The sequence below is a fragment of the Streptomyces sp. NPDC031479 genome, from assembly GCF_055581065.1.
The window spans coordinates 1-55,280 of sequence record NZ_JBVIKC010000027.1 but is presented as its reverse complement, the minus strand read 5'-3'; the positions used below and the strand labels follow the sequence as shown (position 1 = coordinate 55,280).

At 73.6% G+C, this 55,280-nt stretch carries 56 protein-coding genes and 1 pseudogene (1 of these 57 running past the window's edge); 25 read left to right on the top strand and 32 right to left on the bottom strand.

Annotated features, from left to right (window positions below; genetic code table 11):
* The 7 genes from rfbB to ACZ5D2_RS26310 form a co-directional block, all read right to left on the bottom strand.
* Positions 1-77, bottom strand: the start of a protein-coding gene (gene rfbB, locus ACZ5D2_RS26340; protein WP_371679617.1) for a dTDP-glucose 4,6-dehydratase. It extends 880 nt beyond the left edge of the window; 77 of the gene's 957 nt are visible here — the first part of the coding sequence; its start codon is at positions 75-77; its stop codon lies off the left edge, out of view.
* Complete coding sequence (locus tag ACZ5D2_RS26335; RefSeq protein WP_371679618.1) at positions 74-1,141, bottom strand: glucose-1-phosphate thymidylyltransferase; 1,068 nt, start codon at positions 1,139-1,141, stop codon at positions 74-76. Before ACZ5D2_RS26335 ends, rfbB begins: the two co-directional genes overlap by 4 nt.
* Before the next feature lie 16 nt (positions 1,142-1,157).
* Positions 1,158-2,072, bottom strand: a complete 915-nt coding sequence (locus ACZ5D2_RS26330; RefSeq protein ID WP_371679620.1) for an ABC transporter permease — start codon at positions 2,070-2,072, stop codon at positions 1,158-1,160.
* Entirely contained in the window at positions 2,069-3,082 is a 1,014-nt protein-coding gene (locus tag ACZ5D2_RS26325) for an ATP-binding cassette domain-containing protein (protein WP_371679621.1), read from the bottom strand. Before ACZ5D2_RS26325 ends, ACZ5D2_RS26330 begins: the two co-directional genes overlap by 4 nt.
* A 68-nt stretch (positions 3,083-3,150) precedes the next feature.
* A complete protein-coding gene (locus ACZ5D2_RS26320) occupies positions 3,151-4,482 on the bottom strand; it encodes a cytochrome P450 family protein (RefSeq protein WP_468932571.1) in 1,332 nt (443 codons plus the stop codon).
* Positions 4,479-5,765 (bottom strand): macrolide family glycosyltransferase, encoded by a 1,287-nt coding sequence (locus tag ACZ5D2_RS26315; RefSeq protein WP_468932568.1) that lies wholly within the window; start codon positions 5,763-5,765, stop codon positions 4,479-4,481. The genes ACZ5D2_RS26320 and ACZ5D2_RS26315 overlap by 4 nt, the downstream gene beginning before the upstream one ends.
* Complete coding sequence (locus ACZ5D2_RS26310) at positions 5,765-7,024, bottom strand: macrolide family glycosyltransferase (protein ID WP_371679625.1); 1,260 nt, start codon at positions 7,022-7,024, stop codon at positions 5,765-5,767. The genes ACZ5D2_RS26315 and ACZ5D2_RS26310 overlap by 1 nt, the downstream gene beginning before the upstream one ends.
* A gap of 306 nt (positions 7,025-7,330) precedes the next feature.
* On the opposite strand from ACZ5D2_RS26310, the gene ACZ5D2_RS26305 reads away from it, so the two are divergent.
* From ACZ5D2_RS26305 to ACZ5D2_RS26255, 11 genes are all read left to right on the top strand, one after another.
* A complete protein-coding gene (locus ACZ5D2_RS26305) occupies positions 7,331-7,468 on the top strand; it encodes a hypothetical protein (protein WP_371679626.1) in 138 nt (45 codons plus the stop codon).
* A gap of 76 nt (positions 7,469-7,544) precedes the next feature.
* Positions 7,545-8,216: a flavoprotein gene (locus ACZ5D2_RS26300; RefSeq protein WP_468932564.1), complete on the top strand. Its 672-nt coding sequence runs from the start codon at positions 7,545-7,547 to the stop codon at positions 8,214-8,216.
* The gene (locus ACZ5D2_RS26295) at positions 8,200-9,411 is read left to right on the top strand and encodes a macrolide family glycosyltransferase (RefSeq protein ID WP_468932561.1); all 1,212 of its coding nucleotides are present in this window, start codon (positions 8,200-8,202) and stop codon (positions 9,409-9,411) included. Before ACZ5D2_RS26300 ends, ACZ5D2_RS26295 begins: the two co-directional genes overlap by 17 nt.
* Positions 9,408-10,220, top strand: coding sequence for an NAD-dependent epimerase/dehydratase family protein (locus ACZ5D2_RS26290; RefSeq protein ID WP_371679629.1), 813 nt, complete (start codon positions 9,408-9,410; stop codon positions 10,218-10,220). The genes ACZ5D2_RS26295 and ACZ5D2_RS26290 overlap by 4 nt, the downstream gene beginning before the upstream one ends.
* Positions 10,205-11,059 (top strand): HipA family kinase, encoded by an 855-nt coding sequence (locus ACZ5D2_RS26285; RefSeq protein ID WP_371679780.1) that lies wholly within the window; start codon positions 10,205-10,207, stop codon positions 11,057-11,059. The genes ACZ5D2_RS26290 and ACZ5D2_RS26285 overlap by 16 nt, the downstream gene beginning before the upstream one ends.
* Positions 11,056-11,439: a DUF3037 domain-containing protein gene (locus tag ACZ5D2_RS26280; protein ID WP_030236635.1), complete on the top strand. Its 384-nt coding sequence runs from the start codon at positions 11,056-11,058 to the stop codon at positions 11,437-11,439. Before ACZ5D2_RS26285 ends, ACZ5D2_RS26280 begins: the two co-directional genes overlap by 4 nt.
* Positions 11,440-11,574: 135 nt before the next feature.
* Entirely contained in the window at positions 11,575-12,336 is a 762-nt protein-coding gene (gene fabG / locus ACZ5D2_RS26275) for a 3-oxoacyl-ACP reductase FabG (RefSeq protein WP_371679782.1), read from the top strand.
* A gap of 28 nt (positions 12,337-12,364) precedes the next feature.
* Positions 12,365-13,126, top strand: coding sequence for an SDR family oxidoreductase (locus ACZ5D2_RS26270; RefSeq protein ID WP_371679783.1), 762 nt, complete (start codon positions 12,365-12,367; stop codon positions 13,124-13,126).
* 152 nt (positions 13,127-13,278) lie between these two features.
* Positions 13,279-14,862: an ABC transporter substrate-binding protein gene (locus tag ACZ5D2_RS26265; protein WP_371679784.1), complete on the top strand. Its 1,584-nt coding sequence runs from the start codon at positions 13,279-13,281 to the stop codon at positions 14,860-14,862.
* Between the two features lie 99 nt (positions 14,863-14,961).
* Positions 14,962-15,630: a uracil-DNA glycosylase gene (locus ACZ5D2_RS26260; protein WP_371681351.1), complete on the top strand. Its 669-nt coding sequence runs from the start codon at positions 14,962-14,964 to the stop codon at positions 15,628-15,630.
* Between the two features lie 95 nt (positions 15,631-15,725).
* Positions 15,726-16,220 carry a hypothetical protein gene (locus tag ACZ5D2_RS26255; RefSeq protein ID WP_371681352.1) on the top strand — a complete coding sequence of 165 codons (495 nt, stop codon included), beginning with the start codon at positions 15,726-15,728 and terminating at the stop codon, positions 16,218-16,220.
* A 79-nt stretch (positions 16,221-16,299) separates the two neighbouring features.
* Here ACZ5D2_RS26255 and ACZ5D2_RS26250 read toward each other — a convergent pair whose 3' ends face one another.
* Together ACZ5D2_RS26250 and ACZ5D2_RS26245 are read right to left on the bottom strand one after the other, a co-directional pair.
* A complete protein-coding gene (locus ACZ5D2_RS26250; protein ID WP_371679785.1) occupies positions 16,300-16,848 on the bottom strand; it encodes a hypothetical protein in 549 nt (182 codons plus the stop codon).
* A 97-nt stretch (positions 16,849-16,945) separates the two neighbouring features.
* Positions 16,946-17,467: a DinB family protein gene (locus ACZ5D2_RS26245; RefSeq protein ID WP_371679786.1), complete on the bottom strand. Its 522-nt coding sequence runs from the start codon at positions 17,465-17,467 to the stop codon at positions 16,946-16,948.
* Between the two features lie 84 nt (positions 17,468-17,551).
* Here ACZ5D2_RS26245 and ACZ5D2_RS26240 point away from each other — a divergent pair, with 84 nt between their 5' ends.
* On the top strand, positions 17,552-18,463 hold the full coding sequence (locus ACZ5D2_RS26240) for a Gfo/Idh/MocA family protein (RefSeq protein ID WP_371679787.1): 912 nt from the start codon (positions 17,552-17,554) through the stop codon (positions 18,461-18,463).
* On the opposite strand, the gene lnt is transcribed toward ACZ5D2_RS26240, so the two are convergent.
* From lnt to ACZ5D2_RS26215, 5 genes are all read right to left on the bottom strand, one after another.
* The gene (lnt, locus tag ACZ5D2_RS26235; protein WP_371679788.1) at positions 18,381-19,997 is read right to left on the bottom strand and encodes an apolipoprotein N-acyltransferase; all 1,617 of its coding nucleotides are present in this window, start codon (positions 19,995-19,997) and stop codon (positions 18,381-18,383) included. The two genes, ACZ5D2_RS26240 and lnt, sit on opposite strands and share 83 nt — an antisense overlap.
* 42 nt (positions 19,998-20,039) lie before the next feature.
* Positions 20,040-20,507, bottom strand: coding sequence for a nuclear transport factor 2 family protein (locus ACZ5D2_RS26230; protein ID WP_371679789.1), 468 nt, complete (start codon positions 20,505-20,507; stop codon positions 20,040-20,042).
* 160 nt (positions 20,508-20,667) lie between these two features.
* Entirely contained in the window at positions 20,668-20,844 is a 177-nt protein-coding gene (locus ACZ5D2_RS26225) for a hypothetical protein (RefSeq protein WP_266837595.1), read from the bottom strand.
* A gap of 109 nt (positions 20,845-20,953) precedes the next feature.
* Positions 20,954-21,832 (bottom strand): undecaprenyl-diphosphate phosphatase, encoded by an 879-nt coding sequence (locus ACZ5D2_RS26220; RefSeq protein ID WP_371679790.1) that lies wholly within the window; start codon positions 21,830-21,832, stop codon positions 20,954-20,956.
* A gap of 48 nt (positions 21,833-21,880) precedes the next feature.
* A complete protein-coding gene (locus ACZ5D2_RS26215; protein ID WP_371679791.1) occupies positions 21,881-22,609 on the bottom strand; it encodes a TVP38/TMEM64 family protein in 729 nt (242 codons plus the stop codon).
* A 49-nt stretch (positions 22,610-22,658) separates the two neighbouring features.
* On the opposite strand from ACZ5D2_RS26215, the gene ACZ5D2_RS26210 reads away from it, so the two are divergent.
* The 4 genes from ACZ5D2_RS26210 to ACZ5D2_RS26195 all read left to right on the top strand — a co-directional run bounded on the left by ACZ5D2_RS26210 (position 22,659) and on the right by ACZ5D2_RS26195 (position 26,712).
* Positions 22,659-23,375, top strand: a complete 717-nt coding sequence (locus ACZ5D2_RS26210; protein WP_371679792.1) for a DNA alkylation repair protein — start codon at positions 22,659-22,661, stop codon at positions 23,373-23,375.
* A gap of 319 nt (positions 23,376-23,694) precedes the next feature.
* Complete coding sequence (gene tuf / locus ACZ5D2_RS26205; protein ID WP_468932550.1) at positions 23,695-24,873, top strand: elongation factor Tu; 1,179 nt, start codon at positions 23,695-23,697, stop codon at positions 24,871-24,873.
* A 122-nt stretch (positions 24,874-24,995) separates the two neighbouring features.
* A complete protein-coding gene (locus ACZ5D2_RS26200; RefSeq protein WP_371679794.1) occupies positions 24,996-25,853 on the top strand; it encodes a patatin-like phospholipase family protein in 858 nt (285 codons plus the stop codon).
* A 67-nt stretch (positions 25,854-25,920) separates the two neighbouring features.
* Complete coding sequence (locus ACZ5D2_RS26195) at positions 25,921-26,712, top strand: spermidine synthase (protein WP_371681353.1); 792 nt, start codon at positions 25,921-25,923, stop codon at positions 26,710-26,712.
* A gap of 49 nt (positions 26,713-26,761) precedes the next feature.
* Here the strand turns inward: ACZ5D2_RS26195 and ACZ5D2_RS26190 are convergent, their stop codons facing one another.
* A complete protein-coding gene (locus ACZ5D2_RS26190; RefSeq protein ID WP_468932547.1) occupies positions 26,762-28,093 on the bottom strand; it encodes an MFS transporter in 1,332 nt (443 codons plus the stop codon).
* Positions 28,094-28,173: 80 nt separating this feature from the next.
* Entirely contained in the window at positions 28,174-29,217 is a 1,044-nt protein-coding gene (locus ACZ5D2_RS26185; protein WP_371679796.1) for a DUF8017 domain-containing protein, read from the bottom strand.
* Between the two features lie 96 nt (positions 29,218-29,313).
* Between ACZ5D2_RS26185 and ACZ5D2_RS26180 the strand changes: the two genes are divergently transcribed.
* A complete protein-coding gene (locus ACZ5D2_RS26180) occupies positions 29,314-29,766 on the top strand; it encodes a DUF4442 domain-containing protein (RefSeq protein WP_078950544.1) in 453 nt (150 codons plus the stop codon).
* Here the strand turns inward: ACZ5D2_RS26180 and ACZ5D2_RS26175 are convergent.
* On the bottom strand, positions 29,720-29,950 hold the full coding sequence (locus tag ACZ5D2_RS26175; RefSeq protein ID WP_468932544.1) for a twin-arginine translocation signal domain-containing protein: 231 nt from the start codon (positions 29,948-29,950) through the stop codon (positions 29,720-29,722). The genes ACZ5D2_RS26180 and ACZ5D2_RS26175 overlap by 47 nt on opposite strands.
* Positions 29,951-30,120: 170 nt before the next feature.
* Here ACZ5D2_RS26175 and ACZ5D2_RS26170 point away from each other — a divergent pair, with 170 nt between their 5' ends.
* On the top strand, positions 30,121-30,786 hold the full coding sequence (locus ACZ5D2_RS26170) for a DedA family protein (RefSeq protein WP_468932541.1): 666 nt from the start codon (positions 30,121-30,123) through the stop codon (positions 30,784-30,786).
* Between the two features lie 39 nt (positions 30,787-30,825).
* On the opposite strand, the gene ACZ5D2_RS26165 is transcribed toward ACZ5D2_RS26170, so the two are convergent.
* The gene (locus ACZ5D2_RS26165; RefSeq protein ID WP_371679799.1) at positions 30,826-31,380 is read right to left on the bottom strand and encodes a gamma carbonic anhydrase family protein; all 555 of its coding nucleotides are present in this window, start codon (positions 31,378-31,380) and stop codon (positions 30,826-30,828) included.
* 132 nt (positions 31,381-31,512) lie between these two features.
* Between ACZ5D2_RS26165 and ACZ5D2_RS26160 the strand changes: the two genes are divergently transcribed.
* Positions 31,513-32,259: an acyltransferase gene (locus ACZ5D2_RS26160; protein ID WP_371679800.1), complete on the top strand. Its 747-nt coding sequence runs from the start codon at positions 31,513-31,515 to the stop codon at positions 32,257-32,259.
* Positions 32,260-32,280: 21 nt separating this feature from the next.
* Here the strand turns inward: ACZ5D2_RS26160 and ACZ5D2_RS26155 are convergent, their stop codons facing one another.
* Positions 32,281-33,147: an EamA family transporter gene (locus ACZ5D2_RS26155; protein WP_442271133.1), complete on the bottom strand. Its 867-nt coding sequence runs from the start codon at positions 33,145-33,147 to the stop codon at positions 32,281-32,283.
* A 107-nt stretch (positions 33,148-33,254) separates the two neighbouring features.
* Here ACZ5D2_RS26155 and ACZ5D2_RS26150 point away from each other — a divergent pair, with 107 nt between their 5' ends.
* Complete coding sequence (locus ACZ5D2_RS26150) at positions 33,255-33,845, top strand: helix-turn-helix domain-containing protein (protein WP_371681354.1); 591 nt, start codon at positions 33,255-33,257, stop codon at positions 33,843-33,845.
* A gap of 40 nt (positions 33,846-33,885) precedes the next feature.
* Here ACZ5D2_RS26150 and ACZ5D2_RS26145 read toward each other — a convergent pair whose 3' ends face one another.
* Positions 33,886-34,290, bottom strand: a complete 405-nt coding sequence (locus tag ACZ5D2_RS26145) for a CoA-binding protein (RefSeq protein ID WP_468932535.1) — start codon at positions 34,288-34,290, stop codon at positions 33,886-33,888.
* A gap of 118 nt (positions 34,291-34,408) precedes the next feature.
* Here ACZ5D2_RS26145 and ACZ5D2_RS26140 point away from each other — a divergent pair, with 118 nt between their 5' ends.
* A complete protein-coding gene (locus ACZ5D2_RS26140; protein ID WP_371679803.1) occupies positions 34,409-35,038 on the top strand; it encodes a YigZ family protein in 630 nt (209 codons plus the stop codon).
* A 101-nt stretch (positions 35,039-35,139) separates the two neighbouring features.
* Here ACZ5D2_RS26140 and ACZ5D2_RS26135 read toward each other — a convergent pair whose 3' ends face one another.
* Complete coding sequence (locus ACZ5D2_RS26135; protein WP_468932532.1) at positions 35,140-36,408, bottom strand: vanadium-dependent haloperoxidase; 1,269 nt, start codon at positions 36,406-36,408, stop codon at positions 35,140-35,142.
* Positions 36,409-36,657: 249 nt separating this feature from the next.
* Between ACZ5D2_RS26135 and ACZ5D2_RS26130 the strand changes: the two genes are divergently transcribed.
* Both ACZ5D2_RS26130 and ACZ5D2_RS26125 read left to right on the top strand, forming a co-directional pair.
* Positions 36,658-37,845, top strand: coding sequence for an exonuclease SbcCD subunit D (locus tag ACZ5D2_RS26130; protein ID WP_468932529.1), 1,188 nt, complete (start codon positions 36,658-36,660; stop codon positions 37,843-37,845).
* Complete coding sequence (locus ACZ5D2_RS26125) at positions 37,842-40,853, top strand: AAA family ATPase (RefSeq protein ID WP_468932527.1); 3,012 nt, start codon at positions 37,842-37,844, stop codon at positions 40,851-40,853. Before ACZ5D2_RS26130 ends, ACZ5D2_RS26125 begins: the two co-directional genes overlap by 4 nt.
* On the opposite strand, the gene ACZ5D2_RS26120 is transcribed toward ACZ5D2_RS26125, so the two are convergent.
* Positions 40,843-41,289 (bottom strand): Lrp/AsnC family transcriptional regulator, encoded by a 447-nt coding sequence (locus tag ACZ5D2_RS26120; protein WP_371679808.1) that lies wholly within the window; start codon positions 41,287-41,289, stop codon positions 40,843-40,845. The genes ACZ5D2_RS26125 and ACZ5D2_RS26120 overlap by 11 nt on opposite strands.
* 95 nt (positions 41,290-41,384) lie before the next feature.
* On the opposite strand from ACZ5D2_RS26120, the gene ACZ5D2_RS26115 reads away from it, so the two are divergent.
* Positions 41,385-41,921 (top strand): rhodanese-like domain-containing protein, encoded by a 537-nt coding sequence (locus ACZ5D2_RS26115; RefSeq protein WP_468932524.1) that lies wholly within the window; start codon positions 41,385-41,387, stop codon positions 41,919-41,921.
* Positions 41,922-42,012: 91 nt separating this feature from the next.
* Here ACZ5D2_RS26115 and ACZ5D2_RS26110 read toward each other — a convergent pair whose 3' ends face one another.
* From ACZ5D2_RS26110 to ACZ5D2_RS26095, 4 genes are all read right to left on the bottom strand, one after another.
* On the bottom strand, positions 42,013-43,722 hold the full coding sequence (locus tag ACZ5D2_RS26110; RefSeq protein WP_468932521.1) for a DUF885 domain-containing protein: 1,710 nt from the start codon (positions 43,720-43,722) through the stop codon (positions 42,013-42,015).
* A gap of 289 nt (positions 43,723-44,011) precedes the next feature.
* On the bottom strand, positions 44,012-45,445 hold the full coding sequence (locus ACZ5D2_RS26105; protein WP_371679811.1) for a GNAT family N-acetyltransferase: 1,434 nt from the start codon (positions 45,443-45,445) through the stop codon (positions 44,012-44,014).
* A gap of 126 nt (positions 45,446-45,571) precedes the next feature.
* Positions 45,572-47,161 (bottom strand): alkaline phosphatase D family protein, encoded by a 1,590-nt coding sequence (locus ACZ5D2_RS26100; RefSeq protein ID WP_468932518.1) that lies wholly within the window; start codon positions 47,159-47,161, stop codon positions 45,572-45,574.
* Positions 47,162-47,278: 117 nt separating this feature from the next.
* Positions 47,279-48,136, bottom strand: coding sequence for an alpha/beta fold hydrolase (locus tag ACZ5D2_RS26095; protein WP_468932516.1), 858 nt, complete (start codon positions 48,134-48,136; stop codon positions 47,279-47,281).
* 354 nt (positions 48,137-48,490) lie between these two features.
* Here ACZ5D2_RS26095 and ACZ5D2_RS26090 point away from each other — a divergent pair, with 354 nt between their 5' ends.
* A complete protein-coding gene (locus ACZ5D2_RS26090; RefSeq protein WP_371679814.1) occupies positions 48,491-49,243 on the top strand; it encodes a GntR family transcriptional regulator in 753 nt (250 codons plus the stop codon).
* Between the two features lie 27 nt (positions 49,244-49,270).
* On the opposite strand, the gene ACZ5D2_RS26085 is transcribed toward ACZ5D2_RS26090, so the two are convergent.
* From ACZ5D2_RS26085 to ACZ5D2_RS26060, 6 genes and pseudogenes are all read right to left on the bottom strand, one after another.
* Complete coding sequence (locus ACZ5D2_RS26085) at positions 49,271-50,560, bottom strand: MFS transporter (RefSeq protein WP_371679816.1); 1,290 nt, start codon at positions 50,558-50,560, stop codon at positions 49,271-49,273.
* 49 nt (positions 50,561-50,609) lie between these two features.
* Positions 50,610-51,330 (bottom strand): annotated as a pseudogene (locus tag ACZ5D2_RS26080) (NUDIX domain-containing protein).
* Entirely contained in the window at positions 51,327-51,638 is a 312-nt protein-coding gene (locus ACZ5D2_RS26075) for a DUF4406 domain-containing protein (RefSeq protein WP_468932512.1), read from the bottom strand. Before ACZ5D2_RS26075 ends, ACZ5D2_RS26080 begins: the two are co-directional and overlap by 4 nt.
* 436 nt (positions 51,639-52,074) lie before the next feature.
* Positions 52,075-53,229 (bottom strand): ROK family transcriptional regulator, encoded by a 1,155-nt coding sequence (locus ACZ5D2_RS26070; protein WP_371679818.1) that lies wholly within the window; start codon positions 53,227-53,229, stop codon positions 52,075-52,077.
* A 100-nt stretch (positions 53,230-53,329) separates the two neighbouring features.
* Positions 53,330-53,980, bottom strand: coding sequence for a response regulator transcription factor (locus ACZ5D2_RS26065; protein ID WP_285540297.1), 651 nt, complete (start codon positions 53,978-53,980; stop codon positions 53,330-53,332).
* A gap of 4 nt (positions 53,981-53,984) precedes the next feature.
* Complete coding sequence (locus ACZ5D2_RS26060; protein ID WP_468932509.1) at positions 53,985-55,160, bottom strand: sensor histidine kinase; 1,176 nt, start codon at positions 55,158-55,160, stop codon at positions 53,985-53,987.
* Between the last annotated feature and the right edge of the window lie 120 nt (positions 55,161-55,280).

The window sequence follows — 55,280 nt, the reverse complement described above, 5'->3', positions numbered from 1 at the left end:
GGACCCAGCAGGTCGTTCACGAAGTGCGAGCCGATGAACCCGGCGGCGCCGGTGACGAGGAAGCGCGTGGTGGTCACGAAGAGATCCGGATCTTGCTGTGGTCGCCCAGGACGAACCGGTGCGACGAGGGAACGCGGGGGGCGGGAGCGACCTCCACGTGGCAGCCGATGAGCGAGGCGTCGATGCGGCGGACCCCGGTGATGGACGAGTGGCCCAGGACGATCGAGAACTCGATCTCGCTGTCGGTGATCCGGCAGTTCTCGGCGATCGAGGTCGAGGGGCCCACGTAGGAGTCGACCACGACCGACCCCGCGCCGATCAGGGCGGGACCGACGATGCGGGAGCCGCGCACTTGGGCGCCGGCGCACACCGTGACCCTCCCGATGAGTTCGCTGTCGGCGCTGACCGATCCTTCGACGGCCGGCTCCAGGACCTCCAGTACGCACCGGTTCGCCTCCAGCATGTCCTCGACGTTGCCGGTGTCCTTCCAGTAGCCGGTGACCACCGTCGGCCGCACGTCGCGGCCCTGGTCGAGCAGCCATTGCAGGGCGTCGGTGATCTCCAGTTCGCCCCGCGCCGAGGGGGCGATGGCGCGGACCGCCTCGTGGACGACGGGAGTGAAGAGGTAGGCGCCGACGACCGCGAGATCGCTCGCGGGCCGCTCCGGCTTCTCGGCCAGAGCGACCACCCGGCCGGTCGCGGACAGGGTGGCGACACCGTAGGCACCGGGGTTCGCGACCCGGGTGAGCATCAGCTGCACGTCCGGGCCGTGCGCGCGGAACTCGTCGACGAGCGGGGCGATGCCGCCGACGATGAAGTTGTCGCCCAGGTACATCAGGAAGTCGTCGTCACCCAGGAAGTCCCGGGCGATCAGAACGGCATGGGCGAGCCCGAGCGGTTCGGGCTGGGCTATGTAGGTCACGTCCAGGCCGAAGGCGGAACCGTCTCCTACGGCCTCCTCGATCTCCGCGGCCGTCTCGCCGACGATGACGCCCACCTCTTTGATGCCGGCGTCGGCTATCGCCTCCAGGCCGTAGTACAGCACCGGCTTGTTCGCGATCGGGACGAGCTGCTTGGCGGAGGTGTGGGTGATGGGACGCAGCCGCGTGCCGGAACCCCCCGCCAGTACCAGGGCTTTCATGAGAACCCTCCAGGGGTCAGTGCTTCGGTGCGCGGAAGGCCGACACCGTGAGGGGGCCGAAGACGGCGAGCAGCAGGAACGACCACGCGACCGCGGCCGCCACGGGGTGGTCCTGTGGCCATCCGGCGCCGCCGGGTCCGGCCACGGGAAGGCCGAAGAGCTCCCGCACCGCGGAGACCACGGCGCTCACGGGGTTCCACTCGGCGATCGGGCGCAGGCCGGCCGGCAGGCCTCCGGTCGGCACGAAGACGTTGGAGACCATCGTCAGGGGGAAGGTCAGCATGCCGATGAGTTCCGTGGAGGACCGCGACGGCAGGACGAGGCCCAGCCACATGCCGAGCCAGCCGAACGCGTAGCGGGCGAACACCAGCAGCGCGAAGGCGGCCACGATCCGCGGCGCGGAGGCATCGGGCCGCCAGCCGACCAGCAGCCCGCAGCCCGCCATGACCGTCAGGGTGATCAGACCGCCCAGGATCTCGGCCAGGGACTGCCCGACGGGCACGCCGGTCCTGCTCATCGGCAGCGAGTGGAAACGGTCGCTGATCCCCTTGTCCTTGTCGTCGGCGACGGCGGAGGCACTCGCGGCGACCCCGAACACGGTCATCTGCGCCAGCATCCCCGGGATCAGGAAGTCGACGTAGGAAGCGCCTTCCGGAACCAGCATGTTGCTGCCGAGGACGTAGACGAAGAGCAGGGTGAAGACGAGGGGCAGCGCCAGCGCCATGACGGCGCGCTCGGGGGCACTGCGCAGGTGGGTCAGGTAGCGGCGGGTGATCGTCGCCGCGTCGCCGGCGGCCCAGCGCAGCCGTGCGAGCCGGGTCTCGTCCGACGGCGCACCGGGCGCCCCCACGACGGGGCCGACGCCCGCGCCCCGGGCCACCGGGCCGTCGGCGGCCCCGCGGGCCCCGCGGCCGGTCCGGGGGGTGGTCATGCCGCCTCCCCGGTCCCGGTGCACGGAGCCGTCAGGCTGATGAACACCTCGTCCAGCGTCGGGCGGCGCAGGGAGAGGTCCTCCACCTCCACACCGGCGCACCGCAGTTCGTCCAGCGCGGCGGCGAGCACCCCCGTGCCGGGTCCGGCGGCCGGGCCGGTGGCCAGGGTGACCCGCCGCAGCTCGTCCCGTACCGCCACGGTTCCGGCGCCGGTACGGGCCAGGGCCTCGGCGGCCGGTGCCAGCTGCTCGTGGTGGCGCACAGTGAGGTCGACGTACTCCCGGCCCAAGGAGGACTTCAGGGCGGAGGGCGTGCCCTCGGCTATCACCCGGCCGCCGGAGCCCTCCGGGTCGCCCAGCACGGCGATCCGGTCGGCGAGGTGGTCGGCCTCGTCCAGGTACTGCGTGGTCAGCAGGACGGTCGTGCCGGCCCGGACGAGCTCGCGGACGCTGTCCCAGAGCCCGTAACGGCTCTGCGGATCGAGGCCGGTCGTCGGCTCGTCCAGGAAGATCACCGCGGGGGGTACGACCAGGCTCACCGCCAGGTCGAGCCTGCGGCGCATGCCGCCGGAGTACGTGCGGACGGGGCGGTGGCCGGCGTCCTGGAGGCCGAACCGCTCCAGCAGCTCCCCGGAGCGCCGCCGGACGGCCGCCCCGCGCATGCGGTGCAGCCGGGCGAACATCTCCAGGTTCCCGCGGCCGCTGATCAGCTCGTCCACCGAGGCGTACTGTCCGGTCAGCGCGATGCGGCCGCGTACCCGGGCGGGGTCGGAGACGACGTCGAAGCCGGCCACGCGGGCGTGGCCGCCGTCCGGGAGCGACAGGGTGGCCAGGATCCTGACCAGCGTCGTCTTGCCGGCTCCGTTCGGTCCGAGCAGACCGCACACGGTGCCGGGGGCGACGGTGAGGTCGACGCGGTCCAGGGCCGTCTGCGCCCCGAAACGCTTGTGCAGGCCGCGGACTTCGACGGCGGCTTCGGGAGGCCGGGAGCCGGCCGGGGGTTGGAGCACGGGTTCCCCTTGACGGAAGGATGGGGTCGGACAGGGCGGGGCGGCGGGTGCGGCGGGCGCCGGTGCCGTCAGCCGGGACCGGGTCCGGGCGACGCGGACCGGTCCGGCCCGAGGCGCACCGGGAGGGTCATCAATCCCCGCATGTCCCCGACGGGGCGCCAGGCCTGTGGCCGGTCCTGGTCGGCCGCGGCCAGCTCCGGGTACCGGTCGAGCAGGGCCGTGAGCACCGTCTCCGTCTGCAGCCGGGCCAGTGGCGCGCCCAGGCAGTAGTGGATGCCGTGCCCGAAGGAGAGGTGCGGTCCGCGTTCCCGGGTGATGTCGAGGCCGTCGGGCCCGGGGAAGACCTCAGGGTCCCGATTGGCGGCGGAGAGCGCGACGCTGACGATGCCGCCGGCCGGGACGACGGTCCCCGCGATGTCGATGTCCTCGGTCGCCACCCTGAGGGTGGTGCGGGCCAAAGAGGGCTCGTAGCGCAGCAGTTCGTCGACCGCGGAGGGGACCAGTTCCGGACGGCGGCGCAGCAGCGCGAGCTGGCGGGGGTGGCGGAGCAGCGTGTCGACGGCGTTGCCGATCATCCCCGTCGTCGTCTCGTGCCCCGCGATCAGCAGGAGCACCAGCAGGCCGACGAGTTCGTCGTCGCCGAGGCGCTCGTCCCGTTCACCGGTGGCCACGAGGGCGCTGAGCAGGTCCGGCTGTTCCTCCGGGGGCAGGTCGGCCCTGACCCGGGGCCGGGTGACGGCGACCAGGGACGCGAACCACCGGTGGAGCCTGCGGGTGCGTTCCGCAGGACCGGAGGCGGGTGTCGTGCCCGCTCCGGAGACCGTGAGCATCCGGGTGGCCCATTGCAGGAGCGCGGCACGGTTGCCGTGGGGAACTCCGATGAGCTCGCTGATCACCAGCACCGGGAGGGGGAAGGCGACGGCGGCCGCCAGGTCGGTGACCGCCCCGCCGCCGGTCCGGGTCCCGGCCGTGTCCACCGCGCCGGTCGTCCGGGCCGCGTTCGCCGCGGAGTCGAGGAGCTCGTGCGTCAGACGTTCGACCGAGGGCCGGAGCTCCGCGACCCGGCGCGGTGTGAACGCTCCGGAGACGAGCCTGCGCAGCCGCGTGTGGTCCGGCGGGTCGCTGTTCACGAGCGGCAGGAAGAAGCTCTCCGAGCCGGAGACCCCGTACCCGGCCGCGCGCAGCGCGCCGGCCGCACGCCGGGGGTCCTTGGAGAACCTGGGATCCAGCAGGACCGCCCTCGCCTGGTCGTGCCGGGTCACGAGCCAGTACTCCAGCCCCTGGGGGTTGCGGACCCGGCACGCACCCTCCGACTGCCGCAGCCGCGCATAGTGTCCGTGCTGGTCCGCGAAGAACGCCGGGGTGTCGATGTCGGCCGGTGCGCCCGCGCCCGCCGTCACCCGTCAGCCCCGGTCCGCGGGGCGCACGCCGGCGCCGCCAGCGCTTCGAGGAAGTCCGCGGCGGCGGGTGCGCCGCCGGCGTGGTGGATGTGGTCGCGCATGGTGTGGGTGTGGTGGCGGTAGGTGGGGTCGGTGAGGACGTGGTGGGCGGTGTCGCGGAGGGTTTGTGGGGTGAGGTGGGTGCGGTGGAGGAGGCGGCCGAGTCCGAGTTCGGTGAGGCGGTCGGCGTTGGCGCGTTGTTCGCTCATCTGGGGGATGGCGACCATGGGTACGCCGAAGGAGAGGGATTCCATGACGCTGCCCATGCCGGCGTGGGTGATGAAGAGGTCGGCGTGGCGCAGGATCTGGAGTTGGGGTACGTGGGGGCGTATGTCGATGTGGGCGGGGACGTCGGTGAGGGTGGTGGGGGTGATCTGGTCGCCGACGGCCATGACGATGTCCCAGGGGGCGTCGGCGAAGGCGTCGACGCAGGTCTGGAAGAAGGCGGCGTTGTCGTTGTGGATGGTGCCGAGGGAGATCAGGACCAGGGGCCGCCGGTCGTCACCGTCACCATGACCGTCGCCGTCGCCGTCGCGGTCGTCTCCGGGGCGCACCCACTCACCGTCGGAGGCCCGCAGGGCCAGGCAGGGTCCGGCGAAGTGGACGTCCTCGCCGAACGTCTCGCCCTTGAACTGGAACGCGCGCGGTACGAAGACGAGCGCCGGACCCGACTCGCTGCCGGTCATCAGTTCCTTCGGCCCGATGGGCACCTTGAGCCGGTCCAGCAGTTTCGCGATGCCGTGGAAGACGCGCACGATCCCGGGGCTGAGCGGATCGACGTCCGTGCGGTGGCCGCCGAGTGACCAGTCGGCGTTCGCGGCGAACGTGGTCCGGTACGGCACGGCCGGGATACCGCGGCGCGCCGCGATCAGCCGGGCGGCCCATCCCGAGGGGTCGTCGTAGACGACCAGGTCGGGGCGGTCCGCGGCGAAGGCGCGGTCCAGGGGGGCGAGGAGCGCGAGCGTCTCGCGCAGCAGGTCGTGCAGGACCACGGCCAGGTCGTCGCTGCCGAAGCGGTCGGCGCGGTCCGCCGCGGAGTCCCTGGCCGGCAGTCCGTCCATGGTGGACTCGTAGCGCAGCACGGTCGCACCCGCTCCGGTCACGGCCGGCGCGAACCGGTCGGTCGTCGCGAAGGTGACCCGGTGTCCGCGCGCGGTGAGTTCCTCCACGACGCCGAGGGCCGGATTCACGTGCCCGTGTCCCGGGAGCGCGAAGAACGCGATGTGTGTCGTTTTCCCGGTCATCACGCGCGCTCCCGTGCGGCCGCGAGTACCGCCTCCACGACGTCCGCGGCGGCGGGTGCGCCGCCGGCGTGGTGGATGTGGTCGCGCATGGTGTGGGTGTGGTGGCGGTAGGTGGGGTCGGTGAGGACGTGGTGGGCGGTGTCGCGGAGGGTTTGTGGGGTGAGGTGGGTGCGGTGGAGGAGGCGGCCGAGTCCGAGTTCGGTGAGGCGGTCGGCGTTGGCGCGTTGTTCGCTCATCTGGGGAATGGCGACCATGGGTACGCCGAAGGAGAGGGATTCCATGACGCTGCCCATGCCGGCGTGGGTGATGAAGAGGTCGGCGTGGCGCAGGATCTGGAGTTGGGGTACGTGGGGGCGTATGTCGATGTGGGCGGGGACGTCGGTGAGGGTGGTGGGGGTGATCTGGTCGCCGACGGCCATGACGATGTCCCAGGGGGCGTCGGCGAAGGCGTCGACGCAGGTCTGGAAGAAGGCGGCGTTGTCGTTGTGGATGGTGCCGAGGGAGATCAGGACCAGGGGCCGCCGGTCGTCACCGTCACCGTGACCGTCGCCGTCGCGGTCGTCTCCGGGGCGCACCCACTCACCGTCGAACTTGCGCTCCGACCAGCACGGTCCGACGAAGTGGAACTCCTCGCCGAACGTCTCGCCCTTGAACTGGAACGCGCGCGGGATGTAGACGAGTGCCGGACCCGACTCGCTGCTCCCGAAGAACTCCTGCGCGGAGCAGGACGCTCCGACCCGCTCCAGCATCGTGCCGATCTCCCCGAACACCGCGTTCAGCCCGGTGTGTTCCGGGTCGAACTCCGCGTACTCGCCGTCGGTGCCCAGGGACCAGTGTTCGTTCGCCGCCAGCGTGGGGATGCTGCGCACGGCGGGGATGCCCCAGTCCTCCGCGAGCAGCCGCCCCGTCCAGCCGGACAGCCCGTCGTAGATCAGCAGATCGGGACGGTCGTCGGCGAAGGCGCGCCGCAATTGCGGGAAGAGGGCTTCGGTCTCCTGTACCAGTCCGCGGAGCACCTGGACGAAATCGCCCGTCGTGAAACGGTCGTTGTCCTCCAGGTCCGTCATCGTGGACCGGTACTTGCCCATCACGGTCTCGTACGGGACCAGCGTTGCGCCGGCCTTCTCGACCTCGGCGCCCTGGCTGGCCGTCACCGCGTAGCTGACGCGATGGCCGCGCGCCACGAGTTCCGCGACGATTCCCGCCGTCGGATTGACGTGGCCGGTGCCAGGAATGTTGAAGAACGCGATATGGGGCATCGGGTCACCTGCTTTTTCGGCGGCAGATCGGCAATCGGAAGCGCACCGTAGCAAATATTCAGGCGGGTTCGGTACGCGAGGGACGGGAAATCGCCGGGAGGGGCGCAAGATGAGATCCCGTCTCGCACCCGGGTGTGAGACGGAGGTTCTCCCTCCTACCGGGAGGGTGGCCGAGAAACCAGTTGGGCGGCTGAAGAATCCTCCGTGCGGCTCGGACACGATGGCGTCGGTCGTCCGGTTCCCCGGCGGCCCCATTCCGATTCATTTCGCTTCCGCGTAAATGACTCATTATTCAAGGAGAGAACCATGCCTGTGGCTGAGCTGCTCGCCGACGACCTGCTCGAGCTGGATGCCCTGACCGAGGACGACCTCCTCGTCGAGGCGGACGACAAGGAGGCGCAGGCCATCCTGTGCGCCTGCTGCTGCTCCTGGTGCGGCTGCTGAGTGTCGGTCTGATGGGCGTTTCCCGGGAGGCCCCGGCCTCCCGGGAGGCGCGACGGGATCGGAGTACGACATGGCAATGGAACAGAACTGGGGAATGCCTTCGATGAAGATTCCCCCCGTAGGAATAAAGCGACTTCTCCTCGTCGGTACCGGATCGTCGAACGCCGCGTTCCTGCCACTTTGGGTCAACTGGCTCCAGGTGAGTTATCCGGACGTGGAACTGCGGATCGTCCTCACTCGGTCCGCGCAGCGTTTCGTCACGCGTGAAGGACTTTCGGTCCTCACCAATCGCGCGGTATTCGAGGATTCCTGGTCCGAGGAGCCGCAGGTCCGGAAACTCCATGTGGAGCTGGCGAACTGGCCCGACGCGATAGCCGTCTATCCGGCCGGAATGCATTTCATCGCGCGTCTGGCCCAGGGACTCGCGGACACCCCGGCGACGATGGCCCTGCAGTGCACGCGGGCCCCCATCGCGCTGGCCGCCGCACTCCCGCCCGGCGGGTGGGAGAGCGCCGCCATGCGCGACCACCGGGCCAGGCTCGCGGGCCGCGACAACCTGGTGCTCCGGCCGCCGGTCAAGGGGCTCAGCATGACGACGGGCCGTCAGGACGGTAACCAGCCCGAGGCCTTCCCCGCCCTCCTGCGCAGCCTCGAAGACCTCCGCGCCCGCCGTGCCGCCGCGCACGACCGGCCCGCGGCGGAATCCGGGGCGGAATCCGGGGCGGTGAGCGATGCCGGCGGAGCCTGACGGCCCCGGCTCCCCGCACGCCGGGGCCGGCCACCGGCACGTGGCGATCTTCACCGCCGCCGCGCACAGCCACATCAGCCCGCTGCTCGGTACCGTCACCGAGCTGGTGCGCCGCGGTGTCCGGGTCAGCTACGCGACCACCCGGCGGTTCGCACCGCTGGTCGAGGCCGCGGGGGCCGAAGCCGTGGTGTTCGGGTCCTCCCTCCCGTCCGACCCGGCCGACTGGCCGTCGGACGCCCGGCGGCTGCCCCTGCTGTACCTCGCCGACGCACGGGCCACCCTGCCCGAACTGGAGGAGAGCTTCGCCGGCGCGCGGCCCGGACTGGTCCTCACCGAGGACCCGGCCGGCGCCGGCGGCGTGCTCGCCGCCAAGTGGGGAATCCCCTCGATGCAGGTGTGGACGTACCTGGCGACGCCCCGGCACTGGTCCCTCGCCGAGCCCGGCACCCCGGGCGCCAATCCCTACGCGGGCGAGTTCCTGTCCGGACTCGCCGGGTTCCTGGCCGACGAGGGGGTACGCACCGACGTGCGCGAACACCTCGACGCGGCCTTCTCGGGGGGCCTCGTCCTGGTCCCGCGTTCCTTCCAGCCGGACGGGGAGGCCTACGGCGACGCGCACACCTTCGCCGGGCCCGCCCTCCCCCCGGGGCCGGAGCCGGGGCAGTGGAAACCGCCGCGCGAGGACGTCCCGGTCGCGCTCGTCACGCTGGGCTCCGTCGACCACGGTCACCCGGAGTTCCACGCCGTGGCGGCCGAGGCGTTCGCCGGACTCGACTGGCACCTCGTGATGGCGATCGGTGACCGTACCGACCCCGCGGCGCTCGGCCCGTTGCCCCCGAACGCGGAGGTGCACCGCTGGGTGCCGCAGCGCGCCGTCCTGTCCCACGCCTCGCTGGTCATCCACCACGGGGGGATGGCCACCACGATGGAGAGCCTGCACCACGGGGTGCCGTCCCTCGTCGTGCCCCGGCTCCCGGAGCAGGCCGCCAACGCCAGGCGCCTGCGCGACCTCGGGCTCGGCGTGGCGCTCCCCCTCCGCTCCGTCACCGCCGACGTCCTGCGCCGGGCGGTGACGGCCCTGCACGCCCACGACGGCGTCCGCCGCCGGGTCCGCGCCGTGCGGGACGACATCCGGAAGGCGGGCAACGCGGGGGTCGCGGCGGACGCGGTGGAGCGACGGCTCCCCCGGACATGACGGCGGAGCTCATCGGCGGAGGCTTCCTCGCGGGGTACCTCCGTCACCACCTCGACCGGAACGTCCCCGCCACGGTCCTGGCCGCCGGGGTGTCCGACACCGCGGAGTCCGCACCGGAGCGGTTCCTCCGGGAAGCCGCGCTGGTGTCCGAGACCGCCCGGCGGTGCAGGGAACGCGGCCGCCTCCTGGTGTTCCTCTCCTCCGCGTCCACGGGGCTGTACGGCAGGGCGGGCGTGGGCCTCGAAGACGTCCCCGCCGAGCCGGTGTCCCCGTACGGGCGGCACAAACTGGCCATGGAACGACTGGTGGCCGACTCCGGCGCGCTCCGGCTGACGCTCCGGCTGAGCCACCTCGTCGGGCCCGGGCAGAATCCGGCACAACTGGTCCCGTCCCTGGTCCGCCAGATCCGTACGGGCCGTGTCACGGTGCACCGCGGAGCGCGCCGAGACCTGATGGACGTACGCCACTTCGCCACCGTCCTCGACCGGCTGCTCGCTCTCGGAGTGTGCGACCACACGGTCAACGTGGCCTCCGGGACGAGCGTTCCCACCGAACGGATCGTCCGGACCCTGGAGACGGCGATGGGACGATCCGCGCACCGGGCCTTCCACGACGTGCCGGCCGAGACCCTCTCGGTCTCCAACCGGCGCCTGCGGGCGCTCGTCCCCGAGGCGGCAGGCTTCGGATTCGGCCCCGACTACCTGGACGACCTGGTCAGGCGGTACGTGGGTGAGGAGCGGCGGCCGGAGAAATCCCGGGACGGGTACGCCCGCCCGCCAGCTAGCCTGGGCAAATGCTCACAGAAGTGATCGCGACCCGCTACGTCACGCCCCTGCGTGAGGGCGGCTCGCTCCCGGGGATCGTCGAGGCCGACGATCTCGGGACCTACGTCATGAAGTTCACCGGAGCCGGCCAGGGACGCAAGACCCTGGTCGCCGAAGTCGTGTGCGGGCGCCTCGCCCAGCGGCTGGGCCTGCGGGTCCCGCAGCTGGTGGGGATGCAGCTCGACCCCGTCATCGGGCTCGCCGAGCCGGACCAGGAGGTCCAGGAGCTGCTCAAGGCCAGCGGCGGGCTCAACCTCGGGATGGACTACCTGCCGGGCTCGATCGGCTTCGACCCGCTCGCGTACCAGGCCGACCCGGCCGAGGCGGGCCGCGTGGTCTGGTTCGACGCCCTGATCAACAACGTCGACCGCTCCTGGCGCAACCCCAACATGCTGGTCTGGCACGGCGACCTGTGGCTCATCGACCACGGCGCCACCATGATCTGGCACCACAACTGGCCCACCGCCCGGGCCGCCGCGGCCAAGCCGTACAACGCCTCCGACCACGTCCTGGCCCCCGTGGGCCCGGACATCGCCGCGGCCGCCGCCGAGCTGGCCCCGCTGGTGACCGAGGACCTGCTCACCGAGGTCACCGCCGACGTCCCCGACGAATGGCTGGTCGACGAGCCCGGTTTCGACTCCGCCGACGCGGTGCGCCGCGCCTACGTGGAGGCGCTGCTGCCGCGCGCGGCGACGATCCACGAGAGGATCACCATGGAGGCCGAGGTCAGGCCGCGGTCCGGTCCGCCGGGCTGGCTGGCCGAGCGGCTGCCTCCCCAGCCGGACAAGTCGGACGAGAACGAGCGGAAGAGCGGCGACGAGTGACCGAGCGGGACGTGTTCGAGTACGCGCTGGTGCGCGTGGTGCCCCGGATGGAGCGCGGCGAGTGCTTCAACGCCGGGGTCGTCGTCTACTGCCGGGCGCACGCGTACGTCGCCGCGCGCACCCACCTCGACGAGGCGAAGCTCCTCGCGCTGGACCCGGGGGCCGACGTGGCCGGCGTCCGGGCCGCGCTGCGCGGGGTCGAGGGGCTGTGCGCGGGCGGCGAGCGGGCCGGACAGGCGGCCGGCGACGACCCGGGGCGCCGCTTCCGGTGGCTGATCGCCCCCCGCAGCACGGTGGTCCAGCCCGGTCCGGTCCACACCGGTCTGACGGCCGACCCGGAGGCCGAGCTGGAACGCCTCCTCGACCTGCTGGTCCGCTGACGCGGGGATCGGCGGGACGCGCGCGCCGGGGTGCCGTTGACACGAGGTGTCACGGCTCCTAGCGTCTCCTCAGCTGAAGCTACTAAGCGGTTGCTCACCTTCGGGCGGCCGCTCTCAACGGCGAGGAGATCCAGCATGTCCACCACCGAGCAGCGCGTCGCGATCGTCACCGGGGCGGCCCGGGGCATCGGCGCCGCCACCGCCGTGCGCCTGGCCGCCGAGGGCCGTGCGGTCGCCGTACTCGACCTGGACGAGGCGGCCTGCAAGGACACCGTGGAGGCGATCACCTCCGCCGGCGGCCGGGCCCTGGCGGTCGGCTGCGACGTCTCCGACAGCGCCCGGGTGGAGGCGGCCGTCGAGCGGGTCGCGAGCACGCTCGGCGCCCCGACCATCCTGGTCAACAACGCGGGCGTGCTCCGCGACAACCTGCTGTTCAAGATGAGCGACACCGACTGGGACACCGTCATGAACGTGCACCTGCGGGGCGCGTTCCTGATGGCGCGGGCCTGTCAGAAGTACATGGTGGAGGCCAAGTTCGGCCGGGTCGTGAACCTCTCCAGCAGCTCCGCGCTGGGCAACCGGGGCCAGGCCAACTACGCCGCCGCCAAGGCCGGTCTGCAGGGCTTCACCAAGACCCTGGCCATCGAGCTGGGCAAGTTCGGCGTCACGGCCAACGCGGTCGCCCCCGGTTTCATCGTGACGGAGATGACCGCCCAGACGGCCGCCCGCGTCGGCATGGGCTTCGAGGAGTTCCAGGCGGCCGCCGCCACGCAGATCCCGGTGCAGCGCGTCGGCCGCCCGGACGACATCGCCAACGCCATCGCCTTCTTCACGGGCGAGGCCGCCGGCTTCGTCTCCGGCCAGGTCATGTACGTGGCCGGCGGCCCGCTCAACTGACCCGTCCACGAGAGGCAGGGCGTACGGCATGACGTACAACGGCATCGACAGCGGCAAGGTCGCGCTGATCACCGGCGCGAGCCGGGGCATCGGCTACGGGATCGCCGAGGCGCTGGTCGCCCGGGGCGACCGGGTCTGCATCACCGGGCGCAACGAGGAATCCCTCAAGGAGGCCGTCGAGCGGCTCGGCGCGGACCGGGTGATCGGCGTGGCCGGGAAGGCCCACGACGAGGCCCACCAGGCCGTCGCCGTGGACCGCGCGATGGAGGCCTTCGGCCGCGTCGACTTCCTGGTGAACAACGCGGGGACCAATCCGGTCTTCGGGCCGATGGCGGACCTCGATCTCGGGGTCGCGCGCAAGGTGTTCGAGACCAATGTGATCTCGGCCCTCGGTTTCGCCCAGCGGACCTGGCACGCCTGGCAGAAGGACAACGGCGGGGCGATCGTGAACATCGCCTCCATCGCCGGCGTCTCCGCCTCGCCCTTCATCGGGGCGTACGGGATGAGCAAGGCCGCCATGATCAACCTCACCCTGCAGCTGGCGCACGAGATGGCGCCGAAGGTGCGGGTGAACGCGATCGCCCCGGCGGTGGTCAAGACCAGGTTCGCGCAGGCGCTCTACGAGGGCCGTGAACAGGAGGCCGCCGCGGCGTACCCGCTCGGCCGGCTGGGGGCCCCGGAGGACATCGGGGGCGCGGCGGCATTCCTCACATCTGCACAAGCGGAATGGGTAACTGGACAAACCCTCGTGGTCGACGGAGGCATGTTCCTCAATGCCGGAGTCCACTGACCGATAAACGGACGCATTTGCCTCCCGCGGGGAGGCAAATGCGTATCGAATACGCACGTAATCGGTCAAGTGCCTCACGAAACCTGCCCATTGGATTTGTGACGTACTGCGGTAGGGTCTGCCGCACCCCTGGCTGATCGAGGAGCGTGCACGTGTTCAACCGGACCAGATGCCTGCAGGTCTCTGCGGCCCTTGCGTCCATATCCCTGCTCGCCGGATGCGGTCTGTTCTCCGACGACAGCGGAGACAAGGCCAAGAGGATCGTGGTCGGCACGACGAGCGCCCCGAGCACCCTAGATCCGGCGGCGGCGTGGGACGGCTCCTGGGAGCTCTACCGGAACGTCTACCAGACCCTCCTGGCGTTCCCCACGGGCAGCACGAAGCCCCAGCCGGACGCCGCCCAGGGGTGCGAGTTCACCGACACGGCGAACACCGCCTACCGGTGCACGCTGCGCAAGGGGCTGAAGTTCTCCGACGGCGAGCCGCTCGACGCCAAGGCCGTCAAGTACTCCCTGGACCGGATCAGGAAGATCGATTCGAAGGTCGGCCCCAAGGGCCTCTTCAACTCCCTCGACAAGATCGAGACCCCGGACGCGCTGACCGTGGTCTTCCACCTGAACACCCCGGACGCCACCTTCCCCTTCGTCCTCGGCTCGCCCGCCGCCTCACTGGTCGCGCCCAAGGAGTACCCGGCGGACAAGGTGCGCGAGGACGGCAAGGTCACCGGATCCGGCCCCTACGTCCTCACCTCGTACAAGGCGGGCTCCGAGGCCGTCCTGGGCAGCAACGAGACCTACCAGGGCTTCGCCAACCGCCACAACGACGGCGTCACGATCCGCTACTTCAAGAAGTCCGACGCGATGGTCGCGGCCCTGAAGTCCAAGGAGATCGACGCGACCTACCGAGGCCTCTCCGCCCCCGAGATCAAGGACCTGCAGAGCCCGGCCTCGCACAACGCGGGCGTCCAGGTCGTCGAGAACGTCGGCGCGGAGATCCGCTACCTGGTGTTCAACCCCAAGGACCCGCAGGTCGCCAAGCTCCCCGTGCGCCAGGCCATCGCCCAGATCGTCGACCGCGGCGCGCTGGTCACCAAGGTCTACCAGGGCACCGCCGAACCGCTGTACTCGATGGTCCCCAAGGGGGTCGTCGGCCACAAGACGCCCTTCTACGACCTCTACGGCCAGCCCAGCGTCGACAAGGCCCGGAAGATCCTCAAGGACGGCGGGGTCCCCACGCCGGTCGACCTGACCCTCTGGTACACCTCGGACCGCTACGGCGGCTCCACCGCCGACGAGTTCACCGAACTCAAGCGGCAGCTGGACGAGAGCGGGCTCTTCAAGATCACGCTGCGGAACAAGCCCTGGGTGGAATTCCAGGTCGGCTACAAGAACAGCGAGTACCCGATCTTCGGCCGCGGATGGTTCCCCGACTTCCCGGACCCGGACAACTTCATCGCGCCGTTCGTCGGCAAGGAGAACGCGGTCGGCACCCCGTACGAGCCCCCCGCCATCGTGAACGAACTGCTGCCCAATTCCCGTCGCGAGGGCGACCGCGCGGCCGGCGTCCGGGAGTTCGAGCAGGCACAGCAGATCTTCGCCCAGGACGTCCGCCTGCTGCCCCTGTGGCAGGGCAAGCTCTACGTCGGCGCGCGCGAGGACATCGCCGGCGCCGAGCGGGCCCTCGACCCGCAGACCGCCATGCAGATGTGGGAGCTGTACCGCAAGACCAGCTGGTGACGTCCGCGGGCGGTGCCCGGGTCGTGGCGTTGTCAGTGGTCCCCGGTAGGTTCTGAGCAGTTGCACGAACTTGTACCGGAGGTTGTCGACGTGACCCAGATGCTGCCCGAGTCCTGGCTCCCCGTTCTCGGCGGGGAGCTGGACCAGCCCTACTTCAAGGAACTCACCGAGTTCGTCGAGAAGGAACGGGCGAACGGGCCGGTCTACCCGCCCCGCGAGCAGGTCTTCGCGGCCCTGGAGGCGACGCCGTTCGACCGGGTCAAGGTGCTGGTCCTCGGCCAGGACCCGTACCACGGCGCGGGCCAGGGGCACGGCCTGTGCTTCTCCGTGCAGCCCGGGGTCAAGACCCCGCCCTCGCTGCGCAACATCTACAAGGAGATGAAGGAGGAGCTCGGCCTGCCGGTCCCGGACAACGGGTACCTGATGCCGTGGGCCAACCAGGGCGTCCTCCTGCTCAACGCGGTCCTCACCGTCCGCGAGGCCGAGCCGAACTCGCACAAGGGCAAGGGCTGGGAGAAGTTCACCGACGCCGTGATCCGCGCGGTCTCCGACCGTCCGGACCCGGTCGTCTTCGTCCTCTGGGGCGCCTACGCCCAGAAGAAGATCCCGCTGATCGACGAGGAGCGGCACGTCATCGTCAAGGGCGCCCATCCCTCGCCGCTGTCGGCGAAGAAGTTCTTCGGCTCCCGCCCCTTCACCCAGATCAACGAGGCCGTCGCAGCCCAGGGCCATGAGCCGATCGACTGGCGGATCCCGGACCTGGGCTGACGCCACACCGCGCCTCGGCGTCAGAGGCGCCGCCTGCGGCTAGCTTCGTGACGACCGGACCGGAGCGGGTCCGGCGGAGCGAGCCGGAGGCCGCGTTGAGGGAGCAGCAGGAGGCGTCGGAGGACGCCGTCATGACCAGGATCGGCCAGGCGGTCATCCTGCTGCACGCGGGTGACCGCGAGGAGGCCCGCAACCGCCTCGGCGAGATCTGGTCCGAGATCGGCGAGGAGGGGGACGGTCTCCACCGCTGCACCCTCGCGCACTACCTGGCCGACGCCCAGGACGACCCCGGCGACGAACTGGCCTGGGACCTGAGGGCGCTGACCGCCGCCGAGGGGCTCGCGGACCGGCCCCGCGAGACGGTCCGCGCCTTCTACCCGGCACTGCACCTCAGCCTCGCCGCCGACTACGTCAAACTCCGCCGTCCCGAGGCGGCCCGGGTGCACCTGGCGCGGGCCCGCGCGGCCACCGCGGAGCTCTCCGACGACGGGTACGGCAACGGCGTGCGGGCCGCCATCGCCCGGCTGGAGCGGCGGCTCGCGACGGAGCCGGGGCAGGGGCCCCGGCCGTTTCCCGGGCAGGGCCCGTAGGGCGGGCCGGGCCGACGGGGCGGGCCGGCGGGGCGGCGGGGCGGGGCCTCGGGGCCGTAGGGCCCGCGCGGGCCGTCCCTCAGCCGTCGTGGACGCCCGCGCAGATCCGGGCCTCCGGGCTGTCCGGATGCCACTGGCCGTGCCGCCTGCCCAGCGCGCACACGTCGGCCGGCCGGACCGGCAGCTCCCGCATCAGCTCGCGCGGGGCCCGCGCGTCCTTCCGCAGGGGGTCCGGACGGCCCTCACGATGCCTCTCGGCGGACCGGGCGGGCTTCCGGGGCTCCGGGATGTCCGGAACCGGGGGAACGGCCTCCGCGGCCTCCCCGGCCCCCGGTGGCGTCAGCGGCGCCGTGCGCGCCGTGCCCCGGGCCGCGGCCGTCGGGCCGGACGGCCGCTCCGCTCCGCCCGGCACCGCCCCCAGCGCCTCCAGCGCGGGTGCCTGGACGACCACCGGGAGCGCCCCCGGCCCCCCGCGCGGCTCGTACCGGGGCGCCGCCCCGGCGGAGGGGGCCGTCGCAGGCCGCCCCGTACCGGGGCCCACGCTCACGCAGCCGGAGACGGTGGAGACGGCGGAGGCCGCACAGGCGGCTCCGAGGAGCAGTTTCGTCGAGGTTCGGGTTGGATGCACCCGCGCAACTCTGCTGTGCGAGGACCCCGTTGTGAAAACCCTGGACCGATATTCACCCCGCACGGGTGACGGGGAGGGGATGTCCGGCGGACAGCGCCTACTCGCCGGTGGCGCCGTCGATGTGCTCGCGCAGCAGGTCCGCGTGCCCGTTGTGGCGCGCGTACTCCTCGATCATGTGGGTGTAGATCCAGCGCAGGCTGAACACCTCGCCGCGGTGGTGGACGGCGGCGTCCGACACCGAGTCGAGCGAACGGCCCGCGGCGGCCTGCCGGGCCAGCTCCACCTCGGTCTGCCACACGCGCTCGGCGGAGGCCCAGGTGTCGGCGTCGGTGAAGTGGAAGTCGCCGTCGCGGTTCTCCCGGGTGCTGTAGAGCTCGGGCAGGTCCTCGCCCAGCGAGATCTCGCGGAACCAGTACCGCTCCACCTCCGCCATGTGCCGTACGAGGCCCATCAGGCTGAGCCCGGAGGGCTCCAGCGGGGTCAGGCGCACCTGCTCCTCCGTGAGCCCGGAGCACTTCCAGGCGAGGGTCGAACGGTGGTAGTCGAGCCACCCGTCCAGCATGTCCCGCTCGCCGGCGGTGGTGGAGGGTTCGGAGCGGTGTGATCCATTGGATGTCATGTCCGTCATCCTGACCGAACACGCCCCCTCCCACCAGGGATTAAGCTGCCGGTATCCCATTGGGCACACACGAGGAGGCACCCGGTGAAGGTCGGCGTCATCGGACTCGGCGACATCGCCCGGAAGGCGTACCTGCCCGTCCTCACCACCCGCCCCGGAGTCGAACTGCACCTGCAGACGCGCACTCCCGCCACGCTGGAGCGGATCGGCGCGGTCCACCACGTTCCGCGCGGACGCCTCCACACCACCCTCGACGCACTGCTCGCCGAGGACCTCGACGCCGCCTTCGTCCACGCGCCGACCGCCGTCCACCCCGAGATCGTCGAGGGGCTGCTGCGGGCCGGCGTGCCGACGTACGTGGACAAGCCGCTGGCCTACGCGTTCGAGGACTCGCGGCGCTTGGTGGAACTGGCCGAGGAGCGCGGGGTCGGCCTCTTCGTCGGCTTCAACCGCCGCTACGCGCCCGCCTACGCCCAGTGCGCCGACCACCCGCGCGAGCTGATCATCCTGCAGAAGAACCGGGTCGGGCTCCCCGAGGACCCGCGCACCCTGGTGCTCGACGACTTCATCCACGTCGTCGACACCCTGCGCTTCCTGCTGCCCGGAGAGGCCGACCACATCGACGTGCGGGCCGTGGTGCGCGAGGGGCTGATGCACCAGGTGGTGCTCCAGATGTCCGGCGAGGGCTTCACCGCCCTCGGCGTCATGAACCGGCTCTCCGGATCCACCGAGGAGGTCCTGGAGGTCTCCGGACAGGACTCCAAGCGCCAGGTCGTCAACCTCGCCGAGATCATCGACCACAAGGGCCAGCCCACCCTGCGGCGGCGCGGGGACTGGGTGTCCGTGGCCCGCCAGCGCGGCATCGAGCAGGCGGTGGACACCTTCCTGGAGGCCGTCGGGGCCGGCAAGGCGCTCAGCGCCCGGGACGCGCTGCTGACCCACGAACTGTGCGAGCGGGTGGTGCTGACGGCTCTGGAGCAGGCCTCCCGAGCCTGACCGTCCGGGCGCCCCGGAGCGCGCAGTACGCCGCCAGCGCGGCGACCGCCGCGCCCCCGGGCCAGTTCCCGAAGCGCACGAAGAGGGTGGTGCCCCCGGCGAGCGGCAGCTCGTACACGGCCGCCGCGGTCGCCGACGTGGACAGGGCCGGGCCGATCCGCGCGCCCGAGGGGCCGTACACGGCGCTGACTCCGGTGAGGGTGGCGTGCACGAAGGGACGGCCGTTCTCGGCCGCGCGCAGCGCCGCCAGGGAGGCGTGCTGGGCCGGGGCCCAGCTGTGCTGGAAGGTGGAGGTGGAGGACTGCGCGACCAGGACCGCCGCACCCCGCCGGGTCAGCTCCCGGCTCATGTCGGGGAAGGCCGACTCGAAGCACACCAGCGGGCCGATCCGGGTGCCGTCCGGCAGTCCCATGACCACCGGGGCGGCGCCGCGCATCCGGTCCTCGCCGGCCGCCTTGCCCACCGAGGTGGCCCATCCCAGCACCGCGCGGGCCGGCACGTACTCGCCGAAGGGCACCAGCCGCATCTTGTCGTACCGGTCACCCGTCGGCCCCTGCGGGCCGACCAGGACGGAGCTCTTGTAGATGCCGGGCCGGTCCGAGCGCCGGGCGTCCACATTGACCAGCAACGGGGCCCCGACCCGCGCGGACAGGGCGGCCAGTCGCCGGGACAGGTCCGGCCGCGCCGCCAGGTCCGCGCCGACGCTGCTCTCGCCCCACACCACCAGGTCCACCCGCCGCCCCACCAGCGTTCCGGTCAGCCGCTCCTGCGCGTCGAACCGCCGCTGGGCCGCGTCGGCCGTCTCCGCCGCGGCGGTGGTGCCCCCGGCGCCGGAGGCCCCGTCCGGGCCGTCCGCCATCGGGCCCGGCTGGACCACGGCCACCCGCAGCACGCCGCCCGAGGCCTCGGGGCGCGGCAGCCACAGCCACACCACCCCCGTGAGCACCGCACACCCCGCCACGGCGGCCACCGCGGGAACCCGCGCACGGGGCACGGCGACCAGCAGCACCACGGCACAGTTCACCGCCACCACCAGCAGGCTCACCAGCCACACGCCGCCCACCGAAGCCAGCCGCAGAGCGGGCGGCACCTGCCACTGACTGGCGCCGAGCAGCCCCCACGGCCCGCCCAGCCCCTGCCAGGACCGGGCCAGCTCCGACAGCAGCCACCCCGCCGGTACGAGGACCAGCGCGGCCGCGTTCCGCCACCCGTGCGGCGTCCCGCCGAGCAGCTCCCGCACCAGGAGCGCCCAGGGGATCCAGAGCAGCCCCAGCAGCAGCGCCACCGGCAGCAGGAACACGTGCAGGCTCGGCAGCAGCCAGTGGTGCACCGCCACGATGAACCCGGCGCCCCCGAACCAGCCCTCCACGGCGGCCCTCCGCCCGGTGGGGGCCGAGCGCAGCAGCAGCATCCAGGGCACGAGGGCGACGTAGGCGAACCACCAGAGCGCCGGGGCGGGGAAGGCGAGGCACGGCAGCGCCCCGGCCGCCACCGCCGCGGCCGTACGCCACCACCGGGTCCGCTTCGTGAGCAATGCGCGCCTCCGCTTCCAGTGTGGGACCTGCGGCCGCACCCTTCATTCCGAGAGGCGGCGCCACTTCTCGTGCACGGTGACCCCGCTCAGGCGCCAGCCGTCGGGGGTGCGGGCCAGGTCGAACGCGTAGCGGCCGGCGGCGACGAAGTTCGGGGCGGTGACCGTACCGTCGAAGTCCTCGCCCGCCAGCCGCATCGGGTTCAGGAAGTCGGCCCGGACCCGCGCCGTGTCCCCGGGCGAGCCGCCCCGGTCCTCCAGCCGGACCAGCCGGTTGACGATCAGGTGCTGGCGCACCGGGAACAGCGTCATGGTCCGCCGCAGCCAGTCCGCGACCTCCCCGGCGGGCCCTTCGATGCCGCCCGCCGAGCGGTAGTCGGCCCGCCCGTCCGGCGTGAACAGGGCGCGGTAGCCGGGCCAGTCCCCGTCGTCGACGGCCGCGGCGTACCCCGAGACCACCTCGTCGATGGCCAGCCGGTCCATTACCGTCGCCAGGTCCACACGCTGCGTCATCGGGACAGTGTGGGGCTACGGGGCCGCCAGGCCAAGGGCCGTGCGGCCACCGGATGCCGGACGGGCCGCCGCCGGGGCGCGTTCCCGACGGCGGCACGCGGCGGCACACCCGCACCCGGCGTCCGCCGGGCGGCGTCCGGGCGGCTCCCGGCGAGGTCCCTCAGCGCCCGGAACGCGCCTCCCGCTGCCGGACCACGACCAGGAACGCGTCGCTGGCCAGGTCCATCACCACCTCCGCCGGCACGCCCTCGCGCGTCCGCTGCGCGGCGTACTCCTCGGCCGGCCAGCTCCCCCTCGGACTTCCGGCCGGAAATCGTTCCAGTACCACTCGGCTCATGGGACACCCCCTGCTGCTGTTCCTCGCTCCAGGGACAACGACGCGGAGGCCGCCCGGGAACGTTCCCGGGCGGCCTCCGATTCACGCAGATCGGTGAGCGGCGGCGCCGCTAGGACCCCGACTCGCCGGCGTGGGGGCTGAGCACGCCCGCGCCGATCAGGGCGAACAGCACGATGCCGAGCAGGATCCGGTAGATCACGAAGGGCATGAAGCTCTTGGTGGAAATGAACTTCATGAACCATGCGATGACGGCGTAGCCGACGAAGAACGCGATGACCGTCGCGAAGATCGTCGGCCCCCAGGTGATGTGGCCGGGGGTCTCGATCACGTCCTTGATCTCGAAGGCGCCCGAGGCCAGTACGGCCGGGATCGCGAGGAGGAAGGAGTAGCGGGCCGCGGCCTCGCGGGTGAAGCCCAGCAGCAGACCGCCGGAGATGGTCGCGCCGGAGCGGGAGACGCCCGGGATCAGGGCCATCGCCTGGCAGGCGCCGAAGATGAGGCCGTCCTTGACGCCCAGCTCCTTCAGCGTCTTGCGCTGGTGGACCACCCGGTGGCGGCCGCCCTCCTCGTCGCGCGAGGCCAGCCAGTCGGCGAAGCCGAGGATCAGACCCATGACGACGAGGGTGGTGGCGGTCAGCCGCAGGTCACGGGCCGGGCCCTCGATCTGGTCCTTGAACAGCAGGCCCAGCACACCGATCGGGAGCGATCCGACGATGACCAGCCAGCCCATCTTGGCGTCCTGCTCGGAGCGCAGCGCCTTGGTGAACAGCGAGCGGAACCAGGTGGAGATGATCCGCGCGATGTCCTTGCGGAAGTAGATGAGGACGGCGGCCTCGGTGCCGATCTGGGTGATGGCCGTGAAGGCCGCACCGGGGTCGTGCCAGCCGGCGAACGCCGCGGTCAGCCGCAGATGGGCACTGGAGGAGATCGGGAGGAACTCCGTAAGCCCCTGGACGAGACCGAGGATTAGGGATTCGAACCAGCTCATGTCGGGGTGCGCTCGTCCTTGTGATCGTCGGGCAGTTCGGGTCCGATGCTAGGGCCCGTGCGGAGCGGCCGTGACCACAGGGGGGTGAACAGCCCGCTGCCGGTGGGCGGGAGCCTCCGCGGCGGGGGGCGCGAGGCGGTGCCGCTTGCGCCAGGCGACCGCCGCGGCGGCCACCGCGGACAGGGCGATGAACCCGGACGAGACGAGGAACGCGGGCGATCCGGGCGAGGCCGCGCTGGACCCCGCGATCACGTACGCGGCGGTGTTGGGGACGGTGCCGAGCGCCGTGGCGAGGAGGAAGGGCAGCCAGCCGCAGCGGGACACCGCCGCCAGGTAGTTGGCCGCCGCGAAGGGCACGCCGGGGAAGATCCGCACCGCGAGCACGGAGCGGAACCCGTGCCGGTTCAGCTGGCCGTCGGCCGCCAGCAGCCAGCGTCCGCGCAGGTACGGGCGCAACGCCTCCTGCCCCAGGACCCGCCCCAGCCCGAAGGAGAGCGCGGCGCCGAGGACGGTCCCGCCGACGGCCGCCACCAGCCCGAACGCCGAACCGAAGACCGCCCCCGCCGCGAGGTTCAGCAGCGGGCGGGGCACGAACGCGGCCGTGCACAGGCCGTACGCACCCGCGAACAGCAGCACCCCCGCGCCGAGCGGCAGCTCCGGGGGCCAGCCCCGGGACAGCAGCCGCTGGGGCTCGTAGAGGACCACGCACGCCCCGGCCGAGACCAGCAGCACGACGAGCAGCGACAGCCGGGTCCACGGCGCGAGGAGGAGGGACATTCCGGGAGACTAACCGAGGCCCGTGGCGCCCCGCCGTAATCTGGGCCTCATGCGGCCGAACACGCGGCGACCCACGGGAATCCCGCACAGCGCCCTCGCGGACGTCCTCCTGGAGCGGCTCACCACCGCCTACGGAGCCGCCGCGGATCCCGAGCGGGCAGGGCCGATGGCCGCGTACATGAAGGACGTCTCCCCCTTCCTCGGCATCCGCACCCCCGAGCGCCGCGCGCTGTCCCGCACCGTGACGAAGGACACTCCGCCGCCCACGGAGACGGACTGCGCGGCGCTCGCGCTGCGTTGCTGGGAGCTCGCGGAACGTGAGTACCGGTACTTCGCGGTGGACTACCTGCGCCGCCACGTCTCCCGCTGCTCCTCGGACTTCCTGCCCGTGGTGCGGCACCTGCTCGTCACCGGGTCCTGGTGGGACACCGTGGACCTGCTCGCCGCGCACACGGTCGGCCCGCTGGTGGCGGCGGACCCCCGGCCGGCCGCCGTGATGGACGCCTGGATCGGGGACGACGACATCTGGCTCGTGCGCACCGCCCTCCTGCACCAGCTCGCGTACAAGTCCGCCACCGACGCCGAGCGGCTGTTCGCGTACTGCCACCGCCGGGCCGGCCATCCGGACTTCTTCGTCCGCAAGGCCATCGGCTGGGCCCTGCGCGAGTACGCCAAGACGGACCCGGAGGCCGTCCGGGCCTTCGTTGCGGACCAAAGGGCCCTGCTCGCACCGCTGTCGGTGCGCGAGGCCCTGAAGAACCTGTAGGCCCGGCGGCGCCTCCGGTCCGAACGGGCTCCCGGCACAGGGAAATTCATTCGACGCCCCCGGTCCGCTCCGGCAGGATCGGGGACATGTTCCGGTACGCCTTCCCCGCAGCGCCGTCCGCAGTCGCGGACGCGCCGAAGGCTGCCTCGGATTCCTTCCCCGCAGCGGGCTTCCTCGCCGAAGCCTTCGCGGCGGCACCCTTCGCCGCATTCGACGGCGCACGAAGCTGACCCTTCCCGGATCGTCCGGCGGACCCCGCAGGGGGAGGGTCGGCTCGCTCCAGGGGTCCCGTCCACGCTTCGAACACGGGAAAGAAACCATGGCCAAGACGGCCTTCACCCGCACCAAGCCGCACCTCAACATCGGCACCATGGGTCACGTCGACCACGGCAAGACCACCCTCACCGCCGCCATCACCAAGGTCCTCGCCGAGCGCGGCGGCGCCTCCTACGTCCCGTTCGAGCGCATCGACCGGGCCCCGGAGGAGGCCCGGCGCGGGATCACCATCAACCTCACGCACGTCGAGTACGAGACCGACACCCGCCACTACGCCCACGTCGACATGCCCGGCCACGCCGACTACATCAAGAACATGGTCACGGGCGCGGCCCAGCTGGACGGGGCGATCCTCGTCGTCTCCGCCCTCGACGGGGTCATGCCCCAGACGGCCGAGCACGTCCTGCTCGCCCGCCAGGTCGGGGTCGACCACATCGTGGTCGCGCTCAACAAGGCCGACGCCGGGGACCCCGAGCTGACCGACCTGGTCGAGCTGGAGGTCCGCGACCTGCTCACCGCGCACGGCTACGGCGGTGACGCGGCGCCGGTCGTACGGGTCTCGGGGCTCGGCGCGCTGGAGGGCGACCCGCGGTGGACCGGTGCGGTGGAGGCGCTGCTGGACGCGGTGGACACGTACGTGCCGATGCCCGTGCGGTACACCGACGCGCCGTTCCTGCTCTCCGTGGAGAACGTCCTCACCATCACCGGCCGCGGCACCGTCGTCACCGGGGCCGTCGAGCGCGGCACCGTCCGCACCGGCGACCGGGTGAGCGTGCTCGGCGGCGACGGCGAGCCGGTCGAGACGGTGGTGACCGGGCTGGAGACCTTCGGCAAGCCGATGGAGTCCGCCGAGGCGGGGGACAACGTCGCCCTGCTGCTGCGCGGCGTGCACCGCGACGGCGTGCGCCGCGGTCACGTGATCGCCGCGCCCGGCAGCGTGACGCCCGGCCGGCGCTTCACCGCGCAGGTCTACGTGCTCTCGGCCCGCGAGGGCGGACGCAGCACGGCGATCGCCTCCGGGTACCGGCCGCAGTTCTACGTCCGCACCGCCGACGTCGTCGGCGACGTGGACCTGGGCGCGGCCGGTGTGGCCCGGCCCGGGGAGACGGTCACCATGACCGTCGAACTGGGGCGGGACGTCCCGCTGGAGTCCGGCCTCGGCTTCGCGATCCGCGAGGGCGGCCGCACGGTGGGCGCGGGCACGGTGACGCGCGTCGGCTGACGCGGGTCGGCCGACCCGGTGTGGTGACGGCGGTGGCCCTGCGCCAGACTGCCGTCACCACACGGTGTGCGTACGCGTGCGCACACCGACGCGCGCGCGGACGGGAGAGGGGCGGGGCGGCGATGGGCGGCGACACGGCACTGGTGCTCGGCGGCGGAGGACTCACCGGCATCGGATGGGAGACCGGGATCCTCTACGGGCTCGCCCGCGCCGGAGTGGACCTCTCCCGCGCCGACCTCGTCGTCGGCACCTCGGCGGGCTCGGTGGTCGGCGCTCAGCTCGCCTCCGGGCTGCTCACCCCGCAGGAGCTGTACGAGCGCCAGCTCGGCGACACCACCGGGGAGGTCGCCGCCCGGATCGGGGCGGGCGTCATCGCCCGGTACGCCGTGGCCATGGCCCGCTCGCGCGACGCGGTCGGCTACCGCAAGAGGGTCGGCGCGATGGCGCTCGCCGCCGACACCACCGACGAGGCGGAGCGGCGCGCGGTGCTGGAAGCCCGCCTGGTCTCCCACGAGTGGCCCGAGCGGCGCCTCGTCGTCACCGCCGTCGACGCGCTGAGCGGGGAGCTCGCCGCCTTCGAGCGGGACGGGGACGCGGGGCTGGTGGAAGCGGTCTCGGCGAGCTGCGCCGTACCCGGGGTGTGGCCGCCGGTGACGATCGGCGGGCGCCGGTTCGTCGACGGCGGGGTCCGCTCCGCCACCAACGCCGACCTCGCCGCCGGATACCGCCGCGTGGTGGTCATCGCCCCGATCGCCCTGGGCTCCGGAAAGGTCCCCGCCCCGTCCGCACAGGCCGCGCGGTTGCGGGCCGACGGAGCCCGGGTGCTGCTGATCACCCCGTCGCCCGAGGCCCGCAAGGCCTTCGGTCGCAACGTGCTCGACCCCGCCCGCCGGGACCCGGCGGCGCGGGCCGGACTGGTTCAGGCCGCCGCCCACGTGGACGCGGCCCGGGAGGTCTGGGAGGGTCCGGCGGGGGCCTGACAATGATGGGGTGAGCGACGAACAGATCCCGGTGATCCGGGAAGTGGGCCAGGGCACCGCCAAGCTGATGCCGGACGTGGACCGGGAGCGGGCCTGGCTGCTCACCGTGGACGGGGCCCCGCAGTCGTACGTCGACCTCGACGAGCCCGGACACCTGGAGTTCGAGTACGTACGCCGCCTCGCGCACGTGCTCGACTGCGCGGCGGAGCCGGGGGACGCCCTGGACCTGCTGCACCTGGGCGGCGGCGCCCTGACCCTGCCGCGCTACGCCGCCGGGTCCCGGCCCGGGTCCCGGCAGACGGTGGTGGAGTTCGACGCCGGCCTGGTGGACCTGGTCGCCGAACACCTGCCGCTGCCCGCCGGGGCGGACGTGACCGTGCACGCCGCCGACGCCCGGGGCTGGCTGGCCACCGCCCCGCCCCGGAGCGCGGACGTGATCGTCGCCGACGTGTTCGGGGGCTCCCGGGTGCCGGCCCAGCTCACCTCGGTGGAGTACGCGCGGGAGGCCGCCCGGGTGCTGCGGCCCGGGGGGCTGTACGCGGCGAACCTGGCGGACGGGGCGCCGTTCGGCTTCCTGCGGTCCCAGCTGGCGAACTTCGGGGCCGTCTTCGGGGAGCTGGCCCTGATCGCGGAGCCGGGCGTGCTGCGGGGCCGGCGCTTCGGCAACGCGGTGCTGCTGGCCTCGGACGGCGCCCTTCCGCTGGCCGGCCTCGCCCGGCGGTGCGCCGGGGACGCCTTCCCGGCCCGGGTGGAGCACGGGGAGGCGCTGGCCCGCTTCGTGCGCGGGGCGGCGACGGTGGCGGACGCCGACGCGGTGGCCTCGCCGGAGCCGCCGGAGGGGGCGTTCAGCCTCGGCTGAGCCCGGCCGGCAGAGCACCTCGTTCCCCGGCCCCGGCCCGGCTGCTGTCTCAGGAGACTCCGGCGGCGCCGCCGCGCGCGGGGTGCGGGGCGGCGGGAGCCGGGGCCGCGGGAGCTGGGGCAGGGGAGCGTACGGGCGGGGGCTTGCGGGTCAGCCGGCGGACGTCGGGCACGAACAGCACCGCCGCGGTGCCGGCGACCACCAGTGCCGCGCAGCCCCACAGGGCCGTGGTCCGGCCGAAGGCGGTCTCGGCGGGTCCGGCCAGGGCGGTGGCCAGGGGGAGCATGGAGACCGAGCCGAACCAGTCGTAGGCCGAGACCCGGGAGAACTTCTCCTCCGGTATCTCCTGGTGCATGGTGGTCATCCAGTTCACGCCGAACACCTCGATGGCGGTGCCGCTGACGAACATCACCGCGCACAGCCCCCACACGGGCAGCGGTACGGCCAGCGCCGCCGAGGGCAGCGCCAGCGGGAACACGCACAGGGTGCCGACCAGGAGCAGGCGGCGCGGCTTCCACGTCATCATCAGCAGCGCCCCGGCGATGGTGCCCGCGCCGAAGCAGGCCAGGGCCATGCCCCAGGGGGCCGGCCCGCCCAGTCGGTCGCGGGCCACGAGGGGTCCGTAGACCGCCTCGGCGGCGCCGACGACGGCGACGACCACGGAGAACTGGAGCACGATGCTCCACAGCCAGGGGCGGGTCCGCACCTCCACCCAGCCCTCGCGCAGGTCGGCCAGCAGGCCGCCGCCGGGGGCCCGTCGGGCGACGTGGCTCACGTCGAGGAAGGCGCGCAGGAGACCGGCGAGCGCGAAGGCCGCCGCGTCCACGGCCAGCACCCAGCCCGGCCCGATCGCCGCGATCATGGCGCCGCCGAGGGCCGCTCCGCCGATGCCGGCGCCGTTCATCGCCATCCGGAAGAAGGCGAAGGCGCGGTTGGAGTGCTCGCCCGACACGCTGGAGAGGAGCATCCCCTCCGCGGCCGGGTTGAAGAAGGCCGTACCGGTGCCGCACAGCGCGGTGAGCAGCATCATCTGCCACAGCCGGGGGTCCCCGGCGAGCACCAGGAAGGCGAAGGCGGCCTGCGAGAGGCAGTTCAGCGCGTTCGCCGCGACCATCACCCGGTGCCGCGGCAGCCGGTCGGCGAGCGCGCCGCCCACGAGGAGGAAGAGGACGAGGGGGAGCGTACGGGCGGCGGCGACGAGGCCGACGTCCCCTCCGGAACCGCCGGCTCCGAGGACCGCGAAGGCGGCTGCGACGAGCGCTCCGTGGCTGCCGAGGTTGGTGATGACGGCGGCGCCGGTCAGCAGCGTGTAGTTGCGGCCGGCCCATTCGGGCCGGCGGCGCGGCAGGCCGTGGGGGGTGGCGGTGGGGGCAGGTCTCACCCACGGACTATCCCCTGCCCGGGCCGGGACTCCAAACCGATTACGGCTGGATCGCCGGCCCGGCGCCGGGCCGCGGGGGATCAGTTCGAGGTGAGCCGGATGGAACTGAGGATCTTGTCGTAGACGTCGGCCTGGACCTCGTCCTTCACGCCCGCCGGGCCGACCAGCACGAAGCTGGCGAAGTCACCGGCCGCGTTCTTGAAGCCGAAGCCGACCGCCTTGCCGTCGGTGGAGCACTTGTGCTCCTTCTTCACGTTGGGCGCGGTGGCGATCACCATGTGGCCCTTGAGCCCGGAGGAGGTCGTGTACTCCTTGGGGTCGGTCACCTTGACCGTTCCCTTGGGTTCCTTCTGGGCGTAGCCCGCCCACACCCAGGAGCCGGTGTTGTCGGTCGCGACCTGGGCCGTGTCCTTGGCGCCCTGGCCGCCCTTGATGCCGGTGTCGGCGAGCGAGAACTTCTCCAGGCTGCCGTTCTTGTCCGTGTCGACCGTGCACCACTCGCGCTTGAAGGAGGAGGTGCCGCTCATGGTGATGACCGGCGAACCGTCCTTCTTGACCTCGTCGTCGAAGAAGAGGATCGAGCCCGACTCGGGGACGTCCCACTCGGGGGGCACGTCGTAGGCGGCCCCGTACTTCGTGTTGACGACCACCTTCCAGCCCGGGATCACCGGCTGGGGCGCGCCGCCGCCGGAGCGCGGGTTGCCCGACGGGGCGCTGGGGGTGGGCACCACCGGGGCGGAGGTGGCGGTGGTCGGCTTGTCGTCGGCCCGGTCTTCCTTCTTGTCGTCCCGGGTCAGGACGAAGGCCGCGGTGCCGGCCGCGGCCACCACGACCGCCGAGGCCGCGACGATGGCCACGGTCCGGGTGGAGAGCTTGCCGCCGCCGGAGGGCGGGGACGGCGGCGGGGGAGCCTGCTGGCCCCACGGCTGGGTGGGGGGCGGCGTCTGGTATCCGGCCTGCGGGTACCCGTAGCCGGGCTGCTGCTGTCCGAATCCCGGCTGCTGCTGCGGCTGCTGCGGCTGCTGGTACGGGTTCGGCTGTCCCGGCTGCTGCTGGTACGGGTTCTGTTGCGCGTCCTGAGGGTTGTGTTCGCCCCCGGGCGGCTGCTGCTGTCCTGGCCACATGGCCGGTAACGATAGTGGGAGGGGGCGCGAGGAGCCACGGCCGCCCCCTGGTCGGGTCTGGTCAACCCTGTCTACTCACGGGTAACATCGCGTTCCATGAGCGCAGACCAGATGAACGTGGGCGAACTGCTCGCCCAGACCGTGCCGATGGCGGGCACCCTCAACCTCGAATTCATCGAGACGACCCCCGAGCGCGCGGTCGTGCGGCTGCCCGACCAGCCCGCCTTCCACAACCACGTCGGCGGCCCGCACGCCGGCGCCATGTTCACCCTCGCCGAGTCCGCGAGCGGCGCCATCGTCCTGGCCGCCTTCGGCGACCAGCTCTCGCGCGCCGTGCCGCTGGCCGTCCGCGCGGAGATCGGCTACAAGAAGCTCGCCAAGGGCGTCGTGACCGCCACCGCCACCCTCGGCCGCCCGGCCGCCGACGTCGTGGCCGAACTGGACGCGGGCGGCCGCCCGGAGTTCCCCGTCACCATCGCCATCCAGCGCGAGGACGAGGCCGTCACCGGCGAGATGACCGTCGTCTGGACCCTGCGCCCCAACGCGTGACGGCGGGCCCGCCTTGCCGGGCCCGCCGACCGGGGCCGTACGGCCGCCTCCGGGCGCCGTGCGGCCCCGACGGCTTTCCGGGCCTGACGCCCCGAGAGGCCGTGCCGCCCCCCGCGGCCGCCTGCCGGAGGAAACGCCGGCGTGACGTCCGACCGCCCGTACGGAGCCTCGCCCCGCGGTGCACGGCCGACGGGCAGACCGCCGGGCGCCACAGGTTCCGGCCGTCGCGCGGTGTTCGCCGGTCGTTCCTCCCGTGAACCTCCCTCGCGGCCCGGGGCTGTCGCGGGGAGCGGATAGGCTGCCCGTTCGGCGTGTCACGGGGGCGCGCCGCCGAGGACTCGGGAGGACGTACCGGTGCACATCCAGGAATGGCTGGAGACGATTCCGGCGATCAGTGTCTACCTCCTGGTGGGCCTGGTCATCGGACTGGAGAGCCTCGGCATCCCGCTGCCCGGGGAGATCATCCTGGTCAGCGCGGCCCTGCTGGCCTCGCAGCAGGGGCACATCGACCCCGTGGTCCTCGGCGCCTGCGCGGTCGCGGGGGCGATCATCGGCGACTCCATCGGCTACGCGATCGGGCGCCGGGGCGGCAAGCCGTTGCTGGAACGGCTCGGACGGCGCTTCCCCAAGCACTTCGGGCCCGCCCACGTGGCCCTCGCGGAGCGCTCCTTCGACAAGTGGGGCATGTGGGCCGTCTTCTTCGGCCGGTTCGTCGCCCTGCTGCGGATCTTCGCCGGGCCCCTCGCGGGCGTCCTGCGCATGCCGTACTGGCGGTTCCTGATCGCGAACGTCCTCGGCGGCATCCTGTGGGCGGGCGGTACGACCGCCGTCATCTACACCGTCGGCATCGTCGCCGAGCCGTGGCTCAAGCGGTTCTCCTGGCTGGCGCTGGTGGTGGCCCTGCTGTTCGGGCTCGCCGTGACGCTGGTGGTGCGCTTCCGCATGAAGAAGGCCGCCGCCGAGGTCCACGAGGCGGAGCCGGCGGCGGCGACGGCCGCCGCGGCGTCGACCTCCGACTGAGGCCGGCCCGGCCCCGGTGGGGACCGGACCGGGCAGGGCTCAGGCGTCCGGGGTCACCGAGGCGCGGTGCTGCTTCGCCAGCTCCGTGTACATCGCGGCGTTGACCTTGATCCCCTCGCGCTCCTCCTCGGTGAGCTCCCGCCGCACCTTGGCGGGCACCCCCGCGACGAGCGAGCCGGGCGGGACGAGCATCCCCTGCGGGACCAGCGCCTGCGCCGCGACCAGTGAACCGGCGCCGATGACGGCCCCGTTCAGGACCGTCGCGCCCATCCCGATGAGGCAGTCGTCCTCCACGGTGCAGCCGTGCACGACGGCGTTGTGCCCGATGGAGACGCGCTCGCCGATGGACACCGGGAAGCCGGGGTCCACGTGGAGCGTGCAGTTGTCCTGCACGTTGCTGTCCGCGCCGAGCGTGATCGGGCCGCAGTCGGCGCGCAGCACCGCCGAGTACCAGACGCTCGCGCCGGCGGCCAGGGTCACGTCGCCGACCACGACGGAGGTCGGAGCGGTGAAGGCCGTCGGGTCCACGGACGGGCGCCGGTCGCCGACGCCCGCGATGAGTCCTGCCCGGCCCTGGTTCGGCTGTTGCGTCATGGTCATTTCCCTCTGTTTCCGTATGCCGCGCTACCGGCACCGTAGGGCACGCGCCGCCGCGGCCCCGCGATGGGGTGAAGATCACAGGAACGCGGTCCGGCGGCCCGGCGCGGGGCGCACTACCGTGGCCGGGTGCCGAAGAACCAGAACACGTTCTCATCGCTGACGGCCCTGCGCCGACGGGTCGCCGGCCGCGTGGTGCACGCGGGCTGGCGCTGGATGCAGCAGGCGGGCGCGGTCACCGCGCAGCACCCCGGACGGCTGCGCTTCGGCGCGATCGGCGACGGCACCCGACTGGCCTTCCCCCAGGGCACCGTCTTCGGGGAGCGCTGGATCCGGCTCGGCGAGCACTGCATCATCGCCGAGCAGGTGACCCTGACCGCCGGGATGATGCCCGACCTCGATCTCGGGCCCGAACCGATGCTGGTGCTGGGCAACGGCGTCGTGCTCGGACGCGGCAGCCACGTCATCGCCGACACCCGCATCAGCATCGGCGACGACACCTTCTGCGGGCCGGGGGTGTACATCACCTCCACCAACCACAGCTACGACGACCCGCACGAGCCGGTCGGCAAACAGTGGCCGCGCAGCGCGCCGGTCGAGATCGGACCAGGCTGCTGGCTGGGCACCGGCGCGGTGATCCTCCCCGGGGCCCGGCTGGGCCGCAACGTGGTGGTGGCCGCGGGTGCCGTCGTACGGGGCGAGGTGCCCGACCACGCGGTGGTGGCGGGGGCGCCCGCCCGGATCGTGCGCCGGTGGGAGCCCGATACGGGCTGGCAGCCGCCGCTGCGCACCCCCGCGCCGGTGCCGATCCCGGACGGGATGACGCCGGAGCAGTTGCGCGGACTGGCGCGGCTGGCGGAGGCCGAGCAGTCCTGAGCCGCTCCCGCTCGCCCGGGCTCAGCCCGCGGCGAGCAGGACCGTGCCCGCGAGGGCCAGTCCGGCCCCGGCCGCCTGCACGCTGCGCAGCCGTTCCTTGAGCACGGCGAACGCGGCGAACGCGGTGACCACCGGGTAGAGCGAGGACAGTACGGCGGCCACGGTGACCGGGCCGTTCTGGGCGGCGATGGAGTACGTGCCGTTGGCCGCGACGTCCGCCAGGCCGACGAAGGCCAGGGCGGGCAGCAGGCTCCACAGCACGCGCGGCCCGGTACCGGCGGGCAGGGCCGGGGTGCCCCGCCCGACCTGCACCCACAGGACGGCGCCGCCGACGGCCACGTTGGTGACCCGCTGGACGAAGAGGGCCAGGAACAGGCCGGTCAGGGTGGTGGAGGCGTGCGCGATCAGGGCCATGACGGCGCCGAAGCCGAAGGCGGCGAGCAGGGTGAGCACGACGGCCTGCCGCTGTACGGGGGCGCCGCGCAGCTCGGGGCCGCCCGCGAGGACGATGCCGGCCACGGCCACGGCGATGCCCGCGAACTGCCCCGGTCCGGGCCGCTCGCCGAGGGCCAGACCCACCCCCACCGGTACGACCACGCCGACGGAGCCGAGCGGCGAGACCACGCCCATCGGGCCCAGGGCCAGCGCCTTGTAGAAGCTGAGCATGGCGGCCGGGCCGACGAGACCGGCGGCCACCGCGAACCACAGCTGCGGTCCGGCCTCCCGCCAGGCGCCGGTGCCGATCACGATCGCCCCGAGCACGGCGACGGCGGCGATCTGCGAGACCACGACCACCGTCAGCGCCGGTATGCGGCGGGTCAGCAGCCCGCCGCCGAAGTCGGCGAGGCCCCACAGCACGGCTGTGGCCAGGGCGAACAGGGCGGTCATGGCAGGACCTCGCAGTACAGTGCGGTGAACGGTGGAGTGCAGCATCGAATACACCGCAGGTTAGTTCAGTCTATTGAACTGTGTCATCCAAAATATTGGACGGAATGGTGTCGGACCTCGAACAGCTCACCCAGGCGCTCGCCCGGAACCTCAAGCGGTGGCGCGGCGAGCGCGGATTCACCCTCGACGCGCTGGCGGCCCGCGCGGGGGTGAGCCGCGGCATGATCATCCAGATCGAACAGGCCCGTACGAATCCCAGCGTGGGCACCACGGTCAAACTGGCCGACGCCCTCGGGGTCAGCATCACCACCCTCCTCGACCACGAGCGCAGCCCGCAGGTGCACGTGGTGGAGCCGGGGCAGGGGGTGCGGATGTGGTCCAGCGGGACGGGCAGCGAGGCGCGCATGCTGCTCGGCGACGACCGGCGCGGACCCGTGGAGATGTGGATCTACCGGCTGGAGGCCGGGGACGGCACGGCCTCCGACCCCCACCCGTCGGGCACCTTCGAGATGCTGCACGTGACGGCCGGGGAACTCACCCTGGAGATCGCCGACGGCCGGTACGTGGTCCCGGCGGGCGGAGCCGTCTCCTTCGAGGCGAACGTGCCGCACGCCTACCGCAACGAGGGCCCCGGGCCGATGGAGATGACCATGGCGGTGTCGATCCCGCCGGTCCAGGGGGTGGCGGGCGCCCACTGACGGCGCGCGGCGGGGCCGGGCGACGGGCTCGACGGACCGGCTAGAGCACCGGGATCTCGATCGCGGGGCAGCGGTCCATGACCATCTCCAGGCCCGCCCCGCGGGTGCGGGCGTAGGCCTCCTCGTCGATCACGTCCAGCTGGAACCAGACGGCCCCGGCGCCCACCGCCACCGCCTCGTCGGCGACCGCGCCGGCCAGCGCGCTGTTCACGAAGACGTCCACCACGTCCACCTCGAAGGGGACCGCCGCGAGCGACGGGTACCCCGGCTCCCCGTGCACCGTCTCCGCCTTCGGGTGCACGGGAACGACCCGCTTCCCGAACCGCTGCAGCACGCGCGCCACCCCGTAGGCCGCCCGGTCCTGGTTGTTGGACAGGCCCACCACGGCCCATGTGTCACCGAGTTCGGTGAGGATCTTGCGAATGGTCGCCGGGTCGCCGTACACGCGCGCCGCCTCCTGTTGCTCCGGACCGCTCTGCTCTCCCCGGCACAACGAGGGGGACGCCCGCGCGATTCCCGTGGACCTCGCGGGCCCCCTGCGGACCACGGATTAGGGTGGAGCGGTGAAGGCAGACCAGTACGTGACGGTGGCCCGAGAGGGAACGCACGAGTCCGAGATCAACCGCTCGCGGTTCCTGTGCTCGCTCGCGCCCGCGGCGACGGAGCAGGAGGCGCAGGAGTTCGTCGCGCGCGTCCGCAAGGAGCACCCCACCGCCACGCACAACTGCTACGCCTACGTGATCGGCGCCGACGCCTCCGTGCAGAAGGCCAGCGACGACGGGGAACCCGGCGGGACCGCCGGGGTGCCCATGCTGCAGATGCTGACCCGGCGCGACATCCGGTACGCGGTGGCCGTGGTCACCCGCTACTACGGCGGCGTGAAGCTCGGCGCCGGCGGGCTCATCCGGGCCTACGGAGGGGTCGTCGGGGAAGCCCTGGACGCCCTCGGGACCGTCACCCGGCACCGCTACCGGCTGGCCACCGTCACCGTCGACCACCAGAGGGCCGGGAAGACCCAGAACGACCTGCGCTCCACCGGGCGGGCGGTGCTGGACGTGCGCTACGGCGAGGCCGTCTCGATCGAGATCGGCCTCCCCGAGGCGGAGGTCGAGGCCTTCCGGGCCTGGCTCGCCGACGTCACCGCCGGAACCGCGGGCTTCGAGCTCGGCGGAGAGGCCTACGCGGAGGGCTGACCGGACCCGCGGGGACCGGTCCCGCCGGCCGGATCCGCCGGCCGGGTTGTCGGGTCCGCCTGTCATATCCGCCACCGGGCCCGTCGGCCTGCGGAGTGCCGTCAGAGCGTGCCGTACAGCCGGTCGGCGTGCCGTAGCGCGTACCGCCCGACGGCCTCGCCGAGCCGGACGCCCGCCTCGTCGGCGCTGCGGCTGTGGATCCCCGAGTACACCCGGGCGTCGACGTTGTCCCGGGTCAGCTGCCGCCACCCGGTGTAGGTGCGCCGCACGCCCGGCGCCGTCGGGCTGGTCATCCCGAACGGGGTGGTCACCGGCCCGGCCAGCCCGTCCAGCACCGCCTGCGCGGCACCCGCGTACGTGGCGTGGCCGCTCGGGTAGTCGGGGTGGGCCGGCGTCCGGTGCAGCGGGGTCCACGCCGGGTCGGTGCCGATGTCCCCGGTCCGGATCGCGGTGACCGGCCGCCACCGCACGTACGTGTACTTGCTGTCGGAGGTGGCGATCTGGGTGTCGACGGACGCGGCGTGGAACAGCGCGAGCAGCTCCGCCCGCTCGGCGGTCGAGCCGTGCGAGCGGGCCACGGCCACCCGCAGCGGTTCGGTGTAGAGGACCTGGGAGGAGGCGTACCAGAAGTTCGCCGTCTCGGTCTGGCGGGGCGTGCGCACGGCGCTGTCGGCGGCTCCGTACGCACGTACCTCGGCGAGGTCGGTCCGGTAGCGGCGGGAGTCCAGCGCGGGCGGCGGCCCCAGCCGGAACTGGTCGGCGCGCTCCAGCAGGAAGGGCTTCGCCAGGCGGTTGCCGTACTGGGCGGCGGGCGCGTACGCGTCGGGCGTGGGCTGCCAGACCCCCGGCGCGGCGGGCGGCACCGGGAACGGCGCGTTCACCGAGGCCGGGTCGAGGCCGTCCCCCGCGCGGGCGGCCAGCACGGCCGCGGCCTGCCGGGCACCCGCCGCCACGCCCCCTTGCTCGGCGGAGCCGTCCGGGATCCGGCCCAGGGTGGCGGCCAGGGCCGCGTCGAGATCGGCACGGCGGGACGGGGCGAGGCCGATCAGCACGTCGTGCACCGCGGAGGCGACGGCGGCGTCCTGGAAGCGGCCCCGGGCCGGGCCCGCGGGGGCCTCCCGGGCGGCGCGCGCGGCGGCGATCCAGCCGATCGCCCAGGTGCGGTTGTCGGTGATCTGCGTGGGAGCGGCCGTGGCCGCGACGGTCCGGGCGGTGGTGTCGTACCAGTCGAGCACCACCGACCCCGTCCCCGCCGCGAGCGGGGGCGCCGGCGCGGCGGCCGAGGGGACGGCGGCGGTCAGGGCCAGGAGCGCAGCGGAGCCCGCGGCGAGCAGCGCGGGACGGACGCGGACGGGTCGGGTGAGCGGCATGCGGCGAAGCTAGCCAGCGGCCGGGGCGCCGGACAAGTGCCCGGCGCCGTGGGGGGAGTTCGGCCACAGACCTTTCGTGCCGCCGCCATGATCCCGTAACGGACGGGGGAGCGGGGTGCGGAAGGGGTTAGCCTGGAGGGTCGGTGCGGGGCCCGTCGGCGAGGCCCCGGCCCGGCCGCGGGCAGGCCGGTGCCGACCGGTCGGGCGTGGAGACACGAGGAGAGCAAGCGTGCGGGTCGGAGCGGTCGAGTGAAGTTCCTGCACACCTCCGACTGGCACCTGGGCCGGTCCTTCCACCGCGTGAACCTGCTCGGCGCCCAGGCCGCCTTCGTCGACCACCTCGTCGAGACGGTCCGCGAGCACCGGGTCGACGCCGTCCTCGTCTCCGGGGACGTCTACGACCGGGCCGTTCCACCGCTGCCCGCCGTCGAGCTCTACGACCGGGCGCTGCACCGGCTCGCCGACCTCGGCGTGCCGACGGTGATGATCTCCGGGAACCACGACTCCGCCCGCCGCCTCGGGGTCGGCGCCGGGCTGATCGGGCGGGCCGGGATCCACCTCAGGACCGACCCGGCCGGCTGCGCCGACCCCGTGGTGCTGGCCGACGTACACGGTGACGTGGCCCTCTACGGGCTGCCGTACCTGGAACCGGCCCTGGTCAAGGACGAGTTCGGCGCGCCGAAGGTCAGTCACGAGGCGGTGCTGGGCGCGGCCATGGACCGGATCCGGGCCGACCTCGCCGGCCGGGCCGCGGGCACCCGCTCCGTGGTCCTCGCCCACGCCTTCGTCACCGGCGGGCAGGCCAGCGACAGCGAGCGGGACATCGCCGTCGGCGGGGTCGAGGCCGTGCCCGCCGCCGTCTTCGACGGGATCGACTACGCCGCCCTCGGCCACCTCCACGGCTGCCAGGCGATCAACGAACGGGTCCGCTACTCCGGTTCCCCGCTGGCCTACTCCTTCTCCGAGGCCGACCACCGCAAGACCATGTGGCTGGTCGAGCTCGGCCCGGCCGGGGAGGTCACCGCCGAGCGGATCGACACCCCGGTCCCGCGCCCGCTCGCCCGGCTGCGCGGCCGCCTGGAGGACCTCCTCGCCGATCCCGCGCTGGCCGCCCGCGAGGACAGCTGGGTCGAGGCCACCCTCACCGACCCGGTCCGCCCCGAGGACCCGATGGCCCGGCTCGCCACCCGCTTCCCCCACACCCTCAGCCTCGCCTTCGACCCCGAAGGCCGCGAGGAGGACGGCGGGGCCTCCTACGCCCAGCGCCTGAAGGGCCGCAGCGACCAGGAGATCGCCGAGGACTTCGTGGCCCACGTGCGCGGCGGGGGCGGCGCCGACGAGGCCGAGCGGACCGTGCTGCGCGCCGCCTTCGACGAGGTGCGCGTCCAGACCTCCCGCGAGGACCGCGCGGAGCACCGTCAGGAGAGCGCCCGATGAGGCTGCACCGGCTCGAAGTGACCGCCTTCGGCCCCTTCGCCGAACCCCAGCGGATCGACTTCGACGCACTCTCCGGCGCCGGGATCTTCCTGCTGCACGGACCCACCGGCGCGGGGAAGACCTCCGTCCTCGACGCCGTCTGCTACGCCCTCTACGGATCCGTGCCCGGCTCCCGCCAGGCCCCCGGCACCACCCTGCGCAGCGACCACGCCGCCCCCGACACCCCCACCGAGGTCACCCTCGAACTCACCGTGGGCGGGCGCCGCCTGGAGATCACCCGGCGCCCAGAGCAGGACCGCCCCAAGAAGCGCGGCTCCGGCACCACCAAGGACAAGGCACAGAGCCTGCTGCGCGAGCACACCGGGGAGGGCTGGGCGGCCCTGAGCCGCTCCCACCAGGAGATCGCCGAGGAGATCGAACAGCTCCTCGGCATGAGCCGCGAGCAGTTCTGCCAGGTGGTGCTGTTGCCGCAGGGGGAGTTCGCCCAGTTCCTGCGGGCCGGCGCCGAAGCCCGCGGCCGGCTGCTCGGACGGCTCTTCGACACCCGCCGCTTCGCCGCCGTCGAGACCCTCCTCGCCGACCGCCGCCGGGCCGCCGAGGCCAAGGTGCGGGCCGGGGACGAGAAGGTGCTCGCCGCCGCCCAGCGGCTCGCCCAGGCCGCCGGCGACTGCGGCGACCTGCGGGCCTGGCCGCTGCCCGCGCTCCAGCCGGGCGACCCCGGCCTCGCGGGGGCCGTCCGGGCCTGGGCGGCCGTCGCCCGCTGCTCCGCCCGGGAACGGCTCACCGTCGCCGAGTACGCGCTCGCCGCCGTCGAGGGACGCCACCACGCGGCGCGGCGCGCCGCCGAAGAGGCCCGGGAGCTCGACCGGCTCCAGCGCCGCCACGCCGAGACCGCCCGCCGGGCCGCCCTGCTCCGGGCCGCCGGGCCGGAGCGCGAGCGGGTACGGGACCTCCTGGACCGGGCCCGCCGCGGCGCCCTCGTGGCCCCCGCCCTGGAGCTGCGCGGAGCCGCCGGCGCGGCCCACCTCACCGCCGCGCACGCCGAGAGCCTCGCCCGTGCCGCCCTCCCGCCGGCCCTCGCCGAAGCCGGCACCGAGCAGCTGGCCACCGTCGAGCAGCGGCTGCGCGAGGACCTCGGCGCGGTCGGCGCCGCCCAGCGGGCGGAACAGCGCAGTGCCCAGATCGGCCGTGAGCGCGCCACCCTGGAGCGGGAGTCACGCGACGCCGAGGAGCAGCACCAGGAGTCCGCCGACTGGCTCGCCCGCTGGGACGCCACCCGGACCGCCCTGCAGGACCGGGTCGACGCCGCGCAGCAGGCCGCCACGCTGGCCGAGCAACTCGCGGGGCGTCTGGAGCCCGCCCGGATGCAGCTGACGGCCGCCCGGCGGCGGGACGCCCTCGCCGCCGACGCCGAAGCCGTCCGCGGCGAACTGCTCTCCGCGCGCGAGGAGTCGTCCGCGGCCCGCGAGCGCTGGCTGGAGCTGAAGGAGGCCCGGCTGCGCGGCATCGCCGCCGAACTGGCCGCGGCCCTCACCGCCGGCGAGCCCTGCGCCGTGTGCGGGTCGGCGGAGCACCCCGCGCCCGCCCGGCCGGCCCCCGGGCACGTCGACCGGGCCGCCGAGGACGCCGCCCACGTCCGCTTCGAGACGGCCGAGGAGCGCAGGGCCGCCGTCGAAAGCCGGCTCGCCGCCGTGCGCGAGGCCGAGGCCGAGGCCGCCTCCGCGGCCGGAGCGTCCGGCACCGCGGAACTCCTCGCCCTCACCGCCGACCTGAGCGCCCGTCATGCCGCCGCCCACGCGGACGCCGCCGCACTGCACACCGCCCGCGAGCGCCTCGCCCGCGCCGAGCGGGAGCACGACGCGCGCAGTTCGGACCGGCTCGACGCCGAGCGCCGGGCCGCGGCCAGGGCCTCCCGGCGCGAGGCCCTCGACCGGGAACGGGCCTCCCTGGAAGCCGAACTGGTCCTCGTACGGGGCGACTCGCCCAGCGTCGCCGCCCGCGCCCGCACCCTGGAGGACCGGATCCGGATGGTCACCGGCGCCGCCGCCTCGCTGCGCCGGGCCGAAGTCACCGCCGCACGGCTGAAGGAAGCCGACGACCAGCTGGCCGACGCCGCCTTCAAGGCCGGGTTCGACACCGTCGAGGCGGCGGCCGACGCGGTCCTGCCGGAGTACGAGCGCACCGCCCTCCAGCACCGGACGGACACCTGGCAGGCCGAGGAGGCGATGCTCGCCGAGCGGGCCGCCGAAGGGGACACCGCCGGCGCCGCCGACCTGCCCCCGGCCGACCCGCACACCGCGGAGGCCGCCGAGGAGCGCGCCGCGGCCCGGCTGCGGGCCGCGGCCTCGGCCGTCGACGCCGCCCGCGTGCGCTGCGCCGAACTGGACCGGCTCTCCCGCCAGGCCGAGCACGAGCTGCGCGCCCTGGGCCCGCTGCGCGAGGCGTACGAGCGCGTGGCCCGCCTCGCCGGGCTCACCGCGGGAACCTCCGCCGACAACGAACGCAAGATGCGGCTGGAGGCGTACGTCCTGGCCGCGCGGCTGGAGCAGGTCGCCGCCGCCGCGACGGTCCGGCTGCTGCGCATGTCCGGCGGGCGCTACACCCTCGTCCACTCCGACGCCCGCGCGGGCGGACGCGGGCGCTCCGGCCTGGGTCTGCACGTGGTGGACGCCTGGACCGGCAGCGAGCGCGACACCGCCACCCTCTCGGGCGGCGAGACCTTCTTCGCCTCCCTCGCCCTGGCCCTCGGCCTGGCCGACGTGGTCACCGACGAGGCCGGCGGGATGCGCCTGGACACCCTCTTCATCGACGAGGGCTTCGGCAGCCTCGACGACCAGGCGCTGGACGAGGTGCTGGACGTACTGGACTCGCTGCGCGAACGGGACCGCAGCGTCGGCATCGTCAGCCACGTGGGCGACCTGCGCACCCGGGTCCAGGCCCAGCTGGAGATCGTCAAGCAGCGCGGCGGCTCGGTGGTGCGCCACCGCACGGCGGGGGTCACGGACTGAGCGGTCGCCGGGACAGCGGGGACGAGTAGACGATGCTCGTGGTGACCGGCCCCAGTCCCGCGATCCGGCCCGTGACCTCCTCCAGGTGCGCCATGGAGCGGGCGGCCACCTTGAGGACGAAGCAGTCGTCGCCGGTCACGTGGTGGGCCTCCAGGATCTCGGAGGTGGCGTCCAGGAAGTCGTGGAACGGCTTGTAGTTCCCGTGCGGATAGCGCAGCCGCACCAGCGCCAGGATGGTCTTGCCGAGCTTCTCGTGGTCGACCACGGCCGTGTAGCCGGTGATGATCCCGGCCTCCTCCAGGCGGCGGACGCGCTCGGTGACGGCGCTCGCGGACATGGAGACGGTACGGGCCAGCTCCGTGAAGCTGGCGCGGCCGTCCTGCTGGAGGGCCGCCAGGATCCGCCAGTCGGTGGCGTCGGGGGAATAGTCGGTCATGTTTGCAGGTCTAGCAGTGGAATCCCCGGGAGAACAAGGGAAAGGCCGGGGAAATCCACTTCCCGGCTTGATCGACAGTTCGTAGATTTTCAGCCATGCCGACGAACGCGCAGCTCACCGACACGGCCACCGCCCCCGCCACCTCCCCCGCCACGGTCAACCCCGTGCTCCGGGTCCCCGCGGCGAGCCCGGCGGCCGCCGCCGCGTACTTCGCCGCGAGCCTGGCCTTCCACGCGGACGTGTCCGACGTCGCCACCGCCTTCAAGGCCCACCGCGAACAGGGCGCCGAGCTGGGCTTCCAGCTGGTCGACTCGCGCTCCACCCCCTCCTGGGACCAGGCCCACGTGCCCGGTGCGATCCACCTGCCCACCGCCCTGATCCCGGAGCAGGCCGAGCGGCTCCTCGACCGGAACCTGCCCGTGGTGACGTACTGCTGGGGCCCCGGGTGCAACGGCGGCACCCGTTCCGCCCTGGCCCTGGCCGAACTGGGCTTCCAGGTCAAGGAGATGCTCGGTGGCATCGAGTACTGGATCCGCGAGGGCTTCGAGGTCGAGACCTGGCAGGGCACCGAGCGGCGCGCCGGGGCCGACCCGCTGACCGCCCCCACCGACTCGGACGACTGCGGCTGCTGAACCGCGGCGCGGACACGGCCGTCCGCACGGCGACGGGCCGCCCGATCCCCCGGGGGAACGGGCGGCCCGTCGCCGTGCGCGGCCCGCGGGGTCAGAGCTTCGAGAGCTCGTCCACCAGGTCGTCCAGGCCCAGCGAGCCCTGCGACAGCGCGGCCATGTGCCACGCCTTGAGGTCGAAGGACTCCCCGTGCGCGGCACGGGCGTTGTCCCGGCCCAGCAGCCAGGCGCGCTCGCCCAGCTTGTAGCCGATCGCCTGTCCGGGCATCGACAGGTAGCGGGTCAGCTCGCTCTCGATGAACTCCGCCGGCCGGCCGCTGTGCAGGCCGAAGAACTCCTGCGCCAGCCCGACCGTCCACCGCTCGCCCGGGTGGAACGGGGAGTCCGCCGGGATGTCCAGCCCCAGGTGCATGCCGATGTCCACGATCACCCGCGCGGCGCGCATCATCTGGCAGTCCAGGTAGCCCAGGCGCTGCTCGGCGTCCTTGAGGTAGCCCAGCTCGTCCATCAGGCGCTCCGCGTACAGCGCCCAGCCCTCGGCGTTCGCGCTGACCAGGCCCACGCTCGCCTGGTAGCGCGACAGCTGGTCGGCCACGTGGGTCCACTGCGCGAGCTGCAGGTGGTGGCCCGGCACGCCCTCGTGGTACCAGGTGGAGACCAGGTCGTACACGGGGAAGCGGGTCTGCCCCATGGTCGGCAGCCAGGTGCGGCCCGGACGGGAGAAGTCCTCCGACGGGTTGGTGTAGTACGGCGCCGCCGCGCCGCCCGCCGGGGCGATCATCGACTCGACGCGCTTGACCCGCTCGGCGAGTTCGAAGTGGGTGCCGTCGAGGTTCTCGATCGCCTCGTCCATCAGACCCTGCAGCCAGGCGCGGACCTCGTCGACGCCGTCGATGTGGGTGCCGTGCTCGTCCAGGTGCCGCAGCGCGTCCCACGGGTTCGGCTCGCCGGGCAGGATCTTGGCGGCCTCCTCCTTCATCTCCGCGAGCAGCCGGTGGTACTCCGACCAGCCGTAGGCGTACGCCTCGTCCAGGTCCAGGTCGGTGCCGTTGAAGTAGCGCGACCAGCGGGCGTAGCGCTCGCGGCCCACCGGGTCGGGGGCGTCCGCGACGGCCGGGGCGTACATGTCGCGCATCCAGTCGCGCAGTTCGGCGACGGCCGCGGTCGCGGCGGCGGCGGCCTCGTCCAGCTCCGCGCGCAGGGACTCCGGTCCGGCGGCGGCGAACGTGCCGAAGAAGTCCCCGGTCCCGTCCGCGCCCTCGCCGGCCCAGGTGGTGAGCTGCTCGACGAAGGTGGCCGTGGGGCGCGGGCTGCCGTACAGCCCGCGCTCCAGGCCGAGGGCGAGGCTCTCGCGGTAGCCGGCGTAGCTCGCCGGCACGGCGCGCAGCCGCTCGGCGATGGCGGCCCAGTCCTCTTCGGTGTCCGCCGGGGTCACGGTGAAGATCTCGCGGACCGAGTGCGCGGGGGAGTGGATGTTGCTGACGGCGCGCAGGTCCTCGTCGGCCTCGTGGACCGCGAGTTCGGCGTTCAGCCGCTCGCGCAGCAGGCGGGCGCAGCGCCGCTCGACGTCCGTGTCGGCGCCGGGCAGCCGCTCGGCGGCGTCCAGCCGGGCGAGGGTGGTGCGCGACAGCTCGGCGGCGGCGGCGCGGCCGGCGGGGGAGTAGTCCGGCAGCCTGCCGGAGCTGGCGGCGACACCGAGGTAGGTGCCCGTGATCGGGTCGATGGCGATGAGGTCGTCGACGTAGGCGTCGGCGACCTGACGGGGCAGACGGGCTGCGCTGTCGCTGTGGAGGGTCTCTGACATGCGGCCATCTTCGTACGAGGGAGCCCCCTACGTCATCACCGTAGTCGCCCAGCCTCCTGTCGGGGCCGCCCCCGACGGGGCGGGGTGGCCCTCCGGGAGATCCGGACCACCGTACGCGCGGGCCCACTTCGGGCCGGTGGCGCGAGCCGACGTGCGGCGGGACGCCGGGGGTGGCGGCCGGGTCCCGCCGGCTCCCGCCGGGTCCGCGCCCCAGCGCCGCCCGATCCCGGGTCGAGCGCGGCCCCAGGACGGCTGCGGGCCCGGCCGGTGTCCGTCCGGGCCCGCAGGATCAGCGCCGGTGCCGGGGCGGCGCCTCGTACGGGGCCTGCGCGCGCGGGAGTTCGTAGGGCAGCCGCGTGGGGACGGGGGTCGCGTCCAGCCGGGCGGTGATCACCAGGGTGCCCTCCTCGATCTGGTAGTCGAGGGGGAGGCCGAGGCCGCGCATGGCGGCGACCATCCCGGTGTTGGCGGCCTGGGTCACCGCGTAGACGCTGTCGCAGCCGGCCTCGACGGCCATCGCCAGCAGCCGGCGCAGGAGTTCGGAGCCGATGCCGCGGCGCTGCCAGTCGTCCTCGATGAGCAGCGCCACCTCGGTCTCGTCACCGTCCCACAGCAGGTGGCCGAGGGCGACGAGCTTGCCCGAGGCGGTGGTGGCGGCGAGGGTGCGGCCGAAACGGGGGCTGAGCAGGTGGCCCAGGTAGCGGTCCGCGTCGGAGACCGGGCCGTGGTAGCGCAGGCCGAGCGTGCGCTCGGTGCAGCGGTCGTGCATCGCGCGGGCGGCCGCGAGGTCGTCGCCGTCGGCGCGGCGCACGGTGATCTCGTTGCCCTCGGGCAGCGTCAGGACGTCCTGGCTGCGCGGGACGCGGGGGCCGAGGCGGGCGTCGAGCTCGACGAGGGCCCGGGCACGGGCGAACTCGGTCGGGGTGAAGGGCAGGTAGGGCCGCTCGACGGTGATCGCGCCGCCCGACGGGTCGCGCAGCCGCATCACGGTCGCCTCCAGAACCCCTTCGACGGGGGCGTCGGCGCCCGCGTTGGGGCGGCCGGAGAGGGTGGTCGCCGGGATCGAGTGGATGGTGCAGCGGCCGAGCAGGTGGCGCAGCGCGAGCGGGAGTTCGGCGGCGTCCAGGGCGGTGCGGGTGGCCAGGCCGAGTACCCGGGTGGGGGTGTCCACCAGGTCGTGGGCGTCGGCGCGTTCGATCCAGGTGCTGTGGCCGCCGGCCCGCGCGACGGAGCGGGTGAGGTCGCCGGAGGCCAGGTCCTGCGGGGCGCGCAGCAGGAACTCGTCCACCGTGCCGCCCTCGGGGAGGGGGTGGGTCTGCAGGTTCAGGATGTCGACGCCCTTCCCGGCGAGCGCGGTGCACAGCGCCGCCAGGCTGCCGGGCTCGTCGCGCACGGTCGTCCGCATCCGCCACAGGGAGGTGCCGGCGCCGGTGGCCGACGGCCCGGCCGCAGCGCGCGGCGCCGGGCCGGAGGGCGCGGTGTCGGCCGGGGGCGGCGCATGGCTGTGCCGACGGGCCCACCAGGTGTGGAAGGCCGCCGTGACCAGGAGCGCGACGGCCGAGGCCACCAGCAGGACGGGGCCGCCGGGGCCGTGGGCGACGAGGTTCGCGATGCCGTCGGCGACCGCCACGGCGCAGAAGAGGGCGGCGAGTTCGACGAGGTCACGGCGCCAGTGGTGGCGGTGCGGACGCGGGGCTGCGGAGGCGGGGGTACGGTCAGTCATGCACACCACTGTGGCTCAGGGGTGTTGCGTGATCACGAACGATCTGTGACCGACTGGTTAAGTGTCGATCTGGCCGGTTTCTTCCAGTTTTCAGGCGGATTTCCGATGGGGCCCGCCGTACCGCGGTCACTCCTGTCCGACACGACCCGGCTGGAGAACTTGGGTGAAGAGCACGCCGCCCCCTTGGCGGCGCAACCGGACCGTGAGCTCCCCGCTGCCGCCGTCGATCTCCACCTCACCGTAGTACGGGGGGTTCTCGGCCGGGGACATGTTGGCCACCGGAGCCGACTGGACGTAGGCCGTACGCGGGCCGAAGGTGGCGTCGAGCCGTCCTGCCGGGAAGCCGCCCGCGCCGATGGGGCCGGACACGAACTCCCAGAACGGCGCGAAGTCGGAGAAGGCCGCGCGCTCGGGTGCGTAGTGGTTGGCGGCCGTGTAGTGGACGTCTGCGGTGAGCCAGAGGGTGCCCGTGATGTGCTGGTGCTTGATGTGGCGCAGGAGGTCCGCGATCTGGAGCTCGCGCCCGAGCGGAGCCCCCGGGTCGCCCTGGGCGACCGCCTCGAAGTTCACCGCCCCGTCGGGGACGACGATGCCCAGCGGCATGTCGGCGGCGATGACCTTCCAGGTGGCACGGGAGCGGGAGAGCTCCCGCTTGAGCCAGGCGAGTTGTTCGGCGCCCAGGATGCCGACCGGGTCGTCGGTCCGGCGGTCGGGGGAGTTGGCGTCCCGGTACGTGCGCATGTCCAGCACGAACACGTCCAGCAGCGGGCCGTGCCGCATCACCCGGTACATCCGCCCCTCGGCGCGCCCGCCCCGCAGGTCGGTGACCGGGAAGTACTCGCCGAAGGCCTGACGGGCCCGGCCGGCGAGGGTGTCGACGTCCCTGACGGTGTAGCGGGGATCGTCGATCAGCTGGCCCGGGTACCAGTTGTTGCGCACCTCGTGGTCGTCCCACTGGGCCAGGACGGGTACCTGGGCGTAGAAGTCGCGCAGATTGCGGTCGAGCAGGTTGTAGCGGAAGTTCCCGCGGAACTCGGTGAGGGTCTCGGCGACCTTCGCCTTCTCCTCGGTCGTGACGTTGTGCCAGATGCGTCCGTCGGGCAGCGGCACGGCGGCCTGGATCGGTCCGTCGGCGTAGATCGTGTCGCCGCTGAAGAGGAAGAAGTCGGGGTCGCGCAGCCGCATCTCCTCGAAGACGCGGTAGCCGCCGAGTTCGGGGTTGATGCCCCAGCCCTGGCCCGCCAGGTCGCCGGACCACAGGAAGCGCACGTCACCGCGGCGGGAGACGGGCGTGGTGCGGAACGTGCCGCGCACCGGCTCGCTTGAGCGGCGCGGGTCGTCCGGGTCGGTCAGCACGACCCGGTAGTGGATCTGCCGCCCGGGCGGCAGATCGCGCAGGGTGGCCGTACCGGTGAAGTCGGTGGCCGGGCCGAGGAACGGGCCGCCGTGGCGCCGCACCCCGTAGCGGAACGACTCGCTCGGGGAGGTCTCCACGTACATCCGCGCGGGCCGGTCGGACCGCGTCCAGACGGTGGCGGAGTAGGAGGTGATCTCCCCGGACTGGGCCCCCCAGAGCGCCGCCGGCCGGCCGGAGCGGACGAAGGCGGGGGCCCCGGCCGAGGCGGCGAGGGCGGGTGCGGCGAACGCCGTGGACAGGGCGAGACCCAGCGGGACGGCGAGCGAACCGCCGAGCAGGGAGCGTCGGGTGTGCGGCATCGGTGCCATCGGGGTCGTCTCCAGGGGGCGGCGGGGGGCGGGCCGGACCAGTGTGCCGCCGCACACCGGACCGGCCGCGTCGCCCACGCGAACCGCGGATGAACAGCCGTCAGCCGCTCATGGCCGGACGGCGGTCGGGGCCGCGGCCCGTGCGGTGTCGAGGATCACGCGCGCCACCAGCGCCGGGTCGTCGTTCATCGGCACGTGGCCGCAGCCCGTCAGCCGTACCAGCCGCGCCCCGGGGACGGTGTGCTTGGCGCGCACGCCCTGCCGGGGCAGGAGCAGCCGGTCGCGGGCCCCCCAGCCGATCGTGACGGGGATGCCCGGCACGTCGTCCGCGAACCGCACGGAGGCTCCCGCGGCCAGCGTCTCCTCGAAGCCGGTGGCGTCCCGCAGGGCGAGGGTCTCGGCGACCACGGCCCCGGGGGAACGGCGGCCCGGGCGGGCGTAGATGGTGCCGGTGAGCGCGGCCCGGCCCGGGGCGCTGCGCGACAGCCGCTCCAGGACGGGGCGGGGCAGCGACCGCGCGCCGACGCGCATGGCGCGCAGGGCCGTGAAGGCGTACCGGCGCTCGCCCTCCGACCAGAACCCGGCCGGCGAGAGCGCGGTGACCGAGCGGACGAGGCCGCTGCGCCCCATCTCCAGCGCGAGCAGCCCGCCGAGGGAGTTCCCCGCGACGTGCGGGCGCTCGACGCCGAGGGCGGCGCAGAGCGCGCCGAGGGCCGGGGCGACGGTGGCGAGGTCGTAGGGCACCCCCGGCGGCAGCGGGGCGGAGGCGCCGAAGCCGGGCAGGTCGACGGCGATCACGTCGTGGTCGGCGGACAGGACGTGGCTCACCGGGTGCCACGCCTGGAAGTGGTGGCCGATGCCGTGCAGCAGGAGGAGCGGTTCGCCCGCGCCCTTGCGTTCGTAGGCGACGGTGGCGGGGCGGGGGCCGAGCGGCGAATCGATCGTGAACGAGACCGTGGCGGTCATGCTGCTCCTCGTCGGGTGGACGCGTGTGAGACAGGCCGTCAGTAACGACTGTGCCCATGATTACCGCTCGGTAGCCCCCGCCTACAAGGCTTCCGGACGACGGGGAAGGCCGAGGTGGACGTCGGGATGAAGGGCGGGTGGGCCGCTGGAGGGCAGCGAGAACATCCTGTGAACGGCTTGCTACATATGCCCGATCTGCCCGGCAAAGCGGCGAGCATTGGTCTTGACCAAGGGGGTGCGCCGTCCTATCGTCGCAGGGATAGTGCAGGAACCTTTAATAAACAAGGGCACGGAACTGCGGTGCGGAACTGCCGCTCGAACGCGGCGACAGCGGCGATTGCAGGAGGAGTCAGGGTGGGGACCACGCAGCTCGAATCGGTACCGGAGCCGAAGTACTGGCATCTGAAGACCGTGCTCAGCGACGCGCTGGACCAGGACTTCGCGGTCGGCGAGGTCCTGCCGAACGAGCGTGAACTCGCCGCGCGTTTCGGCGTCGCCCGCGCCACCCTGCGTCAGGCCCTGGAGCAGCTCGAACTCGAAGGCCGCCTGCAGCGCCGCCGCGGAGTCGGCACCACCGTGGCCCCGCCGCGGGTCGGCGTCGCCGTCGGCAGCACGCAGCACGACTGGCCCGGCGAGGACGCCGACGGCTGGGAGGCCGTGGACGCCTCCGAGACCGTCCCCGCCGCCGCCGTCCTGAAGCTCCTCGGCACCGCCCCCGACCAGCCCGTGCACACCGTGCGCCGGACCCGGGTCACCCAGGGCCAGGCCGTCGCCGCCGAGCTGCTGTACGTGCCCGCCGCGTCCGTGCCCGGCCTCTCCGCCATCGACGCCCCCGCCGGACCCGCGCGGGCGCGCGCCGTCCTGCGGGAACTCCAGCGGCTCGCCCTCGACGGGCAGGACCGCTCGGTCGAACTGGGCTCCGCCCGCGCCGACGACGCCAAGGAATTGGACCGGCTGCCCGGCGCCCCCGTGCTGCTCGTGACCACCCGCTACTTCACGACGGAGGGCACCGCCGCCGTCTCCGTGGCCACGTACCGCGCCGACACCTGCCGCCTGACCTTCGGCGACTCGGGCGTGGAGATCACCGAAACCCGAGCGGCCTCCTAGCCGGGCCTTCCTTCGGAGCCCCGGAGCCTAGACGGGGTCGGTAACCGGGGCCCCGTCGGGCCGGTCGTGCGTCGCGCAGTCCGTTTCCGCGTTCGAGCGGCGGGTGCGCTCCGCCCACGCGGCCACCGGCGGCCCCGCCGCGCCCAGAGCCGCGAAGAACACGCCGAGCAGCAGCCAGCCCGCGTGTCCGAGTCCGAGTACCGCCGTCGTGAGCACCACCGGAGCCAGGGCCTGCCCCGCGTTGAAACCGACGCCGAAGAAACCCTGGTACTGGCCCTGGGCGTGATCGGGGGCGATGCCGAAGGCGATCGCGAGGCCGCCCGAGGACTCCCACACCTCTCCGAGACTGTGGACGGCGACGGCGAGGACGGCGAGGCCCGGCGCGATCCAGACCGGAACGTCCGCGGTCAGGGCCATCAAGGGGCAGCTGACCAAGAAGAAGAGCCCCGCGAGGCGGAACGCCCGGCCGCCCTGGCGCGGCGTTTCCACCCGGGAGCCGATCCGGCTCTGGAACAGTACGCACACCCCGCTGTTGACCGCGTAGACCGCCGCCACGGTCCAGCGGGGCGCGTCGGTGTGGACGGAGAGCCAGATCGGCAGCAGCAGGGAGACGGTCTGGTACTGCAGGCCCATCGCGCCGTAGAGCGCTGTGAAGGACACGAACGGCCGGTCGGACAGGACGGCCGCGCGATGGTGTTCCTCGGGCCGGGGCAGGGGCCGGTAGTTCGGTACCCCGCCCAGGGCCATCAGGCCGGCGCAGGCGAAGCTGGCGGCGTTGGCGAGGATGAGCACGGTGTACGCGGTGCGGGTGTCGGCCGAGACGGCGACGGCGGCACCGAGGGTGCCCAGGACCACGCCGAGGTTGACGAACGTGCGGAGTTTCGCCCTGAAGGCGGCCGGGCGTTCACCGCCCGCACGGGCGATGAGCGCACCGCCCGCGGCGCCGCCCGCCGTTGCCGCCAGCCGGTCCAGGGTGGCGATGAGCGTGAACGTGACCCAGTCGTGGATGAAGACGAACGCGGCCATCGTCGCGGTCTGCATCGCGAGGGACGCCAGCCAGACCGTGCGCGGCCCGTACCGGTCGGCCAGGTTCCCGGCCGGGACTCCGGCCAGCAGCCCGACCAGCCCGGCGATCGTGAGGCCGACACCGACCCGTGCGGCGGGCAGGTGCACCACCAGCGTGAAGTAGAGCACCGAGGCGGTGTTGAACAGCCCGTTGCCCACCCGGCTGACGAAGCTCGCGAGGATCAGGGCGCGTTGCGGACCGCTGGGCGACAGCAAGCCGGAAATCCGCTGACCGAAACTCCTCATGATCATGCCAGTCAGGCTAACAGCACCCCGGCAGACACCCTCCGCGCGCATGACCTCATTCGGGATGCGTGGGCCACCAGCCGCCCGCACGGCCCGCGGCGGTGGGGGTGAAGGGGCCGTCCAGGGCTGCCCATTGCAGGAGCAGGATGGTCTTGCCGTCGGCGATGCGGCCGTCACGGGTCATGGCGAGGGCCTGCGCGAAGGGCAGTTCGAGGACCTCGATGTCTTCGCCGTCCTCCTCGAGTCCGCCGCCGGTCCCGGTCCGGTCGGCCGGGGTGTAGGGGGCGGCGAAGAAGTGCAGGCGTTCGGTGACGGATCCGGGGCTCATGCAGGCGTCGAGGACATGGGTGAGCGGGCCGAGCACGACGCCGAGTTCCTCGGCGCTCTCGCGCCGGATGGCGGTCGGCGGGTCGTCCGCGTCGAGCAGGCCCGCGGCCGCTTCGACGAGCATGCCGTCGGGGTGGTCGTTGACGTGGGCCGGGTAGCGGAACTGGCGGGTGAGCAGGACGCGGCCGCGTCCGGTGTCGTAGGGCAGGACGACGGCGCCGTTGCCGCGGTCGTAGGTCTCGCGCTGCTGTGTCTCCCAGCGTCCGTCGCGACGGCGGTGGTCGAAGGTGGTGGTCGAAGGTGGTGCGGCGCAGGACGTGCCAGCCCTGAGAGGTGAGCTCGACGTCGCGGACCACCACGTCGGCGTTACGGGCCAGGCCGCGTCCGGCCCGGTCGAGGCCGGTGCGGCCGCGGTGGTCGGGGGTGTCGATGCCGGGGCGGCTTGTCACGCGGTCTCCTGCGGGGTGCGGCGGGGGATCTCGGCCACGTCGTGGTGGACGGGCAGGCCGCGGCGGCGGGCGGTGGCGACGTCCTGGTCGGCTCCGGAGGAGTCGCCGGGCAGGCGCAGCACGGCGTCGCAGTGGGTGAGGAGGCGGTCGGCGGTCGGGTAGAGCACCTGGTCGGCGAGGGGGCCGGTGGGGCCCGCGCCGGCCGAGTGCAGGACGGGCAGGGCGATCCATTCCCCGATCACCGGGAGGTGGCCGGCGGCGAAGACGGGCCAGGCGGCGGCTTCGAGGCGGGCGAGGTTGACGGCCATGGCCTGCGGGTCGCCGTCGGTGCCGGAGCGGGACGTCCGGGGGACCGACCCACCAGCGCGCTTCAGCCGTCCACCGGAATCGACGATCGCTCCGTCGGCTCATGCGGCCGGGGCCTGGCCGCCGACGGGCGGCCGGGCCGACCCCCTGGGTGCGCCCCAGCTCGCGGCCGACGGTGCGGCTGAGGGGCGAGGCCCCGGGCGGGCTGACCTCCAGCGCCGGTGCCGACGGTGTCCGGGCCGCTGTTCTGCTGCGCCGGACCGGGATCGGGCCCCTCGGGACGGTTCCGGTCCGGGCCCGCCTCCGGGCCGCGGACCTCCGGGCCGTCCCGCACGGGGCCGGGCGCCGTCGCCCCGCCGGGTCGGGCGGGGTCGGGCGGGGGAGCCCCGGCCCGTCGCCACGGCAGTGGGCGCGCGGCGGTCCACGGGGGAGGAGTGGTCACCGGCGGGCGGTGACCGTCTTCTCCACCGCGAAGAGCTCTTCCTCCACGTGGTCCAGCGCCAGCCGCAACGCCCCCGTCGCCACCGCCGCTTCGCCGAGCAGCGACAGCGCCACCCGCGGGGGCCGCAGGCAGTACCGCTCCAGTTCTCGACGGAGCGGTTCCAGCACCCCGTCCAGGCCGGCCGCCCAGCCGCCGACCACCACCAGCTCCGGATCCATCGCCAGCACCAGCGCCGCCACGTCGTGCACCAGGCGCTGGATGAACCGCTCCACCGCGGCCACCGCCCGCTCGTCACCCCGCTTGGCCATGGCGAACACCTCCGCGACCGCCGGCTCGTCCAGTGGGTGCAGGGGTTCGCCCGTCGTGGACAGCAGCCGCTCCGGGGTGACCTCGCGGCCCAGCAGGTGCAGCGCACCGATCTCGCCCGCCGCACCGCCGAACCCGCGGTGCAGCCTGCCGCCGATCAGCGAGCCCGCACCGGGGCTCAGTCCGGCCATCACGAACACGATGTCGTCCGTGTCCCGCGCCGCGCCCTTCCAATGCTCGGCGACCGCCGCCGCGTTGGCGTCGTTCTCCACCTGGACCGGGCAGCGGAACGAGCGCCGCAGCCGGTCCCCGAGCGGCAGTCCCGTCCAGCCGGGCAGTGCCGTACCGAGGCGGACGGTGCCGTCCGCCTCCACGATCCCGGGGCTGCCCACGCCGACCGCCCGCAGGGAGTCCCGCGGCACGCCGGCCCGGCGCAGCAGGTCGGCCACCGCAGCCCTGACCCGCTCCAGGCGCTCGTCGGCCGAAGCGGTCTCGGCGACCTCCTTCGTCCCGGCGCCGATCACCCGGCCGTCCAGTCCGGACAGCAGCACCGCGACCCGGTGCGAGCCGATCTCTATGCCCAGCAGATGCCCGGCCTCGGCACGGAAGCGGAACCTTCTCGCGGGCCGTCCCTGGCGGCGTGCGCCTTCCTCGGCCTCGGCCTCGACGACGAGCCCGGTGCCCATCAGCCCCTCCACGACCCCCTCGACGGTCGGCCGGGAGAGCCCGGTGACCCGGGTGAGGTCGGTGAGGGTCGGCGATCGGGCCGCACGCAGTGCCCGGAGCACCACGGCCGAATTGATCCGCCGGAGCAGAGAGGGATCCCCGCCGGTCAGCTGCCCCAACGTGTGTCCTCCCAGCTAGCGGCCCTGTCAGCCGGATCGTACTGCGCCCCCGGCGCCGCTGCGAGGACCAGTCCCCCCATCAGCCGGATCACCCCTCTCCTCAGGCCGGGGAGACGAACCCCGACTCGTACGCGGTGATCACCGCCTGGGTGCGGTCACGCGCCCCCAGCTTCCCCAGAATCGCGCTGACGTGTGACTTCACCGTCTCCGTGCCGACGATCAGTTCCCCCGCGATCTCCACATTGGTCAGGCCGCGCGCCATCAGCCGCAGCACCGCCTCCTCACGGTCGGTGAGCGCGGCCCGCTTGAGCACCGCGCGCGCCTGCTGATTGCCGTACTCGGCGGCCAGGGCACGGACGGCCGAGGGGAAGAGCAGCGTCTCGCCCTCCGCCACCAGCCGCACCGCGTGGACGATCTCCGAGGGCCGGGCCCGCTTGAGCAGGAAACCGTCCGCTCCGGCGCGCAGCGCCTGGTACACGTACTCGTCGTTCTCGAAGGTGGTGACCACGAGGATCTTCGGCGGCGAGTCCACCGAGCGCAGGACCGCCCGGGTGGCTTCGATCCCGTCGAGCAGGGGCATCCGCACGTCCATCGCCACCACGTCCGGCCGCAGTTGACGGACCAGGGGGATGACGGACGCACCGTCGGCGGCCTCGCCCACCACCTCGATGTCGGGCTGGGCCTCCAGGACGGCGCGCAGACCCGCGCGCACCAGGGGTTCGTCGTCGACGAGCAGTACGGTAACCGGCATCCGGTCAGCGTATTCGCTCCAGCGGAAGCCGGGCGCGCACTCTCCAACCGCCCCCGTGGGGGCCGGTTTCGGTCTCTCCGCCGAGCAGCGCGGCCCGCTCGCGCATGCCGCGCAGCCCGCTCCCGCTCCCGGGCATGACCGTCGGGCGTTCCGGCAGCGGGTTGGTGACCTCCAGTTCCAGCCGGTCCGCGGCCATCTCCACCCGGACCCGGACGGGAACGGGACCGCAGTGCCGGAGCACGTTGGTGAGCGCTTCCTGCAGGATCCGGTAGCCCTCACGGGTGACCGGTCCGGGCAACTTCTCCAGCGGGCCGCTCAACCGGGCGTCCACCGCCGCTCCCGAGGCCCGCGCGGACTCCAGCAGCCGGTCCGCCTCCGCCAGCGTCGGCCGCTGCGAGGGCGGCCGTCCCGACTCGCGCAGGACCGTCAGTACCCGCTCCAGGTCCTCCAGAGCGGCCCGGCCCGTCTCCTCGATCGCGCTGAGGGCGCGGTCGGTGAACTCCGGGTCGCCGGCCGCGCGTGCCGCGCCCGCCTGGACCACCGCCACCGTCAGTGCGTGCCCGATGGAGTCGTGCAGCTCGCGCGCGATGCGGGTCCGCTCCAGCAGTTGTTCCGTGCGTGCTTCCAGTGCCGTCAGCCGCTCGGCCGCGGACGGCCCCAGCAGCCGCTTCGCGATCACGGTGATCAGCTCGCCGAGGACGACGACCACCACGATCAGTACGACCAGCGGAAGCGGTGCGAGGAGGGCCGCGGCCCAGGGCGCCGGGGTGAACGGCACGGCCGGGTCGTCGTCGAGAGGGTGCCCGAGAGCGGTCGCGACGAGTTGGACGGTCATGACCGGCAGCCATACGGTGGCGAACATGGCCGCGCCGGAGACGATCAGCCGTATCTCCAGCCAGAGCACGGTCCGCCAGCGGTCCGCCCAGCGGACGGCGGGGGCCGTGCTGATGCCGCTCTCCTCGGTCTCGCGCTCCTGCGGGGTCAGCAGGAAGCGCGCCTGGAGACCCTCCGCCAGCCGTACCCACGGAACGAACCCGAACGGTATGACGATCAGCAGGGGCATCCACGGGCACCGCGGGTTGATGAACATCCACAGGGCGAGGAGCAGGAGCGGTACGCACAGGTGCAGCCAGCGCGTGTACGTCACTGACCTGAAGAGGGAGCGGACGAGTCGGGACATGCGTTCATCCTGGCAGGGGGTGCGGCGGTGGGGGGGGGGGGGGGGGGGGGGGGGGGGGGGGGGGGGGGGGGGGGGGGGGGGGGGGGGGGGGGGGGGGGGGGGGGGGGGGGGGGGGGGGGG

Bases quoted from the DNA above. Each gene is read 5' to 3' on its own strand.
- ACZ5D2_RS26115 (WP_468932524.1), top strand. From the start codon at position 41,385: ATGCCGACGAACGCGCAGCTCACCGACACGGCCACCGCCCCCGCCACC.
- ACZ5D2_RS26215 (WP_371679791.1), bottom strand. From the start codon at position 22,609: ATGTCCCTCCTCCTCGCGCCGTGGACCCGGCTGTCGCTGCTCGTCGTG.
- ACZ5D2_RS26075 (WP_468932512.1), bottom strand. From the start codon at position 51,638: ATGGCCGTCAACCTCGCCCGCCTCGAAGCCGCCGCCTGGCCCGTCTTC.
- ACZ5D2_RS26155 (WP_442271133.1), bottom strand. From the start codon at position 33,147: ATGACCGCCCTGTTCGCCCTGGCCACAGCCGTGCTGTGGGGCCTCGCC.
- ACZ5D2_RS26315 (WP_468932568.1), bottom strand. From the start codon at position 5,765: ATGACCGGGAAAACGACACACATCGCGTTCTTCGCGCTCCCGGGACAC.
- ACZ5D2_RS26220 (WP_371679790.1), bottom strand. From the start codon at position 21,832: ATGAGCTGGTTCGAATCCCTAATCCTCGGTCTCGTCCAGGGGCTTACG.
- ACZ5D2_RS26060 (WP_468932509.1), bottom strand. From the start codon at position 55,160: ATGTCCCGACTCGTCCGCTCCCTCTTCAGGTCAGTGACGTACACGCGC.
- ACZ5D2_RS26310 (WP_371679625.1), bottom strand. From the start codon at position 7,024: ATGCCCCATATCGCGTTCTTCAACATTCCTGGCACCGGCCACGTCAAT.
- ACZ5D2_RS26285 (WP_371679780.1), top strand. From the start codon at position 10,205: ATGCTCACAGAAGTGATCGCGACCCGCTACGTCACGCCCCTGCGTGAG.
- ACZ5D2_RS26260 (WP_371681351.1), top strand. From the start codon at position 14,962: ATGCTGCCCGAGTCCTGGCTCCCCGTTCTCGGCGGGGAGCTGGACCAG.
- ACZ5D2_RS26095 (WP_468932516.1), bottom strand. From the start codon at position 48,136: ATGACCGCCACGGTCTCGTTCACGATCGATTCGCCGCTCGGCCCCCGC.
- ACZ5D2_RS26200 (WP_371679794.1), top strand. From the start codon at position 24,996: ATGGGCGGCGACACGGCACTGGTGCTCGGCGGCGGAGGACTCACCGGC.
- ACZ5D2_RS26270 (WP_371679783.1), top strand. From the start codon at position 12,365: ATGACGTACAACGGCATCGACAGCGGCAAGGTCGCGCTGATCACCGGC.
- ACZ5D2_RS26210 (WP_371679792.1), top strand. From the start codon at position 22,659: ATGCGGCCGAACACGCGGCGACCCACGGGAATCCCGCACAGCGCCCTC.
- ACZ5D2_RS26300 (WP_468932564.1), top strand. From the start codon at position 7,545: ATGGAACAGAACTGGGGAATGCCTTCGATGAAGATTCCCCCCGTAGGA.
- ACZ5D2_RS26245 (WP_371679786.1), bottom strand. From the start codon at position 17,467: ATGACATCCAATGGATCACACCGCTCCGAACCCTCCACCACCGCCGGC.
- ACZ5D2_RS26290 (WP_371679629.1), top strand. From the start codon at position 9,408: ATGACGGCGGAGCTCATCGGCGGAGGCTTCCTCGCGGGGTACCTCCGT.
- ACZ5D2_RS26110 (WP_468932521.1), bottom strand. From the start codon at position 43,722: ATGTCAGAGACCCTCCACAGCGACAGCGCAGCCCGTCTGCCCCGTCAG.
- ACZ5D2_RS26180 (WP_078950544.1), top strand. From the start codon at position 29,314: ATGAGCGCAGACCAGATGAACGTGGGCGAACTGCTCGCCCAGACCGTG.
- ACZ5D2_RS26330 (WP_371679620.1), bottom strand. From the start codon at position 2,072: ATGACCACCCCCCGGACCGGCCGCGGGGCCCGCGGGGCCGCCGACGGC.
- ACZ5D2_RS26195 (WP_371681353.1), top strand. From the start codon at position 25,921: ATGCCGGACGTGGACCGGGAGCGGGCCTGGCTGCTCACCGTGGACGGG.
- ACZ5D2_RS26125 (WP_468932527.1), top strand. From the start codon at position 37,842: ATGAGGCTGCACCGGCTCGAAGTGACCGCCTTCGGCCCCTTCGCCGAA.
- ACZ5D2_RS26185 (WP_371679796.1), bottom strand. From the start codon at position 29,217: ATGTGGCCAGGACAGCAGCAGCCGCCCGGGGGCGAACACAACCCTCAG.
- ACZ5D2_RS26100 (WP_468932518.1), bottom strand. From the start codon at position 47,161: ATGCCGCACACCCGACGCTCCCTGCTCGGCGGTTCGCTCGCCGTCCCG.
- ACZ5D2_RS26065 (WP_285540297.1), bottom strand. From the start codon at position 53,980: ATGCCGGTTACCGTACTGCTCGTCGACGACGAACCCCTGGTGCGCGCG.
- ACZ5D2_RS26295 (WP_468932561.1), top strand. From the start codon at position 8,200: ATGCCGGCGGAGCCTGACGGCCCCGGCTCCCCGCACGCCGGGGCCGGC.
- fabG (WP_371679782.1), top strand. From the start codon at position 11,575: ATGTCCACCACCGAGCAGCGCGTCGCGATCGTCACCGGGGCGGCCCGG.
- tuf (WP_468932550.1), top strand. From the start codon at position 23,695: ATGGCCAAGACGGCCTTCACCCGCACCAAGCCGCACCTCAACATCGGC.
- ACZ5D2_RS26085 (WP_371679816.1), bottom strand. From the start codon at position 50,560: ATGATCATGAGGAGTTTCGGTCAGCGGATTTCCGGCTTGCTGTCGCCC.
- ACZ5D2_RS26230 (WP_371679789.1), bottom strand. From the start codon at position 20,507: ATGACGCAGCGTGTGGACCTGGCGACGGTAATGGACCGGCTGGCCATC.
- ACZ5D2_RS26335 (WP_371679618.1), bottom strand. From the start codon at position 1,141: ATGAAAGCCCTGGTACTGGCGGGGGGTTCCGGCACGCGGCTGCGTCCC.
- ACZ5D2_RS26225 (WP_266837595.1), bottom strand. From the start codon at position 20,844: ATGAGCCGAGTGGTACTGGAACGATTTCCGGCCGGAAGTCCGAGGGGG.
- ACZ5D2_RS26165 (WP_371679799.1), bottom strand. From the start codon at position 31,380: ATGACGCAACAGCCGAACCAGGGCCGGGCAGGACTCATCGCGGGCGTC.
- ACZ5D2_RS26135 (WP_468932532.1), bottom strand. From the start codon at position 36,408: ATGCCGCTCACCCGACCCGTCCGCGTCCGTCCCGCGCTGCTCGCCGCG.
- ACZ5D2_RS26105 (WP_371679811.1), bottom strand. From the start codon at position 45,445: ATGACTGACCGTACCCCCGCCTCCGCAGCCCCGCGTCCGCACCGCCAC.
- ACZ5D2_RS26120 (WP_371679808.1), bottom strand. From the start codon at position 41,289: ATGACCGACTATTCCCCCGACGCCACCGACTGGCGGATCCTGGCGGCC.
- ACZ5D2_RS26305 (WP_371679626.1), top strand. From the start codon at position 7,331: ATGCCTGTGGCTGAGCTGCTCGCCGACGACCTGCTCGAGCTGGATGCC.